This is a genomic window from Asanoa sp. NPDC050611, assembly GCF_040654855.1.
In the GTDB taxonomy this organism is placed as follows: Bacteria; Actinomycetota; Actinomycetes; order Mycobacteriales; family Micromonosporaceae; genus Asanoa.
The window spans coordinates 1-46,247 of record NZ_JBFAIU010000019.1; the positions used below are offsets into that span (position 1 = coordinate 1).

Genomic DNA, 46,247 nt, shown 5'->3' on the forward strand with positions numbered 1-46,247 from the left:
GCGAGTGAGAATGCAGGCATGAGTAGCGCAAGAAGGGTGAGAAACCCTTCCGCCGGATGACCAAGGGTTCCAGGGCCAGGCTAATCCGCCCTGGGTGAGTCGGGACCTAAGGCGAGGCCGAGAGGCGTAGTCGATGGACAACGGGTTGATATTCCCGTACCCGCGAAAGAGCGACCCTGATGAACCTTACTGTGCTAACCACCCAAGCCATCCAATGCCTTCGGGCGGAGGGTGGGGAGCGTGGGAACCTGGTGGGTAGTAGTCAAGCGATGGGGTGACGCAGGAAGGTAGCTGATCCCGGCCGGTGGTTGTGCCGGGGTAAGCGTGTAGCCCGCACCATAGGCAAATCCGTGGTGCACGATGGGTGAGACGTGATGCCGAGCCGATTCAGGTGAAGTCAGTGATCCTATGCTGCCGAGAAAAGCCTCTAGCGAGTTCTTAGCGGCCCGTACCCCAAACCGACACAGGTGGTCAGGTAGAGAATACCGAGGCGACGGGCGAACTGTGGTTAAGGAACTCGGCAAATTGCCCCCGTAACTTAGGGAGAAGGGGGGCCGGACACGTGAAGCAACACGCTTGTGGAGCGTGGTATGGCCGCAGAGACCAGGGGGAAGCGACTGTTTACTAAAAACACAGGTCCATGCGAAGAAGTAATTCGATGTATATGGACTGACGCCTGCCCGGTGCTGGAACGTTAAGGGGACCTGTTAGCTCTTCGGGGCGAAGCGGAGAACTTAAGCGCCAGTAAACGGCGGTGGTAACTATAACCATCCTAAGGTAGCGAAATTCCTTGTCGGGTAAGTTCCGACCTGCACGAATGGCGTAACGACTTCCCTACTGTCTCAACCACAGGCCCGGCGAAATTGCATTACGAGTAAAGATGCTCGTTACGCGCGGCAGGACGGAAAGACCCCGGGACCTTTACTATAGCTTGACATTGGTATCTGAGTTAGCTTGTGTAGGATAGGTGGGAGCCGGTGAAGCTTGTACGCCAGTACAGGTGGAGGCAATCTTGAAATACCACTCTGGTTGATTCGGGTATCTAACTTCGGACCGTGATCCGGTTCAGGGACAGTGTCTGGTGGGTAGTTTAACTGGGGCGGTTGCCTCCTAAAGAGTAACGGAGGCGCCCAAAGGTTCCCTCAGCCTGGTTGGCAATCAGGTGTTGAGTGTAAGTGCACAAGGGAGCTTGACTGTGAGACTGACAGGTCGAGCAGGGACGAAAGTCGGGACTAGTGATCCGGCACCGGCATGTGGAAGCGGTGTCGCTCAACGGATAAAAGGTACCCCGGGGATAACAGGCTGATCTTCCCCAAGAGTCCATATCGACGGGATGGTTTGGCACCTCGATGTCGGCTCGTCGCATCCTGGGGCTGTAGCAGGTCCCAAGGGTTGGGCTGTTCGCCCATTAAAGCGGTACGCGAGCTGGGTTTAGAACGTCGTGAGACAGTTCGGTCCCTATCCGCCGTGCGCGTAGGATACTTGAGAAGGGCTGTCCCTAGTACGAGAGGACCGGGACGGACGAACCTCTGGTGTGCCAGTTGTCCCGCCAGGGGCACGGCTGGTTAGCTACGTTCGGAAGGGATAACCGCTGAAAGCATCTAAGCGGGAAGCCTGCTTCAAGATGAGGTATCCCACCACCTTCGGGTGGGTAAGGCCCCCAGCTAGACCACTGGGTTGATAGGCCGGAAATGTAAGCCCGGTAACGGGTTCAGTTGACCGGTACTAATAGGCCGAGGACTTGACCTACAAAGCTGCTACGCGTCCACTGTGCAACTCCCGACAAACAAACACCACGCTGCTATGGAGCGCGATCGGTTGTTTGATATGTCGATAGAGTTACGGCGGTCATGGCGGAGGGGAAACGCCCGGAAACATTCCGAACCCGGAAGCTAAGCCCTCCAGCGCCGATGGTACTGCACCCGGGAGGGTGTGGGAGAGTAGGACACCGCCGGACATCTTCCTATTAGGGGCCACCTCGTCGAGGTGGCCCCTAATTGTATTTCGGGTGCCCCGGCCGGAGCCGGGGCAGCACATCAGAACCTCAGTCGCGGACCTGCACGGCGTCGCGGATCTGGCGCATCAGGCCGGCCGCCTCGTCCGCGGAACGCGAGGGGAAAAGAGCCATCCCGGTCGCGCCGTGGTCGGCCCAGCCGCACACCGCCATGTTGCCGCCGCCGTCGACCGCGGTGGTCCCGCACTTCATGACGCCGCCGAGCTCGCCGGCGGGCACGTCCTTCACCCCGGCGACCGCGCCCGACTCGTCGCCGACCAGGCCGAAGAGCGTGTCCAGGTCCTTCTCCGGTGACCACAGCAACGCCGTACCCCCGAAGAAGAGGACGCTGCGGTCGGCCGCCGCCGGGTCCGTGTAGACCGCGCCCACCGTCTCCTTCAGGTCGATGCCGGCGGCGAACGCCGCCTTGAGGTCATCGGCCGTCGCGGCCGCGTCGGCGCTGCTGTTGAGCTGGAGCCCGGCCACCGCCGGCGGCGTGGACATCGTGGTGTCCTGCTGGGAGATGATCCGGCCACCCCAGATGCCGACCGCGGCCAGCCCCGCGACGCCGACCGCCGCGACCGAGGCCAGCACGATCTTCCGGCGCCGGGACAGCGGTGGGCGGGGACCCTCGTCGTCGTCCGGGCCGTCCGGCGACGCCGCCCAGACAGGCGGCGTGACATCGATCGGCTCGTCCTGCTCGGCGGCCGTGAATCGGTCGTTCGACATGCACGCCACCGTAACGGAACACCCGGTGGTCGCATGCGGGGTCACCCGGATCGCTCCGTAGACTTCACGGGTGACCGAGACACCGGAGCCCAGCGCGCTCGCCAACCCGACCCTACCGGCGCAGTACACGCCGGCGGACGTAGAGAGTCGGCGTTACGAGGCGTGGGTAGCCGACGGTGTCTTCACGGCTGACGTGGCCAGCGACAAGCCGCCCTTCACGATCGTCATCCCGCCGCCCAACGTGACCGGCTCCCTGCACATGGGCCACGCCTTCGAGCACACCCTGATGGACGCGCTGGTCCGCCGCCGTCGGATGCAGGGCTACGAGGCGCTCTGGCTGCCGGGCATGGACCACGCCGGCATCGCCACCCAGAACCTCGTCGAGCGTCAGCTCGGCCAGGAGGGCCTGTCGCGGCACGACCTGGGCCGGGAGCGGTTCGTCGAGCGGGTCTGGCAGTGGAAGGCCGAGTCCGGCGGCGCGATCCTCGGCCAGATGCGCCGGCTCGGCGACTCGGTCGACTGGAGCCGCGAGCGCTTCACCATGGACGAGGGCCTGTCCCGGGCCGTGCAGACCATGTTCAAGAAGTTGTACGACGACGGCCTGATCTACCGCGCCAACCGGATCATCAACTGGTGCCCGCGTTGCCTCACCGCGCTCAGCGACATCGAGGTCGTGCACACCGACGACGAGGGCGAGCTGGTCTCGATCCGCTACAGCGACGAGATCGTCGTCGCCACCACCCGCGCGGAGACGATGCTCGGCGACACCGCGGTCGCGGTGCACCCCGACGACGAGCGCTACCGGCACCTGATCGGCACCGAGGTCGAGCTGCCGCTGACCGGCCGGCGCATCCCGGTGGTCGCGGACGAGCACGTCGACCCGGCGTTCGGCACCGGCGCGGTCAAGGTGACCCCGGCGCACGACCCCAACGACTTCGAGATCGGCCAGCGGCACGACCTGCCGAGCATCACGATGATGGACGAGCGCGGCGTGATCACCGTGCCCGGGCCGTTCGAGGGGCTCGACCGGTACGAGGCCCGGCCCGCGGTCGTCGCGGCGCTGCGCGAGCAGGGGCGGATCGTCGCGGAGAAGCGGCCGTACGTGCACGCGGTCGGGCACTGCTCCCGCTGCCGCACCACCGTCGAGCCGCGGCTGTCGCTGCAGTGGTTCGTCAACACCGGCCCGCTCGCGAAGGCGGCCGGCGACGCGGTGCGCGACGGCCGGGTGCGGATCGACCCCGAGGACATGTCGAAGCGCTACTTCGCCTGGGTCGACAACATGCACGACTGGTGCATCTCGCGCCAACTGTGGTGGGGACACCGGATCCCGGTCTGGTACGGCCCGAACGGCGAGGTGCGCTGCGTCGGCCCCGACGAGGAGCCGCCCGGCGACGGCTGGGAGCAGGACACGGACGTCCTCGACACCTGGTTCTCGAGCGGCCTGTGGCCGTTCTCCACCCTCGGCTGGCCCGAGCAGACCCCGGACCTCGCGCGCTTCTACCCGACCAGCGTGCTCGTCACCGGGTACGACATCCTGTTCTTCTGGGTCGCCCGGATGATGATGTTCGGCCTGTACGCGATGGACGGCAAGCAGCCGTTCGACGTGATCGCGCTGCACGGCATGGTCCGCGACGAGCACGGCAAGAAGATGTCGAAGTCGTTCGGCAACGTCGTCGACCCGCTCGACTGGATGGACCGCTTCGGCGCCGACGCGACCCGGTTCACGCTGGCCCGCGGCGCCAACCCCGGCCAGGACGTGCCGGTCAGCGAGGAGTGGTGCCAGGGCTCCCGCAACTTCTGCAACAAGCTCTGGAACGCCACCCGGTTCGCGCTGATGAACGGCGCCCACGTCGACGGGCCGCTGCCGACCGAGCTGTCGACCACCGACCGGTGGATCCTCTCGCGGCTGCAGCACGTGGTCGACGAGGTCGACGAGCAGTTCGAGCGGTTCGAGTTCGCCAAGATCTGTGACCTGCTCTACCACTTCGCCTGGGACGACGTCTGCGACTGGTACGTCGAGCTGAGCAAGCCGGTGCTGGCCGCCGGCGGCCCGGCCGCCGACGCCACGCGGCGGGTCCTCGGCCACGTGCTCGACCAGCTGCTGCGGCTGCTGCACCCGGTCATCCCGTTCGTAACCGACGAGCTGTGGATCGCGCTGAACGGCGCCGGCACCGTGGCCCGGGCGGCTTGGCCGCAGCTCGACAAGGCGCTGGTCGACGACGCCGCCGAGGCCGAGGTGGACGCGCTGCAGCGGGTGGTCACCGAGATCCGCCGGTTCCGTTCCGACCAGGGCCTGCGCCCGGCGCAGCGGGTCGCGGCGCGGCTCGACGGGCTCGGCGTGGTCGCGCCGCACGAGTGGCTGATCCGGTCGCTGGCCCGCCTCGACGAGGCCGGCGCCGAGTTCGCGGCGTCCGCGACGCTCTCCGTCGCCGGTGGTGTGCGGGTCGGGCTCGACACCCGCGGCGCGATCGACGTCGCGGCCGAGCGGGCCCGGCTCGAGAAGGACCGCGCCGCCGCCGAGAAGGAGGCCGCGCAGTGCCGGGCCAAGCTCGGCAACGAGGCGTTCGTCGGCAAGGCGCCCGAGCACGTGGTCAACAAGATCAAGGAACGGCTGGCCACCGCCGAGGCCGACCTGGCCCGGATCGGTGCGGCCCTGGCGGCGCTGTCATGAGCGAGCGAAGCGAGCGCGGTCAGCTCAGCCGACTTCGGTCATGCTCCGCCGACCGGAGGGAGGCGGCGGCATGACCGAGTTCCAAGAGGTGGACGCCGCGCTCGAGGCGCGCGGCAACATCCGGATGGTGTTCGACCTCAGCAAGATCGAGGAGCTGCTCGACCTGCTGGGCTCGCCGCAACGGGCGTACCCCTCGATCCATCTGACCGGCACCAACGGCAAGACCTCGACCGCCCGGATGATCGACTCGCTGCTGCGGGCCTTCGGCATCCACACGGGGCGCTACACGAGCCCGCACCTGGAGACGGTGCGGGAGCGGATCACCCTCGACGGCGAGCCGGTGTCCGAGGACCGGTTCGTGTCGATCTACCGCGAGGTCGAGCCGCTGGCCGCGCTGGTCGACGAGCGGCACGAGGAGCCGCTGACCTACTTCGACATGACCACCGCGCTGGCGTTCGCGACGTTCGCCGACGCGCCCGTGGAGGTCGCGGTCGTCGAGGTCGGGCTGGGCGGCGCCGACGACTCGACCAACGTGATCCAGGCCGGCGTCTGCGTGATCACGCCGATCGGGCTCGACCACACCGAGTGGCTCGGGGAGACGATCGAGGAGATCGCCTGGGCCAAGGCCGGCATCATCCACAAGGGCGCCACGGTGATCACCGCCGCGCAGCCCGAGGACGCCGCCCGGCCGCTGCTGGAACGCTGTGCCGAGGTCGGCGCCACGATCGCCCGCGAGGGCGGGGAGTTCGGGGTGCTGCGCCGCTCGCTCGCCGTCGGCGGTCAGGTGCTGACATTGCAGGGCCTGGGCGGCGAGTACGACGAGGTGTTCCTGCCGCTGCACGGCGCGCACCAGGCGCAGAACGCGGCGCTGGCCCTGGCCGCCGTCGAGGCGTTCCTCGGCGCCGGCGCGGACCGGCAGCTCAACGTGGAGACCGTGCGCGAGGGCTTCGCGGCCACGTCGTCGCCGGGCCGGCTGGAGCGGGTCCGCAACGCGCCGACGATCCTGCTCGACGGCGCGCACAACCCGCACGGCATGGCCGCGACGGTGACCGCGCTGCAGGAGGAGTTCGCGTTCAGCAAGCTCGTCGCGGTCGTCGCGGTGCTGGCCGACAAGGACGTGGCCGGCATCCTCGACCTGCTCGAGCCGGTCGTCGACGCGGTGGTGGTCACGCGGAACAACTCACCGCGGGCGATGCCGGTCGACGAGCTCGCGGCCCTGGCGGCCGAGGTGTTCGGCCCCGAGCGGGTCGAGACCGCGGCGACGATGCCCGACGCCATCGAGGCCGCCGTGGTGCTGGCCGAGAGCGACGTCGAGGGTGAGTTGAGTGGGGTAGGTGTGCTGGTGACAGGTTCGGTCATCACCGTGGCCGAGGCACGGACGTTGTTGAAGCGATGACGGACAACCAACCGACGACGCCGCCCGCTCAGGGCGACGAGGTGCCGCCCGGCTACAAGCCGTCCGGGTTGCGGAACCCGGCCGGAGCGGTGCGGGGCATGGGTGCCGCGGCGCTGGGCCTGCAGGGCGTCGTGCTGCTGCTGGCGATCCTGCCGATCCGGGTGCTCGGGGACGGTGCCGGGCCCGCGGCCATCACGACCCTGGTCGCGCTGACCGTGATCTGCTTCGTGCTGTGCGGGATGCTGCGCCGGCCGTGGGCGTGGACGGCCGGCACCGTCGTGCAGGGGCTGCTGCTGCTCGGCGGGTTCTTCCACTGGACGCTGTTCGCCCTCGGGCTGATCTTCGGGCTCGTCTGGGTCTACGTCCTCTACGTCCGGCGGTCGATCCTCGCCTAGGGCGTCAGGTCGTCGCCCGGCTGCGCCATTGCGTGATCGCGATGCCGTGGCCGTCGGGGTCGCGGAACGCGGCCGCCCAGAGCTCCAGCTTCGCGCCGCGGTTGACCACCCGGGGCGGGTAGGTGAAGCGGACGCCCTTCGCGCGCAGGTCCTCGTACACCGTCATCACGTCGCCGACCTCGAGGTTGAGGTGCACCAGCCGGCGGTTGACGGGTGAGGCGTCCTTGATCTCGCGGAGCACCATCCGGGTGTCGCCGGATGCCAGCACCGCGTTGTGCTCCCCGCTGTCGATCTCCTGGAAGCCGAGCATGTCGCGGTAGAACGCGATCGACGCGGCCAGGTCGCGGACCAGGAAGGTGAGGCCGACCCCGTGGATGGTCGCGCCGGTGGCGCCGGGGCGAGCGCTCGGGTACGCGGTGAACAGGTCGGCGAAGACGTCGTCGTCACCATCGGCGCCGTTCCGGGCTGGGCGGGCCGAGGCCGTCGGCTCCGAGACGGCGGCCGCGTCGGTGCCGGGCTCGGAGGGGGTCCCGGTCGTGCCGGTTTCATCGCTGTCGGGCGCAACCTTGGCGTCGGCCGCGGCGGCGTCTTTCTCGCCTTCGGCAGCGGCGGGCTCGGATCGGGTCGCGGTCGTCTCCCCGTCGTCGAGACGGGCGTCGTTCCCTTCGACGCCGGAGACCGCCTCGGCCGCCGAATCCGTGCGGGCCGTGGCGTCGGCGTCCGGGCGGGCCGTGGCCTCCGCCTCCGGGTCGGAGTGGGTCTCGGTCTCGGCCGCTGGATGGGCGGCAGCCCCCGCTTGCGAGCCGGGCTCCGAGCGGGCCTCGGTCTCCGCGTCCGGACCAGGCTCTGAGCGCGCCTCGGCGGCCGGGTCGGGCTCTGAGCGGGCCTCGGCTCCGGCGTCCGCGGAGCCTCGGCTCGGGGAGGCGGGTCGGCTCATCCGGCGTTCCGTGAACAACGGCTCGGCCCAGTCGGCGTCCTGGTCGAACACCTCGTCGTCCGCCTCCGCCGTGTCCGGCCGGGCGGCTCCGCGCTGTTCCGGCATCTCGGGCGCGGGTGGCGGGGCGGTGGCGGTCGCCGTACCCCCGGATGCCTCTGTCCTTGCCGCTCGTTCCGCGCGCGTCCTGCGTGGACTCGGCCGTGGCGCGCGGCGGGCCAGTGGTGGGTTGTCCGGCGGGTCGACCAGCGTGCCCTCGACCACGATCGGGCCGCCCGGGGTCTGGTGCACCACCACCGGCTCCGCCGGCTCGCGCAGGCCGCTCAGCTCCTCGGTCAGGTCCGCGGTCGTCGTCTCGATGGTCTCCACCGGCTCCGCGGCGTAGCCGTCGTCGGGGCGCGGGCGGACCTCGGTCTCATCGTCGAAGGCGCCCAGGTCGACGTCGCGGGCCAGGGCCGCCTCGGCGTGGGTCAGCACCTCGTCCCAGCGGATCCGGATGTGCCGCGGGTCGTCGATGGCCACCGTGATCGGCAGGCTGGCACCCACGTCGGGCCACTTGGCGACGGGCACCCGCGGGTCGCGCATCCGGACCAGGCGACCCGGCACGCCGGGCGCGTCGATCAGGACCTGCAGCTCGCACCGCCCGAACACCGCTGACGCCGGTGGCTCGGAGACGCTGTGCACGTGCGCGGTGCCGGCTACCCAGGCCCGCTCACCGCCGCGGATCGCGTTGACCAGCACGAGCCCGACGGACAGGACGATCAGCGCGATGCCGAGCGCGACGATCGCCAGGCTCTGCATCCCGATCCCGAACAGCACCACGAACAGCGCGCAGGTGCCCAGCACCGCGGCGAACAGCTTCCTGACCGGTGCGAGCGGGCGGCGGTTGCCGTTCGCCACAGTGGACCTCCCCTGAGTCACCAAGAAGGCTAGGCCCCGCGCGGCCACCGAGGGAAGAGCCGGCCGGAGGCGGGTGATCGCCCATCGGTAGGCTGAACCCCCAACATCAGGAGGGTGTTCAACGTGTCCAGCGTCCCGGTCGAGCGCACGCTCGTGCTGATCAAGCCCGATGCGGTCCGCCGCGGCCTCGTCGGAGAGATCCTCAGCCGCTTCGAGCGCAAGGGCCTCAACATCGACGTGCTGGTCAAGCGCGAGATGGACGCGGAGCTCGCTGACGCGCACTACGCCGAGCACGTCGAGAAGCCGTTCTACCCGCCGCTGAAGGAGTTCATGACCGGCGGCCCGCTGGTCGCCCTGATCCTCAGCGGCGACAGCGCGATCGAGGTCGTCCGCACGCTGGTCGGCGCGACCGACGCCCGCAAGGCCGCCGCCGGCACGATCCGGGGCGACCTGGCGAACTCCAACCGCGAGAACCTGGTGCACGCGTCGGACTCCCCGGACAGCGCGAAGCGCGAGATCGGCCTCTGGTTCCCCAAGGCCTAGCGCCGGTCACTCCGGTGGGCGACGGCCCATTGAAGGGCTGCTCTATCTAGGCTTCGTGCACGCCGCCGTCTACAACGCGACTGCGCGCCTTACCGCTTCGACGCGCGGGCGCAGCGTCGCGCGTCCGCGCAGGCCGCGGCGGTCGCGGTGGCACGCCGCGTGCTGACGACCTGTTCGCCGTACGCCCAGGCCACCCTCGACGCTGCGTACGCGGCTTCGCTGGATTCCCCGGTTCGCCGACACCGCCGGGCTGCGGGTGGGGTAGCAGGTCGCCGGCTGGGCGGTGGACCGCTGGTCCTTGCCCCACCGCTGAGCGGGCGCTATGGTGAACGAAACCGTTTCGTTCACCTGAGGGAGCGTGCCGTGGTCGGGGGAGAGGCGCGCGAGGAGGCCATCCTCGCGGCGACGTTGGAGCTGCTGGCCGAGGTCGGCTACGACCGGATCCGGATGGACGCGGTCGCTGTCCGGGCGAAGGCAAGCAAGGCGACGATCTACCGGCGCTGGCCGGGCAAGGCCGAGCTGGTGGTGACCGCGATCCAGCGGCGCACCGCGCAGGCGACGGGCGAGGAGCCGACGGAGCCCGACCCGGGCAACCTGCGCGACGACCTGCTCGGCCGGATGCGGGCGATGCGCGACTCGCTGACCGGCCAGGACGCGGGCCTGCTGCTCGGCCTCCTGACCGCGATGCACCACGACGGCGAGCTCGCCGGCGTCGTGCGGGCGCGGATGATCGACGACAAGCGGCGGGCCTTCGACCCGGCCATCGACCGCGCGGTGGCCCGGGGCGAGCTGCCCGCCGGCGTCGACCGGGCGCTGCTCGCCGAGGTCGGCTCCGCGATGCTGTTCTCCCGGGCGTTCGTCACCGGCGAGCCGCTCGACGACGGGTTCCTCACCCACCTGGTCGACGGGGTGCTGCTCCCGTTGCTGCGCGTGCGGGCGGTGGCGCCGTGACCACGACGCTGCTGCTCGCATTCCTGGCGGGCTTCTGGGGCGGCAACGGCCTGCCCTACTTCGTGGCCGGCAGCACGGGTGACGGCCGCAACCCGGGCCCGTTCGCCGACTCGGCCGCCGTCAACGTGCTCACCGGCTGGGTGATGCTGGTCGGTGCGGCCCTGTTCTGGCACTTCGCGCACGTGCCGCGCCACCCGCTGGCGGGCTGGTCGGCGCTGGCGCTGGGCGTGCTCGCGGTCGGCCTCATCCACTCCCGGACGTGGCGCCGCAACCCTTGGCCGTGGCGTCGATGATGATCAGCTTGGGCAGGCGCGTCCGCTCGGCTCGGTGACCTGGATGATCGTCTTGCCCGGTGTACGGCGGTCGCGGGCGAACGCGGACGGCGCCTCGCACAGCGGTCGCACGGCGCCGACGACGGGGTTCAGTCGCCTGGACCGGACCCGCTCGGCCAGGTCGCTCAACCGGACGCGGTCGGGTTCGACGACGAAGAAGACGGCCCGTCCGTGCTTGGGCTGCACCTTCGGCGGCGCGGCGATGCTGACGAGGGTGCCGCCGGGGCGCACCAGGTCGGTCGACCGCTCGAGGACGTCGCCACCCATGACGTCGAGCACCACGTCCACCTCGCCGACCTCGCGCAGGTCGTCGACGGCCAGGTCGACGAAGGCCTGCGCGCCCAGCCCGACGGCGACGTCCCGGTCGTCGGCCCGGCCCGTGGCGATCACGCGGGCGCCGACCTCGCGCGCGAGCTGGACGGCCATCGAGCCGACGCCACCTGCGGCGCCGTGGACGAGCACGGTCTGGCCGGTTGCGAGGCGGCCGTGGTCGAACAGCGCCTGCGAGGCGGTCAGCCCGGAGATCGGCAGTGCGGCCGCCACGGTGTGGTCGATGTCGGCCGCGAGGGGCGCGAGGTTGCGCGCCTCCACCGCGGTGTACTCGGCCAGTGATCCGTCGCGGGCCCAGTCGGTGAGGCCGAACACCCGCTGGCCCACGGTGAGCCCCGTCGTGCCGTAGCCGAGCTCGACCACGGTGCCGGACAGCTCGTGCCCGGGGATGCTCGGCGTCCGGTCGCGGCCGGCACGGTCGGTCCAGGTGGCCGGCCAGTCGAGCTCTCCGGGAGTGAAGCCGGCCGCGTGTACGCGGACGATGACGTCGTTCTCCGCGGCGTGGGGGTACGGCATGTCGGTCATGGCGAGGCCGCCGACGCCCGCCGCACGGTCTCGTACCGTGATCGCTTTCATGTCGGTCAGCTCTTCCAGGGGGAGAGGAGGACGCGGTCGACCATCGTCGTGCGCCGGAAGTCGGGGACGAAGTGCGCGAGCACGTCGGAGTTCACGGTGCCGTTGACGGTATCCGGGCGGTTCCGGAGCCCCTCGAGGGTGCCGCGCAGGAAGTCGTTCTTGAAATCACCCCGCGGGTGTACGGCGAGGATCTCGTCCACCTGACCCCGTTCCAGTCCGTCCAGACCGAACCCGAGCACGTCGGTCAGGACGCCGAGCTGGGTGGTCGCGATCTCCGGCGCCATCCGGACCGGGATGCCGGGCGTGGTGTGCAGCGCGATCGCCGCCCACACGGTCTCGACGGCGGCCGCTGGGAAGCCCCGCTCGACGAGGAACGCGCGGGCGTGGTCGGCGCCGTCGACCTCGAAGCGCTGCTCGACGTCGGAGAACGGCATCAGGAGACCCGAGTCGTGGAAGATGGACGCGAGGTAGAGCAGTTCCGGATCCGGGTCCACGCCGAGCTGCTCGGCGTGTATCAGGCCGAACAGGAAGACCCGCCGGGAGTGGTGGTAGAAGGCGGGGCTGACCATCTCCTGAACGATCCGGGTCGCCTCCGCGACCGCCGCGGTGTCCGGAACTCGCAGTCCCGCGATGACCTCTGGCATGTCCTCCGGCTTTCGTGAGGTGCGGATGTCGGACGGTCCATGCTGCCGACCGGCGGGCGCCCGCCGCCGCCTTCGTCCGGCCAGGAACCCCTCGTATCCGGACACGGCGCCGCCTGCGATAACGGTGTGTTACCAATGAACGGTGTCCGGCCCACATCGCGTCGCGATCCTGGTCTACGAGGGCGTGACCCTGCTGGACGTGGCGGGTCCCGCGGAGGTGTTCAAGGAGGCGAACCGGTTCGGCGCCGATTACCGGATGACGCTGCTGTCACCGACCGGCGCGGACGTCACCTCGAACATCGGGATCCGGATCGCGGTCGACGCCGCCGTCTCGGCGGAGCCGGCCTTCGACACCTTCCTGGTGGCCGGGTCCGACCGCTATCCGCGCAACCGGGTCCCCGGCGACCTGGCCGACGCCGCGCGGACGCCGGCCGCGGCGGCCGGCCGGGTGGCGTCGGTCTGCACGGGCGCGTTCATCCTCGCCGCGGCGGGCCTGCTGGAGGGCAAGCGCGCGACCACGCACTGGAAGGTCACGCACGAACTGGCGCTGCGGTGCCCGACCTGCCAGGTGCAGCCGGACGCGATCTACGTGCGGGACGGGAGCACGTACACGTCGGCGGGGGTGACGGCCGGGATCGACCTGGCGCTGGCGCTCGTCGAGGAGGACCACGGGCCCGACGTGGCCCGCGACGTCGCGCGCGCCCTGGTCGTGTACATGCAGCGGGCGGGCGGCCAGTCCCAGTTCTCGGCGCCGCTGCAGGGACCGCCGCCACGCTCGCCGGCGGTCCGCGACGTCACCGACCTCGTGACCGCGAACCCCCGCGGCGACCACTCGCTCGGTGAGCTGGCGAAGCACCTCAACGTGAGCACCCGGCAGCTCACCCGGCTCTTCCACGACGAGCTGGCCACGACACCGGCGCGGTACGTGGAGAACATCCGCTTCGACCTGGCGCGGGCGCTGCTCGACCAGGGGCACACGGCGACGCAGGCGGCGGCGCAGGCCGGGTTCCCGAGCTACGAGAGCATGCGACGGGTTTTCGCCAGGAAGCTCTCCATCAGCCCGGCGGCGTACCAACGCCGCTTCCGCACGACCCGGCCTGATGCCGATCAGTCCGCGAGGACGCCGGCGATCAGGGAGCGCACCAGGACGCGGGGGTCGTAGAGCGGGTCCGTGCCCGCGCCGATGCAGAGGTTGCCGATGCCGCGCATGAGGGCGTACGCGCTGATGCCCGGTCCGTCCGCGCGGTCGCGGGTGGCCGCTTCGAGGAGCGTCTGGCAGACGGGGACGAGCCGACCGACGAAGTAGGCGTGCAGGGCGTCCGTGCCGGCCGGGTCGTTCCGCAGCGCTCCGGCCAACCCGTGCTTCGTGACGAGGAAGTCCACGAACAGGTCCACCCACGACTCCAGCGCGACGCGCGGCGACGGTGAGTTCGCCAGGAGGACCGGGCCCGCCTCGGCGCACGCTTCGACCTGGTGGCGGTAGACGGCGACCACCAGCTCCGGCCGGGTCGGGAAATGGCGGTAGATCGTGCCCATGCCGACGCCGGCCCGGGCCGCGATCTCCCGCACCGGCGCGTCCACGCCCGAGGTGACGAACACGGCCGCGGCGGCGTCGAGCAGCGCCTGTTCGTTGCGCCGCGCGTCCACCCGTTTCGGCTTCCGGCCCGTGGGCTCCTCGACGTGCGTCAAAGATCACTCCTCCTGCACCCTGACGATCCGGAACAGTGCTCCGTATATTTGTGGAGCAGCGTTCCGCTTCGATTATGACCCGAGCGGACCGGCCCCATCCACCAGGAAGGTGACCCCGGATGAGATCAACCCCCGACGGCACCGCCGTCGTGTCCGTCGCTCCCGTGCGGCTGTCCGCGCCCGGCCGGGCGTACCCGCTCGAGGTGCGCGTCTCCGCCCCGGTGACCGGCTCCGACCTGCCCGTCGTGCTGTTCTCGCACGGCAACGGCTGGTCGCTCGACGGTTACGCGCCGCTGGCCGCGTTCTGGGCGTCGCGCGGATTCGTGGTGGTCCAGCCCACCCACCTCGACTCGCGGCGCAACGGCATCACGTTCGACGACCCGCTGTTCCCGACCATCTGGACGCAACGCATCGAGGACATGAAGCGCGTCGTCGACCAGCTCGACGTCGCCGAGGCAGCCGTTCCCGGCCTCGCCGGCCGGGTCGACCGCGGCCGGATCGCCGCGGCCGGGCACTCCTGGGGCGCCCAGACCGTGCAGTCGCTGCTCGGAGCCCGCGTCCTCACGGCGGACGGCGAGGTCGGCGAGGACCTGTCGGACAAGCGCGTGGCGACCGGCATCCTGCTGGCCGCGACCGGCGTCGGCGGTGCGCACCTGCACCCGTTCGCCAAGGCCAACTTCCCGTTCATGAACCCGTCGTTCGCTCAGCTGACCGCACCGACGCTCGTCGTCGCGGGCGACCACGACCAGTCGCGCATGTCCAGCCGCGGGCCTGACTGGTTCACCGACGCCTACACGCTCAGCCCCGGCGCGACCGACCTGGTCACGCTCTTCGGTGCGGAGCACGCCCTCGGCGGGATCCCGGGATACGAGGTCGCCGAGACCACCGACGAGAGCCCGGAACGCGTCGCGGTCCTGCAGCGGCTGACGACCGCGTACCTGCGCACCCAGCTCCTGCCGGCGGACGAGAGCTGGCCGGCCGCGCGGTCCGCGCTCAGCGGGAGTGCCATCGGCCGGGTGGAGACGAAGGAGTAGGGACTGTCGAAAGGCGGGGGACGGCTCCGACGTAGCGCTGACCACACACGAGGAGGCAGCGATGCGGAAGATCATCTACTGGGTGCACACGTCGGTGGACGGGTTCGTCGACGGGCCCGACGGGGAGTTCGACTGGCCCACGATGGGTCCCGAACTGTCCGCGTACTCCGAGAGCCTGGACCGTCGGGTCGACACCCTGCTGTTCGGGCGGCCGGTCTGGGAGATGATGGTCGGGTTCTGGCCGAACGCCGAGTCGATGTCGGACGATCCGCACGTCGCGGCGTTCGCCCCGTTCTGGCGCGCGACCCCGAAGATCGTCTTCTCGCGCACCTACCAGGGCGACGAGTGGACCAGCCGGGTCATCGGCGACGACCTGGCCACCGAGGTGGCGGCGCTCAAGGCCCAACCCGGCCGCGACATGCTGCTGACCGGCGGCGCGAGTCTCGCGGCCGCGCTGACCGGGCTGGGGCTCGTCGACGAGTACCACATCGCCGTGCATCCGGTGGTCCTCGGTGGCGGCCGGCCGTTGTTCGCGGCGCCGGAGCAGCGCCGCAAGCTCCGGCTGGTCCAGACGCGGGCGGTCGACGGGCAGGTCGTGGTGTCCCACTACGCGGCGCCGTAGGTTCTGGGCATGAAGAGCATGCGTGAGCGGATGTTGGCCGGCGAGCTGTACATCGCCGACGACCCGGAGCTGGCCCGGGACTCCGCCCGGGCCCAGCGGCTCACGCACGAGATCAACTCGACGGACCCGACCGACCACGCCCGGCTCCGGGAGCTGTTCACCGACCTGCTCGGCGGCTTCGGCGACGGCACCGAGATCCGGCCGCCCTTCCGCTGCGACTACGGCTACCAGACGGTCGTCGGCGCCCGGACGTTCGCCAACTGGGGGCTCGTCTCGCTCGACGTCGCGACCGTGACGATCGGCGACGACGTGCAGATCGGGCCGAACGTCCAGCTCCTCACCGCGACCCACCCGCTCGAGCCGCAGCCGCGCCGCGACAAGTGGGAGGCCGCCCGGCCGATCGTCATCGGCGACAACGTGTGGCTCGGCGGCGGGGTCATCGTGTGCCCGGGCGTCTCCATCGGCGCGGACACCGTGGTGGGAGCCGGCGCGGTGGTGACCCGCGACCTGCCGGCCGGCGTGGTCGCCGTGGGCTCGCCGGCCCGGGTGGTCAGGCGGCTGGCGTGAGCGTGTCCTCGTCGTGGAGCGCGCCGGCCGGCCCGGTGGCCAACGGGCGGACGTTCGCGGCGACCAGTGCGGCGACCCCGAGCAGCACCGCGACGCTGGTCAACGCCCGCAGCACGCTGGCCTGCGCGCCGATGAAGCCGATGGTGGGCGGCCCGGCGAGGAACGCGCAGTAGCCGATCGACGCGATCACGCTCACCCGGGCCGCGGCCCGCCGTGGGTCGTCGCCGCCGGCGCTCATGCCGACCGGGAACCCGAGCGAGACACCGAGACCCCACAACAGCGTTCCGGCGTACGCGTACCAGGGCGTGGGCCCGAAGACGAACAGCGCGACCCCGACCACCCCGATGAGCGCCAGCACCCGCACGACCGGCACACGCCCGTACCGGTCGAGCAGCCCGGGCCCGAACCAGCGGCCGACCGTCATCGCGGTGAGGAACGCGGCGAACGCCAGGGTGCCGAGCGCGGCCGGCACGTGGTGCCCGTCGATCGCGGCGACGCTGATCCAGTCGTTGCCGACCCCCTCGGCGAACGCGAACGCCAGCACGAACAGGCCGATCAGCAGCGTGCGCGGCTCGCGCCAGGCGGTCAACGCCCCGACGCGGGCCGGCTCGCCGGGTGCGTCGGCCTCGCCGTGGTCCGGGACGAAGCGGCGCGCGTACGCGGGAACGACCAGGACGACGAGCACCGCGACCGCGGCGAGATGCGCGGCGACCGGCACGTCGAACGCCACCAGCGCGGCACCCAGGAGCGCACCGGCGACCGTGCCCAGGCTGAACCCGGCGTGGAACCGGGCCATGATGGACCGGCCGAGGTGGCGTTCGACCACCGTGCCCTGCACGTTCATCGCGACGTCCCAGGCGCCGTTGCCGAAGCCCAGCAGGAACAGCCCGATGACCACCGGCACCACGCCGACCAGCGAGCCGACCGCGGCGGTCGCGACGCCGATCGCGAGCACGACGGCCATCGCCTGGACGGTGCGCGCTGAGCCGATCCGGGTGACGACCGGGCCGGAGAGCGGCAGCGCGACCAGTGAGCCCGCCGCGATCGCGAGCAGCACCAGGCCGAGCGCGGCCGGGTCGAGGTCGAGGTTGTCACGGATCTGCGGGATCCGCGCGGCCCAACTGGCGAAGGCGAACCCCGAGCCGATGAACGCGGCGTACGTCGCCGCGGTCGCGCTCCGGACGGTGGCCGACGTGGGGGTCGACGAGGTCATGCGGGCCCTTCCGGGGTTGCGACGGCCCGCGCGACGGCGGCCCGGGTGATCTCGCGGGGGAACGGTGCGGTGGACAGCATGCGGTGCATGAGCAGCCCCTCGATCAGCGCGTCGAGGCCGCGGGCGGTGTCCGGGTCGACGAACCGTTCCAGCACGGTGCGGCTGGTCCGCATCCATTCCTCGGTCACGGTGCGCAGGGCCGGGTCGCGCAGGGCGGCCAGGTAGAGCTCGTAGCTGACGGCCCACTCGCCGACCTGCGCGCCGGCGTTGCCGTGCACCATGTCGGTGACCGCCTCGACCAGGTCGTCGCGGGAGCGGACCCCGTCGAAGTGCGCGGCGTACGCGCGGGACAGCCGGTCGGCCAGCCGGGTGAACGCCTGCGCGAGCAACTGGTCCAGGCCGTCGAAGTGGTAGGTCAGCGAGCCCAGCGGCACGTCGGCCGCGGCCGCGATCAGGCGGTGCGTCGTGCCGGCCACCCCGTGCTCGGCGATGACCTCGATCGCGGCGTCGAGAATGCGTTCCCGCCGCCCCGGGTCGTACCGCCGCGTCCTCATGTGTACGAACGTACATAAGCAATGTACGCCTGTACACATGACGCGGGTCACCCGCTCACAAGGTGTCGAGCGACGCGCGGCGCCGTGACTCCGCCTCGAAGACCTTGAGCAACAGCGCCGCCACCACGGCGTACGCGAACCCGACAAGCACCTCCCGCCCGAGCGACGGCAACGCCGCGCCGAAGCCGTCCCCGGCGACCAATAGGCGGGCCGCCGACGCCGCGTGCGTGATCGGCAGCCCACCGCCCACGACCCGCATCCATTCCGGCAGGTGCTCCGCCGGCACGTTCACCCCGGTCAGCAGCATCATCAGCGCGAGCGACACGTTGGAGATCAGCCAGACGTCCCGGAACCGCAGCCCCAGCGCGCCGAGGGTCAGCCCGAAACAGGCGCAGGACAGCGAACCCACCGCGAGCGTCACCGCCAGGCCCGGCAACGCCGAGGCGGGAATCCGCAGGCCCAGCAGGATCGACCCGACGGTCAGCGTGAACACGGCGATCAACAGACCGTTCCCGGCGTACGGGATGGCCCGGCCGAGGAAGATCAGCGTGCGCGGCCGCGGCGAGAGCAGCACGTGGCCGAGCGTGCCCCAGCGGCGCTCGTTGGCGACCGCGAGCGTGCCGCCGAACACGCAGGCGAGCGTCGCGGAGAGCACCGCGTTGCCGACGACGTAGAAGGTGTCGTCGGCGACGCCGAGCTGGCGGCCGAGGTAGGCGAAGAACAGCAGCTGGAACAGCGGCGCGACGAGTAGGGTGCCGACGAACATCGACGGCGTGGCCCAGTTGAACAGGGCGCGGTAGGCGATCACGCCCCCGACGACGAGCAGGCGCACGGCACTCCTCAGGCTAGGGCGAGGGTCGCGTTCGCGCGGGCGCGACGCTCCACGTAGGACATGACGGTGGCGCCGGCGACCAGGCACACCGCGCTGATCGCGAGGCACGCGCCCAGCGACGGCCAGACCGGGCCGGCGCCCGTGACCGACTCGCGGACCGCGCGAGCGGCCCAGGTGGTCGGCAGCACCGCGCTGATCGGGCCGGTCCAGCCGGGCAGCACGGTGATCGGCACGAGCATCCCGGAGACCAGCCAGACCGGGTACTCGAGGGCGTTGTTGACCGCGTTGGCGTTCGGCACCAGCACGAAGGTCGAGGCGAGCAGCAGGCCGAACATCCCGAGGCCGAGGATGGCGGCCGGCACCGCGACCGCGAAACCGAGGGGGTCGGCGATCTCCAGCGGGATCCGGTAGACGAGACCACCCCAGAGCAGGGTCGCGACCATCGCGTACGTGCCGGTGACCGCGGTCGCCAGGGTGATCGGGAAGATCAGCAGCGCCGGCGGCCGGGGCGAGAGCATCAGCATCTCCAGCGTGCCCTGCCAGCGCTGCATCTGGATGGCCCCGCCGGATCCGAAGAGGACGGAGCTCCAGACGGCCATCATCCCGGCGCCGACGGCCGCCTCCAGCATCCGGTGCGGCTCGCTGCCGGCGCGGAACAGGTAGACCGCCAGGGTCGCCTGGACCAGCGGGACGAACAGCGCGGTGGCGATCTCGAACTGGGACCGGCTCATCTGCTTGACGTGCAGCAACGTGCCGAGCGCGACCAACCGCACGATGCTCACGCGGTCACCGTCGCCGGCCTGCGGTCGACCCCGTTGACGATGGCGACGTACGCGTCCTCGAGCGTGGGCGCCCGGGCGGTGACCCGGCCGAGCCGCACCCCGTCCAGCGCCCGCAGCACGTCGGCCTGCACGTCCACGGCGGCGTCGGACTGCACGGTGAGCACCTGGCCCGCGCCGACCACGGCGACGCTCGCCTCGCGTACGCCCGGAAGCAGGTCGATGCCCTTGACCTGCGCGTCCGTGACACCGAAGGCCTGCACCTCGAGCACCCGGCGGCCTTCCGCGTGGTGCTTGAGCTCGTCGGCGGTGCCCAGCGCCTGGATCTCGCCGCCCGCGATCACCGCGATCCGGTCGCACAGCTCCTCGGCCTCGGCCATGTAGTGGGTGGTGAGCAGCACGGTCGTCCCCGTCGCGGCCAAGCCGGCGACCGTGCTGCGCAACTCCCGGGCGGCGACCGGGTCGACCCCGATCGACGGCTCGTCGAGGAAGAGCACCTCGGGCTCGTGCAGGAGCCCGCGGGCGATGTGCAGCCGCTGGCGCATGCCCCGGGAGTAGCCCTCGACTCGGTCCCGTTCCCGCCCCGTCAGGCCGACCAGCTCCAGCAGCTCGCCGATCCTTCGCTTCTGCCGGGCCGCGGGGACGCCGTACAGCTCCGCGAAGTAGCGCAGGTTGTCCAGCGCCGACAGCCGGTCGTAGAGGCCGCGGTCGCCGCCGAAGACGTACCCGATCCGCCGGCGTACCTCCCGGGTCTGCGTCACCACGTCGAAGCCGCACACCCGCGCGGTCCCGGCGCTGGGGATGAGCAGCGTGTTGAGCAGCTTGATGGTGGTGGTCTTGCCGGCGCCGTTGGGCCCGAGCAGGCCGAACAGCTCGCCGCGGCGGACGTCGAGGTCCACGCCCCGGACGGCGTCGACCGCCACCCGGCGGGGGTTCAGCCAGCCGGTGCGCGTGCGGTAGGTCCGGCGCAGGTCGCACGCCTCGATCGCGAGAGCCATGCCGGGGACGCTAAGGGTGCGCTTCCGCCGTGGAAACGAATTCGGCTTATGCCGAATGCTGCGCGCGGGCCTGGTCGTCGCCGAGCAGGTTGAGCAGGGCCAGGCCCGCCGGCTCGAGGGAGTAGAGCACCCGCCGGCCGACCCTTCGCCGGTTGACGACGCCGGCCGCGGTGAGGGCGGCCAGGTGTTCCGAGACGGTGCTGGGGGCCAGGCCCAGGGTGGCGGCCAGGCCGACGGTGGTCGCGGGCCGGGCGAGCGCGTCGAGCACGGCGGCCCGCCCGCGCCCGAGCAGGATGGCCAGCCGGTCCGGGCCGGCCGGCCGCGGCCGGCGTTCGGCGAGCACCGCCGCACCGCGCGCCTGGTACGAGACCGCGACGACCTCCGGGTGGTCGGTCGAGCACATCAGCGCGCCGGCGGAGAAGATCAGCGGGATCAGCAGCAGCCGCCGGTCGACGGCGGAGAACGTGTGGTCCAGGTGCTTGACCAGGGTCAGCACCGGGCGCTCCCAGATCACCCGCTGGTGCAGGTCGGCGAGCAGCGCGTCCGGCCCGTCGGCGGCCAGCGCCCGGGCCCGGTGCAGCACCTCCTCGTCGAGGGCGGCCCGCATCACGGGCCAGTGCGGCGCGAGCGCCTTGTCCCAGTAGGCGGCCAGGTCGTCGGCGACCCGGGCGAACATGCGCTCCCGGTCGTCGCGGAACGGCTGGATCCAGCCGGGTGGGTCGCTGCCGTAGTAGCTCGCGAGCTGCTGCTCGACCTGGCTCGCCGGCGTCGCGCAGAACTGGTGCAGCTCCTCGTCGAGCGTGGGCGCGGGCCCGGGTGGGAGCGGCGTGAGGAAGTCGGGGGAGCGGGGCAGGGCGTGCAGGTAGAGCCGCAGCGGCGCGGTGGCCGGCAGGTCGCGGAACACCTCCCGGGCCCGGTCGGCCCACGCCGCGTAGGGAAACGGCACCTCGGCCGGGTCGCGCTTGAGCAGGTAGAGGCCGACCACGGTCTCCCAGAGCGGGCTGATCGCGATGCGGGTGCGGTCGAGCGTGGGCGCGTCGAGCTCGATCCGAATCACGCTGACCAGCCTAGGTGGCGCCGGCCGGCCCGTGACCAGCCGGCGCCTGCGGTGTCAGTCGACCCGCACGGCGGTGCTGGTCGCCGCCTTGAAGATGTCGGTCTCGCCCGGGTACCGCGCACGCCAGTGCCCCGCCGACAACTGGTCGAGCGTCGCGCGGAAGACGCCGCTGGAATCGGCCTCGACCGTCGTCACGGTCTGCCAGGTCGTCGCGCCGAGCGGCTTGAACTGCAGCTCGATCGGGATGCTGCCCGGGTGCAGGCCGCCGTCGAAGTCGAGGTCACCCTCGATCCACACGGGCCCGGCCGCGTTGCGGCCGGCGGCGAAGGTGGCGAAGTGCGACGTCTGGAGAACGGTGACCCAACGGCTCGTCTTGAGCGCGTCACCGAGGAAGACGTCCTGGTCGGAGCCGGAGTGGCTGAGCTGGAGGTAACCGGTGGAACTGGGCGCCACGGTGAGCGTGTAGCGGCCTTCGGCGTCGGTCGTGGCGAGGACACCCAGGAAGCGGCACATGGAGGTGGACTCGCACCAGCCCGCCACCACGGGCGCGTCGGCGAGGGGGACGTACCCGTCGCCGTAGTTGCGGGTCAGCGTGCCTGTCGCCGTGACCGTCTCGCCGAGGTCGACCCGGGAACGGTCGAGCGCGAGCGTGAAGCGCGTCGGGGCGGGCGTCACTGTCACCGGGAGGTCGTAGATCTGCTCGGTTCCGGCGTAGCCGGGGTGGTCGTTGTCGTACTGATAGCTGACGGAGACCGGCCCGACCGTGTCGTCGAACCCGATCGTGCCCACGAACGTGCCGTCGGCCCGGGTGTAGGCCGTCGCGAACTGACAGCAGTAGCTCGAGAGCTGGACGGGCAGCCCGGCGCCGACCGGGCGCGCCGTGGTGCTGCCGGGCCAGGTGCCCAGCATCCGGCCCCGGACGGTGACGGTCCTGTTCTGATAGGTCACCGTCGACCGGTTGAGGCTGAGCTGGTCGAAGCTCGTGGTGACGAAATAGCCGAAGCTGCCGGCCAGGTCGCGACGGGTGTGGTTGCCGTCGACGTCGGTGACCTCGACGTCGATCCGGAAGGTCCCGATGGCCGACAGTCGCAGCGGCGTCGAGACCCAGTCGCCGTCGCGTGCGGTGCCGGAAGCGAGCGCGAAGTCGCTGGTGCTGGCGACCACTTCCTGGGTCGAGTAGCTCACCAGGTGGGCCGTGACCGAGGCGACATCGGCATCGGCGGTGGTCGAGACCCTGATGCGGGTCGGGTCTTCGCGGTCGTTCGTGGCCTGGCCGACGACCGGCGGAGCGGCCGCTAGCGCCGGCGCCGGCAGCGCGAACGCCGCGATCGCGCCGACCGCCCCGAGGGCGATGATGTGACGGATACGCCGCAAGGCGTCCCTCCCGTGGCGAAGATGGATGATCTTGAGTGGAAGGGTAAGGCCAAGCTCCGATCGGCGTCGCCCGACGGCGCATATGGGACGGGCGGCGCGGCGAGCGCGCGGTAATACGGATGAAGGTGTCCGGGGGAGTCGGGTAGCCTTGGAGGCCATAGGCGACGACCCGGCCATCACCGGTGAGCCTCCGGAAGAACGGATCTTCGGATCTCAGTAGAACCGGACGGGTTCGGCCCGTTACAGCCGGCCAACGAGCGGGTGGTCGTCCCTTGACCATCAAGCGGGGTGGTACCGCGGCCCTCGGGTCGTCCTCGCAGTCCACGACGTGTGTGAGCTGTTCGAGGAGATTGACCACCGATGGCCTATCCCAAGCACGAGAGCAAGCCGGGCGTCCCGGCGAGCCCCGACCTGCCCGCGGTCGAGCGGCGTGTGCTGGACCACTGGACGGCCGACAAGACCTTCGAGGCGTCCGTCGAGCTGCGCGACGCCGGCGTCAACGGCGACAACGAGTTCGTCTTCTACGACGGTCCGCCCTTCGCCAACGGCCTCCCGCACTACGGGCACCTGCTCACCGGTTACGTGAAGGACGTGGTCCCCCGCTACCAGACGATGCGCGGCAAGCGGGTCGAGCGCCGGTTCGGGTGGGACACCCACGGGCTGCCCGCCGAGGTGGTCGCGGAGAAGCAGCTCGGCATCACCACCAAGGCCGAGATCGTCGACCTGGGTGTGGAGCGGTTCAACGACGTCTGTCGCACCTCGGTCCTGCAGTACACCCAGGACTGGGAGCGTTACGTCACCCGCCAGGCGCGCTGGGTCGACTTCACCAACGACTACAAGACGCTCGACCTGTCCTACATGGAGAGTGTCATGTGGGCGTTCAAGAGCCTGCACGACAAGGGCCTGGTGTACGAGGGCTTCAAGGTGCTCGCGTACTGCTGGCGCTGTGAGACCCCGCTGTCCAACACCGAGACGCGGATGGACGACGTCTACCGCGACCGGCACGACCCGTCGCTGACCGTCTGGTTCACGCTCGACAGCGGCGAGAAGCTCGCGGTCTGGACCACCACGCCGTGGACGCTGCCGTCGAACCTCGCGGTGGCGGTCGGCCCCGACATCGAATACGCGGAGTTCACCGACGACGCCGGGCAGGTCTACCTGGTCGGTGCCGCGCGCGTCGACTACTACGCCAAGGAGCTGGAGGGTTTCACCCGCACCGGCACCCGCAGCGGCGCCGAGCTGGTCGGCAAGCGCTACACGCCGCTGTTCGACTTCCTGGTCGACCAGGCCGGGCCGAACGCCTATCAGATCCTCGGTGGCGACTTCGTCACGACCGAGGACGGCACCGGCGCCGTGCACATGGCGCCCGCGTTCGGTGAGGAGGACCAGAACGCCTGCAACGCGGCCGGCATCCCGACCATCGTGACGGTCGACGACCACACCCGGTTCACGGCGCTCGTGCGCCCGTACGAGGGAATGCAGGTCTTCGAGGCCAACAAGCCGGTGACCCGCGACCTCAAGGAGCGCGGGGTGGTGGTGCGGCAGGAGACCTACACGCACTCCTACCCGCACTGCTGGCGGTGCGACACGCCCCTGGTCTACAAGGCCGTGTCGTCGTGGTTCGTCCAGGTGACCAAGTTCAAGGACCGGATGGTCGAGCTCAACCAGCAGATCGACTGGACGCCCGCCCACGTCAAGGACGGGTCGTTCGGCAAGTGGCTGGCCAACGCCCGTGACTGGTCGATCAGCCGGAACCGGTTCTGGGGCTCGCCGATCCCGGTGTGGAAGTCGGACAACCCGGAATACCCGCGCCTCGACGTGTACGGCTCGCTGGACGAGCTGGAGCGGGACTTCGGTGTCCGCCCGGCCGACCTGCACCGGCCCGGGATCGACAACCTGACGCGGCCCAACCCCGACGACCCGACCGGTCAGTCGACGATGCGGCGCGTCCCCGAGGTGCTCGACTGCTGGTTCGAGTCCGGGTCGATGCCGTTCGCCCAGGTGCACTACCCGTTCGAGAACGCGGACTGGTTCGAGCACCACTACCCGGGCGACTTCATCGTCGAGTACATCGGACAGACGCGGGGCTGGTTCTACACCATGCACGTGCTGGCGACGGCGCTGTTCGACCGGCCGGCGTTCCGCACCTGCGTGAGCCACGGCATCCTGCAGGGTTCCGACGGGCGCAAGATGAGCAAGAGCCTGCAGAACTACCCGGACGTCTACTACGTGTTCGACGAGTACGGCTCCGACGCGATGCGCTGGATGCTGATGTCCTCGCCCGTTCTGCGCGGCGGCGACATGCCCGTCACCGAGCCGGCGATCCGGGACACGGTGCGGCAGGTCCTGCTTCCACTGTGGAACGTCTGGTACTTCTTCTCGCTGTACGCCAACGCGGACGGTTACTCGGCGGTGCGGCGGGTCGACTCGACGCACCTGCTCGACCGCTACGTGCTGGCGAAGACGCGGGAGCTGGTCGAGACGGTCACCCGGCAGATGGGCGCGTACGACATCTCGGGCGCGTGCCTGACCGTGCGGACGTTCCTGGACGCGCTGACCAACTGGTACGTGCGGCGCTCGCGCGACCGGTTCTGGGCGGGCGACCGGGACGCGTTCGACACGCTCTACACGGTGCTGGAGACGCTGACCCGGGTGATGGCTCCGCTGGCGCCGTTGACCGCCGAGGAGGTCTGGCGCGGGCTGACCGGTGAGCGGTCGGTGCACCTGACCGACTGGCCGTCGGCCGACGAGTTCCCGGCGGACCACGACCTGGTCGCGGCGATGGACGCCGTGCGGGAGCTGGTGTCGTCGGCGCTGTCCGTGCGCAAGGCCAAGGGGCTGCGGGTGCGGCTGCCGCTGCCGCTGCTGACGGTGGCCACGCCGGACGCGGCCGTCCTGCGGCCGTTCGCCGACCTGGTCACGGACGAGGTCAACGTGAAGGCCGTGGAGTTCACCGACGACGTGGCCGCGCACTGCGAGCGGGTGCTGACGGTGGTGCCCCGGGCGCTCGGCCCGCGGGTCGGTGGTGCCGTGCAGCAGGTGATCAAGGCGGTCAAGGCCGGTGACTGGTCGCTCGTGTCGGGCCAGCCGGTCGCCGCGGGGGTCACTCTCCAGGAGGGCGAGTACGACCTGAAGCTGGTCGCCGCCGACCCGGGCAATTCGGCCACCCTGCCGGGCGGCGAGGGCGTGGTCGTGCTGGACAGCGCGGTCACCCCGGCGCTGGCGGCGGAGGGCGTCGCCCGGGACGTGGTGCGGGTGGTGCAGCAGGCCCGCCGCGACGCGGACCTGTCGGTGTCCGACCGGATCCGGGTGGACCTCGACGGGTCCGCCGAGGTGCGTGCGGCGGTGGAGGACCACCGGGACTTCGTGGCCCGGGAGGTGCTGGCCGACGCGATCACGTTCGGCGGCTCCGGCGGCGTGGGCGGTTTCGCGGGCGAGGTCGGCGACGGAGAGACCGTACGGGTGACGGTCACGCGCAGTTAGGGATTTTCTGCCACTCGCGGCGGCGGGCGGTGTCGGTTACGGTGACACCGCCCACGCCGCGAGGACCCGGAGGACCCGTGCCGCTGCTCTACACGATCGGCTACTACACCGTGGGCACTGCCATGCGGCGGGGCTGGGCGCCGAAGGTCGAAGGGCTGGAGAACGTGCCCACCACCGGTGGCGCGATCATCGCCGGCAACCACCTGTCGGTGGCCGACGAGCTGTTCCTGGGCTCGGTCATCCCACGCCACATCGCATTCTGGGCGAAAGCGGAATATTTCACCGGCACGGGCGTCAAGGGCTGGTTCAGCCGTTCGATCATGACCGGCATCGGCGCGATCCGGGTGGAGCGGGCCGGCGGCCGGGCGGCGTTGAGCGCCTTCGACGGCGCGATCCCGGTCCTCAAGTCCGGTGACCTCGTCGCGATCTACCCGGAGGGCACCCGTTCCCCGGACGGCCGGCTCTACCGGGGCCGCACCGGCGTGGCCCGGTTGGCGCTGGCGGCCGGTGTGCCGATCATCCCGGTGGGCTTCATCGGCACGGAGCGGGTCCAGCCGATCGGCCACCGGATGCCGCGGCTGGTCCGCGGCACGGCCACGGTCAAGTTCGGCAAGCCGATCGAGGTCACGGGCCGCGAGAGCGACAGCTCGTCGCTGCGCCAGATCACGGACGAGGTCATGTCCGCGATCCAGGAGCTGACGGGCCAGGAATACGTCCCGCGTTATGCCCCGATGCTCCGCGGCGGGACTCCCCAGGCGGAGTGACGGACGTGGCGCGCACCATCCGGGCCAGGAGATCGGCGAGGTCGGCCGCGGCCTTCTCGGGCGCGGCCACCGGGTACGTCAGGTGGCTGATCACCAGCCGCACGATCGAGTCGAAGACGATCTCGAGCTCGTCCCGGCTGTAGCCGGGCAGGAACGTCGCCGCCCACTCGTGCAGCACCGCGACCGTCGCGTCGAGGATCAGCTGCGGGCGAGTCGTCAGGTAGGGCAGCAGTGCGTCGGGCTGCTCCTCGGCACCCCGCACGATGCTCTTGATCAGTAGGTTGTCGGCGGCGTCGCCGAGCGTCACGCCGATGGCGGCCCGCGCGGCGGCACGGACGTCGGTGCCGTGGCCGTGCAGGGCCGCGCGCACCGCGCCGAGGAACCGGTCGATCTCCGCGGCGGCGAGTGCATCGGCCAACCCGGCCTTGTCGCCGAACTCGTTGTAGACGGTCTGCCGACTCACCCCGGCGGCCGCGGCGACGTCGGCCATGCGCACCTCCCGCCAGCCCCGGGCGACGGCCAGCTCGCGTGCGGCCGCCACCAGCGTGGCCCGCAGGCGGGCCCGCACGGCGGTGCGGTGGCGGACCGGCTCGCTCATGGTCCACATCGTACGTCGCTCTGGACAGCACAGGCCACCTCGTCCACACTCTTTACATCGACGGTCATCGTGTAAAGGAGGCTGGCTGATGAACTGGGTGGATCCCCGCCGGCACCTCTGGCCACTGGCGCTGGTCGTGCCGATGCTGCCCTTCGCGGGCTACCTCCTGTCGCGGGTCGCCGGCGACGTCGGGTGGTGGGTGACGCCGGTCGCCGTCTTCGGCTTCATCCCGCTGATCGACGTGCTCGCCGGCCTCGACCGCCGCAACCCACCGGACACCGCCTACGCGGCGTTGCAGGGTGACCGCTACTACCGGTGGCTGACCTACCTCTACCTGCCGGCGCAGTACGCGGCGCTGGCCGTGTGCTGCGCCGTCTGGGTGAGTGGCCGACCGGGGCCGCTGGGCATGGTCGGCCTCGTGCTCACCACCGGGATCGTCAACGGCATCGCCATCAACACCGCGCACGAGCTCGGCCACAAGCGGGAGTCGGTCGAGCGGTGGCTGTCCAAGATCGCGCTGGCTCCGGCCGGTTACGGGCACTTCTTCGTCGAGCACAACCGGGGACACCACGTACGGGTGGCCACGCCCGAGGATCCGGCCAGCGCGCGACTCGGCGAGACGTTCTGGCGGTTCTGGCCCCGGACCGTGCTGGGGAGCCTGCGCTCGGCGTGGCGGCTCGAGTCGAGCCGGCTGCGGTTGCGCCGGCGCCGGGTCCTGACGCACCGCAACGAGGTCCTCAACGCGTGGGCGATGACAGCCGCCCTGGGCGTGCTCCTCACCGCGGCCTTCGGACCCGCGGTCCTGCCGTTCCTCCTGTGCCAGGCCGTGGTCGGCTTCAGCCTGCTCGAGGTGGTGAACTACCTGGAGCACTACGGGCTGCGCCGGCAGCGCGGGCCGGCCGGGCGTTACGAACCGGTCGATCCGCGGCACAGCTGGAACAGTGACCGGATCACCACCAACGTCTTCCTGTTCCAGCTGCAACGCCACAGCGACCACCACGCCAACCCGCTCCGCCGCTACCAGACGCTGCGCACGTTCGAGACGTCGCCGCAACTGCCGGCCGGCTACGCGACCATGATCCTCGTGGCGGTGATCCCGCCGGTCTGGCGAGCGGTGATGGACCACCGGGTCATCTCCCACTACGGCGGCGACGTCACCCGCGCGAACCTGGACCCGCGCGCCACCAGCCGCTATGTGTCGGCGCCGCCGCCGAGCCGGCCCACGAGGGCCGGCACGGCCAGCGCCTGACAGCGATCCCGGCCGCGCTACGCGGTCGGGACCACCCCCATGTCGACCGTCACCTCGCCACCGTCGACCACCTCGACCACCGCGCTGCGGCCCGTCACGTGGTCCCAGTATTCGCCGGTCTGGGTGATGTCCGAGTCGGTCGCGTCGTCGCCGGCGTCCGGCGTGGTGAACACGACGCCGGCGCGCGTGTCGACCTCGACCACGTAGCGCCCGGGTGCCAGCCGGACCCGGTAGTCACCGTTGCGGTCGTTGATGTAGCCGATCGGCGTGTCCCAGGTAGGCGTCGTGCCCTCCCGGACGAACAGGATCCGGCCGATGTCCCAGGCGGCGATCGGCTCGCCGGACGCGCGCTGCCCGTCGCTGTCGAGGTCGCGCCAGGCGACTCCGCGGACGGCGCCCTCCGCCACGTAGGTCGTGCTGCCGGAGGCCGTGTTGTTGTCGACGTTCGGCTCGTCGCCGGCCCGGGTCGCGGTGGCGGTGAACGTCAACGTGCCGTCGGGCGTTCCCGCGGCGGCGACCACGTCGAAGGTCAGGACGACCGTGCCGCCCATGTCCCAGCTGTCCCGGACGCACTCCCACGACCGGCCGTCGGCGGGCACCGGGCACGACCAGCCCGGGTCGTCGGCCGTCACCGAGGTCGCCGTGACGGTCTCCGGCAGCGGCACGCGGATGCGGACGTCGTGGGCGAAGCTGTACGTGTTGATCGCGTAGGCCGACACCTTGAACGGCTCCCCGGCGCGCACCTCGGACGGGTAGACGTCGACGCCGTACACGTCGATGTCGGCAGGCGGCGGGTCGACGTATCGGAAGGTCGCCCGCGCGGTGTTGTTGTCGACGGTCAGCTCCGGGTCGGCCGTCGTGGCGGTCACCGTCATGGTCTCGCTGTCGCCGGCCGTGCCCGCCGGGAACTGCAGCGGCAGGTAGACGAACCCGAAGTTGCTCTCCGGGTCGGCCGACATCGCGTCGAGCGTGCAGGTCCAGGTGGCCGCGGCGACGTCGCACCGCCACGGGGCCGGGTCGAACTGCTCCGTCGGCACGTGGGCCGACGGCGGCGGCTGGATCGTCACCCGGATGTCCGACGCGGCACGGGTCCCGTGGTTGCGGACGGCGACCGAGACGCCGGCGCGGGCACCGAGGCCGCCCTCTGTGGAGATCTCGCTGGCCGTGGGGTTGACCTCCACGAGCAGGTCGGGCCGGTCGACGTAGCGGATCTGCGCGCGGTCGGTGTTGTTGGCCGTCGACGCCTCGCGGTCCTTGGTCGCGGCGGTCGCGACGACCGCGACGGTCGCGTCGGCGGCACCGGCGGGGACCTGGAGGCGCATGGTGACCGGGGCCGCCTCCGTGCCGGCCCCGATCCGACCGTACCGGCACTTGATCGGCTGGCCGACCTGGCACCGCGGGTCGACGCCCTCGCCGATGATCTGCGCACCGGCGGGCAGGTCGAGCTTGACGGTGACGTCGTCCGCGGCGGCGCCACCGGTGTTGCGCAGGGCGACGGTGACGTCGACGGGGCCGCCATCGGGCGGTAGGTCGGTGGGCGAAGCGGTGACGTCCACGACGAGGTCGGCCGGCCCCGGCGCGGCAGCCACGGGGCTGCCGGAGAGCAGGGCCAGCCCGGCGCCGGACAGCAGCGCCGCGAGCAGGGCACGGTAAGAGCGCATGTATTCCTCACGTCCTAGGGCGATCGAGCGGAGGGCGACGTATTGGTCAGCGTGAGAGCCCGAGGATCCGTTACGCCGCCGGGGTCGGCGAGGCGCGGACCGGCTCGTCGGCCGTGGATAGGTCGTCGGGCGCCACGCCCGGCTGGTCGCGGCCGTCCTGCTCGGCGGTGATCACCTTGCGCAGCGAGGCTGCCAGCAGCGCTGCCACGAGGCAGCCGATCACCGTCAGGGCGAGCCAGACCGAGCTGTGGCCGCCGCCGATCAGCGGGGCGGCGGTGATCGGGCCGACGATGCCGCTGATGCCCCAGACCATCGAGCCGAGGGCGTTGAACCGCCCGCGCAGCTCGTCGGTCGCCAGCGCGTTGAGCAGCGTCGGGTTGATCGGTGACAGCAGGGTCTCGCCGACCGCGAACACCGCGGCGCAGGCGATGACCGCCACGGCCGCGAGAGCCACGTTGCGGCCGTCGACAGCGCCGGCCACGCCGAGGATCAACCACGCCGCCGCCATGATCACGCCGACGAGGGACAGCAGGACCGTGCGGCTGCGGCCCTGGATGACGCGCACGACGAACAGCTGAGCCAGCACGATGACCAGCGTGTTCGCGGTGAAGGCGTACGCCACGGTCTGCGGGCCGACCTGCGCCACGTCGATCGCGAAAGCGGTGAAGCCGACCTCGATCTGCGCGTAGCCGCTGATCGTGAGCACCACGCTGAACGCCAGCAGCCGCCGGAAGCCGCGATGGGCGAAGACCTCCCGGTAGCCGGGCTGGCGCAGGCGGGTCTGGGCCGGTTCGCCGGTCGCGGCCGGTGCGAGCCGTCGCCCGACGCCGGGCATCGTCAGCAGGTTGACGAACGGGACGAGATAGAGCGTCGCGTCGATCAGGTAGATGACCTGGAACGTGCCGGGCCTGTCCAGGTCGACGATCGCGCCGGCGATCACCGTGCCGGTGCCGATGCCGAGGTTGAGCAGGGCGAAGTTGAGGCCGAAGGTCTTCTGGCGTTCGAGGCCGTCGGTCACCGAGGACAGGATCGTCGTGTTCGCCGCCCAGATCACGCCGCCGCCGGCGCCGATCAGCGTGACGGACAGGAACGCCTGCCAGTGCGACTGGGCGAAGCCGACGCTGCCCACCCCGGCCGCCTCGACCAGCAGCATCGGCAGGACGATCCGGCGCGCGCCGTAGCGGTCCACCGCCCAGCCGCCCACCGGCCCGATCGCCAGCGCGCACACCGCCATCCACCCGATGATCAGGCCCGCCGTGCCGGCCGACACGTCTCTGACCTTCGTGAGGTAGATGAACATGAACGGCAGGGTCAGCCCCCGCCCGGTCGCCGAGAACAAGGTCGCGGCCAGCAGCCGACGCGCCTCGGGCCGACGGGGAAGGGCATCACGGAGCATGGCTCATCCTGACGTCCGGGTACGACAACCCGCCTCGCATTTACGGTGAGCTACGGCGGCGCGTCCGGAAGGAGGTAGACCACCGCCTCCGGGGTGTCCACGCGCCGGAGCGACAGGCCGTCGGTGCGGCCCGTGAGCGTGCCTTCGTACGGTGTGCCCCGCACGGCGTCGCGGACCACGACGACGCTGCGCACGCCGGTCGCGCGCAGGAGGGCGACGCTGTCCGCGTCCGGGAAGGTGACCGTGGCCTCGCGGATCGCGTTCTGCCGTTGTGGGGTGAAGGCGGCCGCACCGTTGACCATCGGTGGGAACCGGTCCGTGGTCCACAGCATCGGGATGCCGTCGATGGTCGCGCCGCTGGGCAGCACGAGCATCGGCGCCGGCGCGGTGGCCAGAATCGGCGGCGCGGTCGGCATCGGCGGGTGCGGCGTCGTGTTCAGGCCCTCGGCCACGACCAGCAGCGGCAGCAGCACCAGCGCCAGCCGCACCGGCTTCGTGCCGGCCACGACCAGCCGGGCGACCGCGCCGGCGGCCAGGACGGCGAGCAGCAGCGTGGTCCAGACGACCAGGCGGCCGGGGGTACGGATCCCGTCGAAGCCGGGCAGCGCGTAGAGCAACCCGTAGGTGTAGCGGCCGCCGCCAGGGCCTTCCGTGCCCATCGCCAGCACGATGCTCGCGATCACCGCCGCGGCCAGCAGCAGCCGCTGCCGTAGCGTCCAGATCGACAGCACGACGCCGACCGCGGCGAGCCCGTAGAGGGCGAACCCGGGCAGCAGCGAGACCTCACCCCGGTGGCCGAGGTCCGCGCGGGCGCCGGCGAACAGGTCGCCCCACACGATCGAGGTGCCCGGCGAGGTGAAGAAGCCGCGCAGCGGCGGCGAGGACCACTGCAGGTCCTCCCAGCTGCGCCGCACGTACGGGAACTGCTCCGCCACCAGCAGGTAGGGCCGGGCCATGAACCCCGCGACGGCGAGGAACACCGCCAGCCCGGCGCCGTCGGCGAGCACCAGGCGGCGGGACAGCGGCGGGCGGCGCCAGAGCCAGCCGAGCACCGCCACGACGCAGACCAGCGCCAGGGCGTACCCGAACGGCACGCCGATGCCGAAGCCCAGCGACAGTTGCCACGCGGCGACGCACCACCCGCCGACGACCCAGCCCGGCCGGGCGAGCGACGGGCGATATCCGTGCCGCAGCGACCAGCCGTGCCCCCGCGCCAGCATGGCCAGTGCGAGCGCGATGCCGCCCGTCGAGAGCACCTGCAGGTGCCCGGCCTGCGCGAGCCGCCACGGCGCGCACGCGAACGCCGCGCCCGCGAAGGCCCCGGCGACCCGCCCCGCGCCGAGCTGGCGGACCAGCGCATAGGCCCCGACGAACGCGAGCGCGACCGCCAGCACGAAGACGATGTTGTAGCGCAGCAGGCCCGCGGCCGGGCCCGTGCCGATCAGGCCCGCCGGCGCGTACCCCAGCAGGGTGTCCGTGAAGGCGAAGCTGTTGGGCTCCGGATGGAACGCGTTGGCCTGCCAGAGGCTCGACGGGTCCGTCCGCAGCGCGTGGCCCGACCACGCCATCTGCCACGCCTGCATGGTCGGGTCGCCGGTGTCGCTCGGGATCGTCCGGGTGGGATGGCGCAGCGTCGGCCAGGTCACCACCGCGGCCAGGGCGAGCGCGCCCAGGACGACCAGTGTCCACTCGTGCCGCAGCACGGCGAGGGCACGGCGCCGGCGGCGCGGCGGCTCGGGCGGTGGGCTCGGTGCCGCGGTGGACTCGATGGTCGGTGCTGCCCCCGTAACGATCACGGGAAGACGATGCCATCGACGCCGTCCACAAGCGATCAGCCGAAGGGCGGTTTTCTCAGTCCTTATCCGGACTCGGGGTCTTGGCCCTGTGCCGCGCGGCCGCCGTCCACCGGGATCACGGCGCCCGTGATCAGGCTCGCGCCCGGGGAGAGCAGGAACGCGACCGCCTCGGCGACCTCGTCGGCGCGGCCCACGCGGCCGAGCGGGTGCAGGCGGCCCATCTGCTCGGCCACCTGGGTCACGGCGGTCGGTGGCAGACCGGCCAGATAGTCGGCGTAGCGCGCGGTGTCGATCGAGCCGAGCGCCACGGCGTTCGCGCGGATCCCCGCGGGACCGTAGTCCACCGCCAGCGCCCGGGTCAGGCCCTCCACCGCGGCCTTCGCCGTCGCGTAGGGCAGCGCACCGCGGACCGCGCGCTGCGCCTGGTGCGACGACACGTTGACGATCGCGCCGTGGGTGCCCGCGGCCAGGAAGCGGCGGACCGCGACCGCGCTGCCGACCACGGCCGGGGCCAGGTTGAGCGCGATCAGGGCCACCACCTCCGACGCCGGTGTCCTGTCCAGGGGCAGGTCGCGGAAGACCGCCGCGTTGTTGACCCAGCCGGCCAGTGGGGCCGCCGCCTCGGCCTGGTCGGCGGCGGCGCCGGCGGCCGCCTCGTCGGTGGCGTCGCCCGTGACCGCCAGCAGGCGCGGGTGCGACCAGGTCACCGGGGCGACGTCGAGCACCACCACCGTGGTGCCGTCGACGGCGAGCAGGCGCGTCGCGATCGCGCGGCCCACGCCGGCCGCGCCGCCCGTGACCACATAGGACGCCGTCACGGCGCGGCGTCGCCCCGGTCGCGTTCCTGCTCCCGCACCGCGCCGAGGTCGTCGATGCGGTCGAGCTGCCGCATCGCCCGGCCGAGGCGGACGTTGCCGCGCAGGCGGCCGCGGTTGCGGTCCAGGAAGGCCCAGTAGCCCGCCGTGTACGGGCACGCGTTGACGCCCAGGCGCGAGCGCGGGTCGTACCGGCAGGCCCGGCAGTAGTCGCTCATCCGGTTGATGTAGGCACCACCGGCCGCGTACGGCTTCGTGGTCATCGCGCCGAGGTCCGCGTACTGGCTCATGCCGACGACGTTCGCGGTCATCACCCACTCGTAGCCGTCGACGAAGCTGCGGTGGAACCAGTCGACCAGTTCCGCCGGGCGCCAGCCGCGCTGCAGCGCGTAGTTGCCCAGGACCATCAGGCGCGGGATGTGGTGCACCCAGCCGCGGTCGCGGACGCCGGCGAGCACGTCCGACAGGCAGCGGGCCTCGACCGCGTCCGCGTCCAGGGCCCGGAACCACGCGGGCACCCGGCGGCTCGCCCGCAGGCCGTCGGCCGCGCCGTAGTCGGCGTCGAAGTACCAGTACAGGTGCCAGATGTAGTCGCGCCAGCCGATCAGCTGGCGGACGAAACCCTCCACCGAGGACAGCGGCGCCGCACCCGAGCGGTAGGCGGCCTCGGCCCGGTGCACCGCGTCCAGCGGGTCGAGCAGGCCCAGGTTGAGCGGCGCGGAGAGCAGGCTGTGCGCCATCCAGGGGTCGCCGGCGAGCATCGCGTCCTCGTACGGGCCGAACGCGGGTAGTCGGTGCTCGACGAAGTGCCGTAGTCGGGCCAGGGCCTCGCGGCGCGTGGCCGGGAACAGCCGCGGGCCGTCCCGGCCGACGAACTCGATGCCTTCGCGTTCCCAGCGGTCGAGGTCGTCGCGTACGCCCGCGTCGATCTCGTCCTCGACCGGCATCGGCGGGTCGGGCACCTGCACGCCGGACGACGGCGGCGGCCGGCGGTTCTCCGTGTCCAGGTTCCACTTGCCGCCCGCCGGCGAGTCGCCGTCCATCAGCACGTCAAGGCGGCGCCGGGCGTCGCGGTAGAAGTCCTCCATCCGCAGCCGGCCGTGCCGGCGGTCGGCCCACGCGACGAAGTCGGCGGGGGAGGTGGCGAAACCGCGCGGCGGCCGCACGGTCACCCCGTCGAGCGCGCCGACGAACGCCGCCGCCCGGCGAGAGGTCGGATGGCACACGTCCAGTGCCTCGCCGCTGACCTTGCGTAGTGCTTCGCCGTAGGTATCCGTGCGCAGGAAGATCGCTTGGTCGCCCAGCTCGGCCGCGCGGTGCCGGAGGGCGGAGAGCACGAGGTGGGCCTTCTGCCGGTGGAACGCGCGGCGGCGGAACACGGCCTTCGACTCGATCAGCAGCACGGGTTGGCGGGGCGCGTCCAGGAAGTGTGGCCCCAACTGGTCGGCGAACAACCACCGGCGGATCATCCGATCATTGTGCCCCTCGATAGAGGGATTCAACCGTCCGCTCGGCGGGTCACGATCGTGTCGCGGAGCTGGCTGAGGCGCGCGTTGCTGTCGTCGACGTCCAGCCGGGTGAACACGCCCGTGCCGAGGCTGCCGTAGTCGACCCAGGAACAGACCACGACCTGGGCGCCGTTGTCGGTGCCGACACCGCACTTGCGACTCTCGCCCCGCTCGGTCGCGGACACCGCCTTGACGTCGCGCAGGTTGTAGTTCGGCGTCACCCGGTTGATCTCCGCGGTCACGTCGCTGTCGGGGGAGAAGTGCAGACCCGTCGTGCCGAACACGGTGGCGCGCTTGCCGTCGCCGTCGACGTACACACCGGCGAACGGCGAGCTGAACCAGTTGGTCGACTGCAGCTGCCTCTTCAGCTCCTCGGCCGTCCGCTTGCTCTGCGCGTCGTCGCGCAGCGTCAGGCTCCCGATCGTGCTCGGGACGACCGCGTCGGCGGGGAACTGCGCGTACACCGGCTGGCCGAACCACGCCGGGCAGCCGCAGCAGCAGAGCAGCGAGAGCAGCGCGAGCCAGGGCCACTTGCGGCGCCGGCGCACGGGGACCGCGACGTAACCGGGTGGCGGTCGCCAACCGGGCGGCGGGCCCGCGGGCTCGGGCCGGCGCTTCGACTTCGGCTTCTTCACCGGCGTCGGTGCGGGCGTCGGCACCGGCACCGGCGGCTGCGGCGGGGCGTGCGACGCGGGCGGGGGCGGCGGCGCCGGGGGTGGTGGCGGTGGCGAGACCGGCTCCTGCCGTGTCGGCGGATAGGTCACGTCCATCGGGTACGCCGGCAGCGGGTCGGCGTCGGCCCACGGGTCGACCGGGGTGTCGGGCTCGAACGCGTGGCCCGTGGGCAGGTCGAGCGTGGGATCGCGGGGCGGCGTGGCCGGCGGCGGTGGTGGCGGCGGGAACATCGACTCGTCCTCGAGCCAGCGCTTCCGCTTGGGCGCGGGCGGTGGCACCGGTGCCGCACCGCTCCATTTAGGTTCGTGCTCGACCGGCGTCACCGGCTCGGTCGCGCCGCCGTGGCGCTCCCGTTCCTCCTCCGCCATCGCGGCACCCCTCTCCCAGCCCGACCCGAGGTTAGACGAGGCGAGCTAGTCTTCCGCCCCATGCACATCGAACTAGCCGCGATCGTTGTGGACGACTACGACGAGGCGATCGGGTTCTTCGTCGACGCCCTCGGTTTCGACCTCGTGGAGGACAGCCCGGCCGAGACCAACGACGGCCGCCCCAAGCGCTGGGTCGTGGTCCGCCCGCCGGGCGCGGTCACCGGCCTGCTGCTGGCCCAGGCCGACGGCGACGACCAGGCCGCCGTGGTCGGCAACCAGCTCGCCGGGCGCGTCGGGTTCTTTCTCCGCGTCGACGACTTCCAAACCGCGTACGACCGGATGCGCGAGGCCGGCGTGACCTTCCATGGCGAGCCCCGCCACGAGCCCTACGGGAGTGTCGTGGTCTTCGAGGACGTCGCCGGCAACAAGTGGGACCTGCTCGGACCCCGCCCCTAACGCACCGCCACCCACACGGCCCAGGCGGCCAGCCCGATGATCAGCAGTGCGCCGGCCCGCCGGGTGTGGATGAACGCCAGCGGCGCCCACCACAGTGGCCAGACCGGGTTGTTCGGCGGCGGGTCCACCGGCTTCGGCTCGCGGAACCGCCGCCACACCCAGACCAGCGTCGGCAATCCACCGAGCGTGAGCAGCGCCGGCCAGGGCAGCTCGCCGACCGCGACCAGGACCACCACGCCCACGTAGTAGAGGACCATCATGCCGACCGTGGCCGCCTTCGCGGCCGGCTCGCCGAGCACCACCGGCAGGGTGCGGGTGCCGCTGCGCCGGTCGTACGGCAGCTTGTCGATGTGCTTGCCCATCAGCACCGTGGTCGGCAGCAGCGCGTAGACGAACGCGGCGACCACGACCGCCCAGGGCAGCGTCCCGGTGCCGGCGTAGTAGACCCCGCCCACCATCAGCGGACCCCAGGTGACCAGCACGTCCGCCTCGCCGAGGCCGACCTTCTTGAGCCGCAGCGGCGGGGCCGTGTAGGCCCAGGAGAGGAACAGCCCGCCGAGCGCGAACGCGGCGATCCACCAGTCCTGCCGGACGATCAGCGTGATCATGATCGCCAGGTCGACCACCTGGCAGAGCAGGATGCCGACCACGAGCTGCCGGCGGGTGACCAGGCCGGCGAGGATCGGGTGCGGCGCGTAGAGCGCCCGCGGGTAGTCGGCGGTGTCGTTGCCGACGTCGGTGTCGGTCAGGTCGTTCATCAGGTTGTTGGCGAGGTGGGCCACGACGATGCCGATGACGGCCAGCACGACGTTGAGCCAGTCGACGGACCCGGTCGCGACGGCGGCCAGCAGGACCGCGATCAGACCCGAGGTGAACGTCATCGGCAGTACGCCGGCGCGGGTGACGACCAGCCAACGGGTGACCGAGTCGACGACGCCCTGCTCGGGCGGGTTGGTGGTGGCGAACGCGTATCGCCAGGCCGACAGCCGGTCGGCAACGCTGAGGGTGGTCACGGCATCGATGCTACGCCCGTCTTGAACCCGTTCAAGATGCCCGTGTACGCGCGGCCGACCGTCCCAGGCGCGCCGCGTACCCTGGTGGATTGGGAAAGAAGGAGGGGTCGATGACCGTCGCAACCGTGTGGCCGCGGCTCGAGGAGCTGTTGCCGCGGGTCAGCAAGCCGATCCAGTACGTCGGCGGCGAGCTGGGCGGGGTGCGCAAGGAGTGGGACACCACGACCGTGCGCTGGGCCCTGATGTACCCGGACGCCTACGAGGTGGGCCTGCCCAACCAGGGCGTGCAGATCCTCTACGAGGTGCTCAACGAGCAACCTGACGTGCTGGCCGAGCGCACGTACGCCGTCTGGCCGGACCTCGAGGCGCTGATGCGCGAGCACGGCGTCCCGCAGTTCACCGTCGACGCGCACCGCCCCGTCCGGGCCTTCGACCTGCTCGGCCTCTCGTTCGCCACCGAGCTCGGCTACACGAACATGCTGACCGCGCTCGACCTGGCCGGCATTCCGCTGCTGGCCCGGGACCGCACCGACGAGGACCCGATCGTGCTCGCCGGCGGCCACGCCGCGTTCAACCCCGAGCCGATCGCCGACTTCCTCGACGCGGCCGTGCTCGGCGACGGCGAGGAGGCGGTCCTCGAGGTCACCGCGCTGGTCCGGGCGTGGAAGGCCGAGGGCTCGCCGGGCGGCCGGGACGAGCTGCTGCTGCGCCTGGCCAAGACCGAGAGCGTCTACGTGCCGCGCTTCTACGACGTCGACTACCTGCCCGACGGGCGGATCCAGCGGGTCGTGCCGAACCGGGCCGGCGTCCCGTTCCGCGTGCACAAGCGCACGACGATGGACCTCGACGAGTGGCCGTACCCGAAGAAGCCCCTCGTGCCGCTGGCCGAGACCGTGCACGAGCGGTACGCCGTCGAGATCTTCCGGGGCTGCACGCGCGGCTGCCGGTTCTGCCAGGCGGGCATGATCACGCGGCCGGTGCGCGAGCGGTCGATCACCACGGTCGGGCAGATGGTCAAAGAGGGGCTGGAGTTCTCCGGCTTCTCCGAGGTCGGGCTGCTCTCGCTGTCCAGCGCCGACCACTCCGAGATCGGCGACATCTGCTCAGGGCTGGCCGACCAGTACGAGGGCACCAACGTCTCGCTCTCGCTGCCGTCCACCCGGGTCGACGCGTTCAACATCGACCTGGCGCAGGAGCTGTCCCGCAACGGGCGGCGGACCGGCCTGACGTTCGCCCCTGAGGGCGGCTCCGAGCGGATCCGCCGGGTGATCAACAAGATGGTGTCGGAGGAGGACCTGATCCGCACCGTCGTCACCGCCTACACCAACGGCTGGCGCCAGGTGAAGCTCTACTTCATGTGCGGCCTGCCGACGGAGACCGACGAGGACGTGCTGCAGATCGCCCGCCTCGCGCACGAGGTGATCAAGGCCGGTCGCGCCGCGACGGGCTCCAAGGACATCCGCTGCACGGTGTCGATCGGCGGGTTCGTGCCCAAGCCGCACACGCCGTTCCAGTGGGCCTCGATGCAGTCGCCCGAGGTGATCGACAACCGGCTCAAGCTGCTCAAGCAGGCGATCAACAGCGACCGCTCGCTGGGCCGGGCGATCGGCTACCGCTACCACGACGGCCAGCCGTCGCTGATCGAGGGCCTGCTGTCCCGCGGTGACCGCCGGGTCGGCGCCGTGATCCGCCGCGTGTGGGAGCAGGGCGGGCGCTTCGACGGCTGGAGCGAGCACTTCTCCTACCAGCGCTGGGTCGACGCGGCCGCCGACGTGCTGCCGGGCTTCGGTGTCGACCTCGACTGGTTCACCACCCGCGAGCGCGACGAGCTCGAGGTGCTGCCCTGGGACCACCTGGACTCCGGGCTCGACAAGGACTGGCTCTGGCAGGACTGGCAGGACTCGACCAACGAGTACGAGCAGGACGACTGCCGCTGGACGCCGTGCTTCGACTGCGGGGTCTGCCCGTCCATGGACACCGAGATCCAGATCGGCCCCACGGGCCGGAAGCTGCTGCCGCTGACTCCGGTCGGCGGGAATGGCTGAGCTGCGGTTCACCCGTCCCGCTGACGACGCGGAGCTCGACCTCTGGCGGTCGATCCACAACGAGATCATCCCGGCCGGCCCGCTGAGCCTCGACGAGGTGCGTGAGCGGGCCGGCCGGAACCGGTTGGAACTCGCCTATGCCGGCGACGTCGCGGTCGGCAACTCGACCGTGCGGCCGCCGGACTCCGACGGCGTGGCGGTGGTCATCGCGCGGGTCCTCGCGGCGCGCCGCGGCCGCGGCTTCGGCGCGCTGATCCATGACCGGGCGCTGGCCGCGGCGCGTGCCCTCGATCCGGTCGCGATCGAGACCATCGTGCTCGCGGCCAACGTGGACGGGGTGCGCTTCGCCGTGCGGCACGGGTACGTCGAGACCGAGCGCTACGAGGTCGACGGCGCCGGCTACGTGACGCTGCGCCTGCGGTAGGCGGCCAGCGCGAGCGGCGCGAACACCGCGACGAACCCGGCCATCCAGAGCAGGGTGATCAGCACCGGGCGGGCCACCGGGCCGCCGAGCATCAGCCCCCGCAGCGCGTCCATCAGGTGCCGCACCGGGTTGACCTCGACGAACGCGGCCAGCCAGCCAGGCATCGTGTCGGTCGGCACGAAGATGTTGCTGGCGAACGAGAGCGGAAAGATGATCACCGCGCCGAGGCCCTGCACCGCCTGGGCGTTGGGCAGCGCGAGGCCGAGCAGCACCCAGACCCAGGACAGCGCGAGTGCGAAACCGAGTGCGAGAGCGCAGGCGGCGAGCACCGGCAGGGGACCGGTGCTGAACCGGAAGCCGAGCGCGACACCGAAGCCGAGCAGCGCGACGATCGCCACGACCTGCCGGACCACATCGCCGCCGATCGCGCCGACGAGGGGTGCGATGCGCAGCGTCGGCAGGCTCCGGATCCGGTCGAAGACCCCGCTCGAGACGTCCTGGTTGAGCGCGACGCCGACGCCCATCGTGGCCAGCAGCGTCATCAGGCCGAGCATGCCGGGCAGCACGAACTGCAGATAGTCGCGGGTGCTGCCGGAGATCGCGCCGCCGAACACGTAGACGAACAGCACGAGGAAGATGGCCGGTCCGAAGACCACGTCGGCCAGCGACGCCGGGTGCCGGCGGAGCTTGACGATGCCGCGCCAGGTCAGCGTCAGGCACTGGGTGAGTCCGTTCATGTCGCCATCGCCTTCGTCGTCAGTGCGCGGAACACGTCGTCGAGGCTCGGCAGGTGCAGCGCGAGCTCGGCCACCTCGATGTCCGCGTCGTCGAGCCCGCGCACCACGGCCGGCATCATCGCGCCGTCGGCCACGGGCACGCTCAGCCGCTCGCCGACGCGGGCCGGCACCGCGCCGACCACGGTCGCGACCAGCGCGGCCGCGTCGTCGACCCGGGCCGGGTCGGCCAGCCGCAGGTCGAGGGTCTGGGTGCCGAGCCGGCGCTTGAGCGCGGTCGGCGTGCCGCGGGCGGCCACCCGGCCGTGGTCGACCACCGCGATCTCGTCGGCGAGCGCGTCGGCCTCCTCCAGGTACTGCGTGGTGAGCAGCACGGTCGTGCCGTCGGCGACCAGCGCGCGGATGCGGTCCCAGAGCGCGCCGCGGGCGACCGGGTCGAGGCCGGTGGTCGGCTCGTCGAGGAACACCACGCGCGGGTGGTTGACCAGGCTCGCGGCGAGGTCGACGCGGCGCCGCATGCCGCCGGAGTACGTCCTGACCGGCCGGTCCGCGGCGTCGGCCAGGCCGAACTCGGCGAGCAGCGCGGCCGCGCGGGCCGCGGTGTCACGCCGGGACAGGCCGAGCAGGCGACCGACCAGGTGCAGGTTGTGCCGGCCGGTGAGGTCCTCGTCGACCGAGGCGTGCTGGCCGGCGAGGCCGATCAGCTCGCGCACGCGGTGGCCGTCGCGGGTCACGTCGTGGCCGAGCACCGCCGCGGTGCCGGCGTCGGGGCGGGTCAGGGTGGCCAGGACGCGCACGGCGGTGGTCTTGCCGGCGCCGTTGGGGCCGAGCAGCCCGAGCACCGTGCCGGCCCGCACGTCGAGGTCGATCCCGTCGAGCGCGGTCACCTCGCCGTAGCGCTTGACCAGGCCCTTCGCTTCTATCGCCAACTTTTGCATCACGACTGTAATGTAAAACGCGGACACGCTCCGCGTCAATACGACCGCAATGTGAAAGCATGGCCGCATGCCGAAGCGGGTCGACCCCACCGAGCGGCGCACGCTGATCGCCGACGCGTTGATGCGGGTCGCCGCGGAGCGTGGGCTGGAGGCCGTGAGCCTGCGCCACGTCGCCGCCGAGGCGGGCGCGACCACGGGGCTGGTGCAGCACTACTTCGGCACCAAGGACGAGATGATGCTGTTCGCCCTGGAGGTGGTCAGCGGGCACACGGAGGCGCGGATCGGCGCGGCGGTGACCGCGCTGGGCCCGTCGCCGGCGCCGCGCGACCTCGTGCGGGCGATGGTCACCCAGATGCTGCCGCTGGACGACGCGCGGCGGGCCGACGGGAAGGTGGCGCTGGCCTTCTTCGCCTACGCGGCGACCCGGCCCGAAGTGGCCGAGGTGCAGCGGCGGGGCTCGCTCGGGCTGCGCGACTTCTTCGCGACGCTGATGCCCTACGCCGCCGCGACCACGCTGCTGGCGCTCGTCGAGGGGCTGGGCCTCTACCTGCTCAGCGGCACCTACACGGTGGAGGACGGCCTGCGGGTGCTCGACGAATACCTCGACTCGGTGTTCAGCCCGGCCGCCGGGCGACCGTGAGCCGCATGGGCGTCTCGCTGCGGTAGCCGCCGCCCGGCCGGCGGAGGTGCCGGTCGAGCACCGCGGCGATCGCCGCGCGGGCGGCCCGCTGGTGTCGCGCCGGCACCCGCTCCAGCAGGCGGCGGGAGCCGAGGGAGAGCCACCACGTCCAGTACGCGTCGGCGGACGCGAACTCCGAGCACACGATCAGCTCGGCCGTCGTGAGGCCGGTCAGGTCGGCGCCGTCGAACAGGCCGGACACCCACGCCGGCTGGGCGGCGCCGACCTCCTTGGACTCGAGGCCCTGTTGCGGGTCAGGGGTCTGGAACGGCGCCAGCGCGGCGGAGCGGTCGGCGTAGAAGGCCTGGCCGGCCGGGGTCGACTCGGCGAACGTGCTCACCGCGAGCCGGCCGCCGGGGCGCAGCAGGTGCGCCCAGCGGGCCACGGCGGCGGCCGGGTCGCCCATCAGGAAGACCATGAAGCCGCCGGTGACCACGTCGAACGAGGCTGGTGGGAAGTCCGGGAACTCGGCGTCGCCGCTGGTCACGCGTACCCAGGGCAGGTCCTTCGCCGCCTCAGCCGTGAGCTGCCGCATGGTCGGCGCGAAGTCGACGCCGACCACGGTGCCGGTCGGGCCGACCGCGGTGGCGGCGGGGAAGAGGACGTTGCCCCGACCACAGCCGAGGTCGAGCACACGCTCGCCGGTCCTGATCCCGGCGTGGGCGACGAGCGCGCGCCCGGGCGGGCCGAAGAACTCGACCCCCGTCTGCTCGTAGGTGGGCGCCGCCCGATCGAAAACACCCGCGATGCGTGCCTTGGGGTCGACGTCCGTCATGCCGTCAAGCTAGTTGGTGGGAGGATGGTTGCGAACGGTCCGAACTTGCGAGGAGCACAGCGATCAGCAGGAAGCCACAGCCGGAGGGTGGGCAGGCGCCCGTCGTCCAGCGCATCCGGATCCGGTACGCCAAGCGGGGGCCGCTGCGGTTCACCTCACACCGTGACTTCGCCCGCGCCTTCGAGCGCGCGGTGAAGCGGGCCGGGGTGCCCATCGCGTTCTCACAGGGCTTCACCCCGCACCCCAAGATTTCGTACGCGAGCGCGGCGCCGACCGGCACGGCGAGCGAAGCGGAATACCTGGAGATCGGCCTGCAGCGCGAGGTCGACCCGGCGTGGGTGCGCGGCGCGCTGGACGCGGCGCTCTCGCCGGGCCTCGACGTGCTGGATGCCGTGGCGGCGTCGGCGTCGAGCCTGGCCGACCGGATCGACGCGTCACGGTGGCAGATCGAGCTGCCGGGGCTGGCTTTGGCCGATGTGTCGGAGGCTGTCGCGAAATTTCGGGACTCGTCCGAAGTCCTGGTGGAGCGGCAGACCAAGCAGGGCCGACGCACGTTCGACACGCGGGACGCGGTGGCGTCCATCGAGGTGATCAATTCCGGTCCGGCGGCTTCCGCCCCGCAGGGGCCCGGGTCCTCCATGCCGACTGTCAGTCCAGGTATCGGTCGCAGCACAGCCTCCGCGGGGCCGTGTGCGATACTCGACGTAGTCGTGCGGCAGGTCACCCCGTCCGTACGACCCGATGACGTCCTTGCCGGCCTCCGTGTGGTGGCCGACCTGGAGCCGCCGGTCCCGCCACGGGCGACCCGGCTGGCGCAGGGCAGGCTGACCGCGCAGGGGGCGATCGCGGATCCGTTGGAGGCGGACCGCGACGGGGCTGTCGTCGGTGAACGCTGACCGCGGCGACGTGATCGGCGTTTAGCCCGCCAGACTTCGGTCTGCCCGCCGCCTCGCGCGGCGGGCTCGGCCGGAAACACTTTGCGGCGACCCTGCGTGGCAGCGCTCACCCGCGCCCGGGGTTGTCAGAACTGGAGAACGTCCATGCTCGAGAACGAGCCAACGGGCGGCGAGGTCGAGGGCAACGAGCCCGCCGCCGACACCGAGCCGTCAGCAGCCCCTGTCAAGCGCACCAGGGCACGCAAGTCGACCGCGGCCGCCGCCGCTCCCGCCGACTCCGGAGCTTCGGGAGATGAGGCGCCGCCCACGCGTCGCCGGCGCAAGGCGACAACCGCCGCCAAAACCGACACCGAGGGCGAGTCCCCGGCAGAGGGTACGAACGCCGCGCCGGTGAAGCGGACCCGGCGGCGCAAGGCCGCGACCGAGGACGCCGCCCCAGCGGCCCGCGCCGTCGACGCCGTGGTCGCGGCCGAGTCCGACGACCCCGCCGCCGACCCGGCCGCCGGCCTGGGTGACGTCGAGCCCGCACCCGGCCGTGGTCGGTCCGCCCGCCAGGCGATCGCCGAGGAGTCCGCCGACCCCGCCGCCGAGCCCGTCGCCGGCATCGGTGACGTCGAGCCCGGCGCCGCCGTCGCCGGGCCCCCTGACGCCGACGCGGAGCTGGCCGAGAGCGCGGCGACCGAGACGGACGAGGACGCCGAGGAGGCCGAGGAGGCCACCACCGAGCCGCTCGACGTCGCCGAGGAGCCCGCGCCGAGCCGGCGCACCCGGCGGGCCGCCGCCGCGCCCCTGCTGTTCATGGCGCCGCAGCCCGACGAGGAGCCCGCACCGGCCCGCCGCACGCGGCGGACCCGCGGCGCC

Annotated in this window: 41 protein-coding genes, 2 rRNA genes and 1 pseudogene; 21 read left to right on the forward strand and 23 right to left on the reverse strand. The window is 71.8% G+C overall.

Annotated features, from left to right (window positions below):
- Positions 1 to 1,749, forward strand: a 23S ribosomal RNA gene (locus AB0H87_RS05290); the annotation flags it as partial.
- A 91-nt stretch (positions 1,750 to 1,840) separates the two neighbouring features.
- Positions 1,841 to 1,957: ribosomal RNA gene (gene rrf, locus AB0H87_RS05295) — 5S ribosomal RNA — on the forward strand.
- Between the two features lie 87 nt (positions 1,958 to 2,044).
- Here rrf and AB0H87_RS05300 read toward each other — a convergent pair.
- Positions 2,045 to 2,722, reverse strand: a complete 678-nt coding sequence (locus AB0H87_RS05300; RefSeq protein ID WP_360139962.1) for a hypothetical protein — start codon at positions 2,720 to 2,722, stop codon at positions 2,045 to 2,047.
- A 70-nt stretch (positions 2,723 to 2,792) separates the two neighbouring features.
- Here AB0H87_RS05300 and AB0H87_RS05305 point away from each other — a divergent pair, with 70 nt between their 5' ends.
- The 3 genes from AB0H87_RS05305 (at position 2,793) to AB0H87_RS05315 (ending at position 7,184) form a co-directional block, all read left to right on the forward strand.
- Positions 2,793 to 5,393 carry a valine--tRNA ligase gene (locus AB0H87_RS05305; RefSeq protein ID WP_360139965.1) on the forward strand — a complete coding sequence of 867 codons (2,601 nt, stop codon included), beginning with the start codon at positions 2,793 to 2,795 and terminating at the stop codon, positions 5,391 to 5,393.
- A 70-nt stretch (positions 5,394 to 5,463) separates the two neighbouring features.
- Positions 5,464 to 6,789: a folylpolyglutamate synthase/dihydrofolate synthase family protein gene (locus AB0H87_RS05310; RefSeq protein ID WP_360139968.1), complete on the forward strand. Its 1,326-nt coding sequence runs from the start codon at positions 5,464 to 5,466 to the stop codon at positions 6,787 to 6,789.
- Positions 6,786 to 7,184 (forward strand): DUF4233 domain-containing protein, encoded by a 399-nt coding sequence (locus AB0H87_RS05315; protein WP_360139971.1) that lies wholly within the window; start codon positions 6,786 to 6,788, stop codon positions 7,182 to 7,184. Before AB0H87_RS05310 ends, AB0H87_RS05315 begins: the two co-directional genes overlap by 4 nt.
- A 4-nt stretch (positions 7,185 to 7,188) precedes the next feature.
- On the opposite strand, the gene AB0H87_RS05320 is transcribed toward AB0H87_RS05315, so the two are convergent.
- Positions 7,189 to 9,018 (reverse strand): VOC family protein, encoded by a 1,830-nt coding sequence (locus AB0H87_RS05320; RefSeq protein ID WP_360139974.1) that lies wholly within the window; start codon positions 9,016 to 9,018, stop codon positions 7,189 to 7,191.
- 123 nt (positions 9,019 to 9,141) lie between these two features.
- On the opposite strand from AB0H87_RS05320, the gene ndk reads away from it, so the two are divergent.
- The 3 genes from ndk (at position 9,142) to AB0H87_RS05335 (ending at position 10,805) form a co-directional block, all read left to right on the forward strand.
- On the forward strand, positions 9,142 to 9,561 hold the full coding sequence (gene ndk / locus AB0H87_RS05325; RefSeq protein WP_360139977.1) for a nucleoside-diphosphate kinase: 420 nt from the start codon (positions 9,142 to 9,144) through the stop codon (positions 9,559 to 9,561).
- Positions 9,562 to 9,924: 363 nt separating this feature from the next.
- Positions 9,925 to 10,512: a TetR/AcrR family transcriptional regulator gene (locus AB0H87_RS05330; RefSeq protein ID WP_360139980.1), complete on the forward strand. Its 588-nt coding sequence runs from the start codon at positions 9,925 to 9,927 to the stop codon at positions 10,510 to 10,512.
- On the forward strand, positions 10,509 to 10,805 hold the full coding sequence (locus AB0H87_RS05335) for a hypothetical protein (protein ID WP_360139984.1): 297 nt from the start codon (positions 10,509 to 10,511) through the stop codon (positions 10,803 to 10,805). The genes AB0H87_RS05330 and AB0H87_RS05335 overlap by 4 nt, the downstream gene beginning before the upstream one ends.
- Before the next feature lie 3 nt (positions 10,806 to 10,808).
- Here AB0H87_RS05335 and AB0H87_RS05340 read toward each other — a convergent pair whose 3' ends face one another.
- Together AB0H87_RS05340 and AB0H87_RS05345 are read right to left on the reverse strand one after the other, a co-directional pair.
- On the reverse strand, positions 10,809 to 11,750 hold the full coding sequence (locus AB0H87_RS05340) for an NADP-dependent oxidoreductase (RefSeq protein WP_360139987.1): 942 nt from the start codon (positions 11,748 to 11,750) through the stop codon (positions 10,809 to 10,811).
- Between the two features lie 5 nt (positions 11,751 to 11,755).
- Entirely contained in the window at positions 11,756 to 12,394 is a 639-nt protein-coding gene (locus AB0H87_RS05345) for an HD domain-containing protein (RefSeq protein WP_360139990.1), read from the reverse strand.
- A gap of 142 nt (positions 12,395 to 12,536) precedes the next feature.
- On the opposite strand from AB0H87_RS05345, the gene AB0H87_RS05350 reads away from it, so the two are divergent.
- Positions 12,537 to 13,556, forward strand: coding sequence for a DJ-1/PfpI family protein (locus AB0H87_RS05350; RefSeq protein WP_360139993.1), 1,020 nt, complete (start codon positions 12,537 to 12,539; stop codon positions 13,554 to 13,556).
- Here AB0H87_RS05350 and AB0H87_RS05355 read toward each other — a convergent pair.
- Positions 13,502 to 14,083: a TetR/AcrR family transcriptional regulator gene (locus tag AB0H87_RS05355; RefSeq protein ID WP_360139996.1), complete on the reverse strand. Its 582-nt coding sequence runs from the start codon at positions 14,081 to 14,083 to the stop codon at positions 13,502 to 13,504. The two genes, AB0H87_RS05350 and AB0H87_RS05355, sit on opposite strands and share 55 nt — an antisense overlap.
- Before the next feature lie 119 nt (positions 14,084 to 14,202).
- On the opposite strand from AB0H87_RS05355, the gene AB0H87_RS05360 reads away from it, so the two are divergent.
- The 3 genes from AB0H87_RS05360 (at position 14,203) to AB0H87_RS05370 (ending at position 16,306) form a co-directional block, all read left to right on the forward strand.
- Positions 14,203 to 15,117, forward strand: a complete 915-nt coding sequence (locus AB0H87_RS05360) for an alpha/beta fold hydrolase (protein WP_360139999.1) — start codon at positions 14,203 to 14,205, stop codon at positions 15,115 to 15,117.
- Between the two features lie 61 nt (positions 15,118 to 15,178).
- Positions 15,179 to 15,739 carry a dihydrofolate reductase family protein gene (locus AB0H87_RS05365; RefSeq protein WP_360140002.1) on the forward strand — a complete coding sequence of 187 codons (561 nt, stop codon included), beginning with the start codon at positions 15,179 to 15,181 and terminating at the stop codon, positions 15,737 to 15,739.
- Between the two features lie 9 nt (positions 15,740 to 15,748).
- On the forward strand, positions 15,749 to 16,306 hold the full coding sequence (locus AB0H87_RS05370; RefSeq protein ID WP_360140005.1) for a sugar O-acetyltransferase: 558 nt from the start codon (positions 15,749 to 15,751) through the stop codon (positions 16,304 to 16,306).
- Here the strand turns inward: AB0H87_RS05370 and AB0H87_RS05375 are convergent.
- The 7 genes from AB0H87_RS05375 to AB0H87_RS05405 are packed head-to-tail and all read right to left on the reverse strand — an operon-like array spanning position 16,290 to position 23,113.
- Positions 16,290 to 17,519: an MFS transporter gene (locus AB0H87_RS05375; protein WP_360140008.1), complete on the reverse strand. Its 1,230-nt coding sequence runs from the start codon at positions 17,517 to 17,519 to the stop codon at positions 16,290 to 16,292. The genes AB0H87_RS05370 and AB0H87_RS05375 overlap by 17 nt on opposite strands.
- Complete coding sequence (locus AB0H87_RS05380; protein ID WP_360140011.1) at positions 17,516 to 18,073, reverse strand: TetR family transcriptional regulator; 558 nt, start codon at positions 18,071 to 18,073, stop codon at positions 17,516 to 17,518. Before AB0H87_RS05380 ends, AB0H87_RS05375 begins: the two co-directional genes overlap by 4 nt.
- A 55-nt stretch (positions 18,074 to 18,128) precedes the next feature.
- Positions 18,129 to 18,905, reverse strand: coding sequence for an ABC transporter permease (locus AB0H87_RS05385; protein WP_360140014.1), 777 nt, complete (start codon positions 18,903 to 18,905; stop codon positions 18,129 to 18,131).
- An 8-nt stretch (positions 18,906 to 18,913) separates the two neighbouring features.
- On the reverse strand, positions 18,914 to 19,687 hold the full coding sequence (locus AB0H87_RS05390; protein WP_360140017.1) for an ABC transporter permease: 774 nt from the start codon (positions 19,685 to 19,687) through the stop codon (positions 18,914 to 18,916).
- Positions 19,684 to 20,682: an ABC transporter ATP-binding protein gene (locus AB0H87_RS05395; RefSeq protein WP_360140020.1), complete on the reverse strand. Its 999-nt coding sequence runs from the start codon at positions 20,680 to 20,682 to the stop codon at positions 19,684 to 19,686. Before AB0H87_RS05395 ends, AB0H87_RS05390 begins: the two co-directional genes overlap by 4 nt.
- A 46-nt stretch (positions 20,683 to 20,728) precedes the next feature.
- Positions 20,729 to 21,739, reverse strand: coding sequence for a helix-turn-helix domain-containing protein (locus tag AB0H87_RS05400; RefSeq protein ID WP_360140023.1), 1,011 nt, complete (start codon positions 21,737 to 21,739; stop codon positions 20,729 to 20,731).
- A gap of 54 nt (positions 21,740 to 21,793) precedes the next feature.
- Positions 21,794 to 23,113: a hypothetical protein gene (locus AB0H87_RS05405; RefSeq protein WP_360140026.1), complete on the reverse strand. Its 1,320-nt coding sequence runs from the start codon at positions 23,111 to 23,113 to the stop codon at positions 21,794 to 21,796.
- A gap of 360 nt (positions 23,114 to 23,473) precedes the next feature.
- Between AB0H87_RS05405 and ileS the strand changes: the two genes are divergently transcribed.
- Together ileS and AB0H87_RS05415 are read left to right on the forward strand one after the other, a co-directional pair.
- Complete coding sequence (ileS, locus tag AB0H87_RS05410) at positions 23,474 to 26,596, forward strand: isoleucine--tRNA ligase (RefSeq protein WP_360140029.1); 3,123 nt, start codon at positions 23,474 to 23,476, stop codon at positions 26,594 to 26,596.
- A gap of 77 nt (positions 26,597 to 26,673) precedes the next feature.
- Positions 26,674 to 27,360, forward strand: a complete 687-nt coding sequence (locus AB0H87_RS05415; protein ID WP_360140032.1) for a lysophospholipid acyltransferase family protein — start codon at positions 26,674 to 26,676, stop codon at positions 27,358 to 27,360.
- Here the strand turns inward: AB0H87_RS05415 and AB0H87_RS05420 are convergent.
- Positions 27,272 to 27,958, reverse strand: coding sequence for a TetR family transcriptional regulator (locus AB0H87_RS05420; RefSeq protein WP_360140035.1), 687 nt, complete (start codon positions 27,956 to 27,958; stop codon positions 27,272 to 27,274). The genes AB0H87_RS05415 and AB0H87_RS05420 overlap by 89 nt on opposite strands.
- Before the next feature lie 88 nt (positions 27,959 to 28,046).
- On the opposite strand from AB0H87_RS05420, the gene AB0H87_RS05425 reads away from it, so the two are divergent.
- The gene (locus AB0H87_RS05425; RefSeq protein WP_360140038.1) at positions 28,047 to 29,207 is read left to right on the forward strand and encodes an alkane 1-monooxygenase; all 1,161 of its coding nucleotides are present in this window, start codon (positions 28,047 to 28,049) and stop codon (positions 29,205 to 29,207) included.
- Positions 29,208 to 29,224: 17 nt separating this feature from the next.
- Here AB0H87_RS05425 and AB0H87_RS05430 read toward each other — a convergent pair whose 3' ends face one another.
- The 6 genes from AB0H87_RS05430 to AB0H87_RS05455 form a co-directional block, all read right to left on the reverse strand.
- A complete protein-coding gene (locus AB0H87_RS05430) occupies positions 29,225 to 30,868 on the reverse strand; it encodes an SdrD B-like domain-containing protein (protein ID WP_360140041.1) in 1,644 nt (547 codons plus the stop codon).
- 70 nt (positions 30,869 to 30,938) lie between these two features.
- Complete coding sequence (locus AB0H87_RS05435) at positions 30,939 to 32,264, reverse strand: MFS transporter (RefSeq protein ID WP_360140044.1); 1,326 nt, start codon at positions 32,262 to 32,264, stop codon at positions 30,939 to 30,941.
- A gap of 50 nt (positions 32,265 to 32,314) precedes the next feature.
- Positions 32,315 to 34,060 carry a hypothetical protein gene (locus AB0H87_RS05440; protein WP_360140047.1) on the reverse strand — a complete coding sequence of 582 codons (1,746 nt, stop codon included), beginning with the start codon at positions 34,058 to 34,060 and terminating at the stop codon, positions 32,315 to 32,317.
- Positions 34,061 to 34,122: 62 nt separating this feature from the next.
- Complete coding sequence (locus AB0H87_RS05445) at positions 34,123 to 34,878, reverse strand: SDR family oxidoreductase (protein ID WP_360140050.1); 756 nt, start codon at positions 34,876 to 34,878, stop codon at positions 34,123 to 34,125.
- Positions 34,875 to 36,344 (reverse strand): cryptochrome/photolyase family protein, encoded by a 1,470-nt coding sequence (locus tag AB0H87_RS05450; RefSeq protein ID WP_360140053.1) that lies wholly within the window; start codon positions 36,342 to 36,344, stop codon positions 34,875 to 34,877. The genes AB0H87_RS05445 and AB0H87_RS05450 overlap by 4 nt, the downstream gene beginning before the upstream one ends.
- A gap of 29 nt (positions 36,345 to 36,373) precedes the next feature.
- Positions 36,374 to 37,426 (reverse strand): hypothetical protein, encoded by a 1,053-nt coding sequence (locus AB0H87_RS05455; RefSeq protein WP_360140056.1) that lies wholly within the window; start codon positions 37,424 to 37,426, stop codon positions 36,374 to 36,376.
- Positions 37,427 to 37,486: 60 nt separating this feature from the next.
- On the opposite strand from AB0H87_RS05455, the gene AB0H87_RS05460 reads away from it, so the two are divergent.
- Entirely contained in the window at positions 37,487 to 37,882 is a 396-nt protein-coding gene (locus tag AB0H87_RS05460; protein ID WP_360140059.1) for a VOC family protein, read from the forward strand.
- Here the strand turns inward: AB0H87_RS05460 and AB0H87_RS05465 are convergent.
- Positions 37,879 to 38,895 carry a prenyltransferase gene (locus tag AB0H87_RS05465; protein ID WP_360140062.1) on the reverse strand — a complete coding sequence of 339 codons (1,017 nt, stop codon included), beginning with the start codon at positions 38,893 to 38,895 and terminating at the stop codon, positions 37,879 to 37,881. The two genes, AB0H87_RS05460 and AB0H87_RS05465, sit on opposite strands and share 4 nt — an antisense overlap.
- A gap of 110 nt (positions 38,896 to 39,005) precedes the next feature.
- On the opposite strand from AB0H87_RS05465, the gene AB0H87_RS05470 reads away from it, so the two are divergent.
- Together AB0H87_RS05470 and AB0H87_RS05475 are read left to right on the forward strand one after the other, a co-directional pair.
- Entirely contained in the window at positions 39,006 to 40,940 is a 1,935-nt protein-coding gene (locus AB0H87_RS05470) for a TIGR03960 family B12-binding radical SAM protein (protein WP_360140065.1), read from the forward strand.
- Entirely contained in the window at positions 40,933 to 41,364 is a 432-nt protein-coding gene (locus tag AB0H87_RS05475) for a GNAT family N-acetyltransferase (RefSeq protein WP_360140068.1), read from the forward strand. The genes AB0H87_RS05470 and AB0H87_RS05475 overlap by 8 nt, the downstream gene beginning before the upstream one ends.
- Here AB0H87_RS05475 and AB0H87_RS05480 read toward each other — a convergent pair.
- Together AB0H87_RS05480 and AB0H87_RS05485 are read right to left on the reverse strand one after the other, a co-directional pair.
- Positions 41,340 to 42,101, reverse strand: a complete 762-nt coding sequence (locus AB0H87_RS05480; protein ID WP_360140071.1) for an ABC transporter permease — start codon at positions 42,099 to 42,101, stop codon at positions 41,340 to 41,342. The genes AB0H87_RS05475 and AB0H87_RS05480 overlap by 25 nt on opposite strands.
- On the reverse strand, positions 42,098 to 43,036 hold the full coding sequence (locus AB0H87_RS05485) for an ATP-binding cassette domain-containing protein (protein ID WP_360140080.1): 939 nt from the start codon (positions 43,034 to 43,036) through the stop codon (positions 42,098 to 42,100). The genes AB0H87_RS05480 and AB0H87_RS05485 overlap by 4 nt, the downstream gene beginning before the upstream one ends.
- 67 nt (positions 43,037 to 43,103) lie before the next feature.
- Between AB0H87_RS05485 and AB0H87_RS05490 the strand changes: the two genes are divergently transcribed.
- Positions 43,104 to 43,676 carry a TetR family transcriptional regulator C-terminal domain-containing protein gene (locus AB0H87_RS05490; protein ID WP_360140074.1) on the forward strand — a complete coding sequence of 191 codons (573 nt, stop codon included), beginning with the start codon at positions 43,104 to 43,106 and terminating at the stop codon, positions 43,674 to 43,676.
- Here the strand turns inward: AB0H87_RS05490 and AB0H87_RS05495 are convergent.
- Positions 43,651 to 44,490: a methyltransferase domain-containing protein gene (locus AB0H87_RS05495; RefSeq protein ID WP_360140077.1), complete on the reverse strand. Its 840-nt coding sequence runs from the start codon at positions 44,488 to 44,490 to the stop codon at positions 43,651 to 43,653. The two genes, AB0H87_RS05490 and AB0H87_RS05495, sit on opposite strands and share 26 nt — an antisense overlap.
- 119 nt (positions 44,491 to 44,609) lie before the next feature.
- On the opposite strand from AB0H87_RS05495, the gene AB0H87_RS05500 reads away from it, so the two are divergent.
- Together AB0H87_RS05500 and AB0H87_RS05505 are read left to right on the forward strand one after the other, a co-directional pair.
- On the forward strand, positions 44,610 to 45,386 hold the full coding sequence (locus tag AB0H87_RS05500; RefSeq protein ID WP_360140083.1) for a TIGR03936 family radical SAM-associated protein: 777 nt from the start codon (positions 44,610 to 44,612) through the stop codon (positions 45,384 to 45,386).
- Positions 45,387 to 45,530: 144 nt separating this feature from the next.
- Positions 45,531 to 46,247 (forward strand): annotated as a pseudogene (locus AB0H87_RS05505) (hypothetical protein); the annotation flags it as partial.

Coding starts and splice junctions, on each gene's coding strand:
- AB0H87_RS05300 (WP_360139962.1), bottom strand. CDS start 2,722: ATGTCGAACGACCGATTCACGGCCGCCGAGCAGGACGAGCCGATCGAT.
- AB0H87_RS05310 (WP_360139968.1), top strand. CDS start 5,464: ATGACCGAGTTCCAAGAGGTGGACGCCGCGCTCGAGGCGCGCGGCAAC.
- AB0H87_RS05315 (WP_360139971.1), top strand. CDS start 6,786: ATGACGGACAACCAACCGACGACGCCGCCCGCTCAGGGCGACGAGGTG.
- AB0H87_RS05340 (WP_360139987.1), bottom strand. CDS start 11,750: ATGAAAGCGATCACGGTACGAGACCGTGCGGCGGGCGTCGGCGGCCTC.
- AB0H87_RS05345 (WP_360139990.1), bottom strand. CDS start 12,394: ATGCCAGAGGTCATCGCGGGACTGCGAGTTCCGGACACCGCGGCGGTC.
- AB0H87_RS05360 (WP_360139999.1), top strand. CDS start 14,203: ATGAGATCAACCCCCGACGGCACCGCCGTCGTGTCCGTCGCTCCCGTG.
- AB0H87_RS05365 (WP_360140002.1), top strand. CDS start 15,179: ATGCGGAAGATCATCTACTGGGTGCACACGTCGGTGGACGGGTTCGTC.
- AB0H87_RS05370 (WP_360140005.1), top strand. CDS start 15,749: ATGAAGAGCATGCGTGAGCGGATGTTGGCCGGCGAGCTGTACATCGCC.
- AB0H87_RS05375 (WP_360140008.1), bottom strand. CDS start 17,519: ATGACCTCGTCGACCCCCACGTCGGCCACCGTCCGGAGCGCGACCGCG.
- AB0H87_RS05380 (WP_360140011.1), bottom strand. CDS start 18,073: ATGAGGACGCGGCGGTACGACCCGGGGCGGCGGGAACGCATTCTCGAC.
- AB0H87_RS05395 (WP_360140020.1), bottom strand. CDS start 20,682: ATGGCTCTCGCGATCGAGGCGTGCGACCTGCGCCGGACCTACCGCACG.
- ileS (WP_360140029.1), top strand. CDS start 23,474: ATGGCCTATCCCAAGCACGAGAGCAAGCCGGGCGTCCCGGCGAGCCCC.
- AB0H87_RS05420 (WP_360140035.1), bottom strand. CDS start 27,958: ATGAGCGAGCCGGTCCGCCACCGCACCGCCGTGCGGGCCCGCCTGCGG.
- AB0H87_RS05425 (WP_360140038.1), top strand. CDS start 28,047: ATGAACTGGGTGGATCCCCGCCGGCACCTCTGGCCACTGGCGCTGGTC.
- AB0H87_RS05430 (WP_360140041.1), bottom strand. CDS start 30,868: ATGCGCTCTTACCGTGCCCTGCTCGCGGCGCTGCTGTCCGGCGCCGGG.
- AB0H87_RS05435 (WP_360140044.1), bottom strand. CDS start 32,264: ATGCTCCGTGATGCCCTTCCCCGTCGGCCCGAGGCGCGTCGGCTGCTG.
- AB0H87_RS05450 (WP_360140053.1), bottom strand. CDS start 36,344: ATGATCCGCCGGTGGTTGTTCGCCGACCAGTTGGGGCCACACTTCCTG.
- AB0H87_RS05455 (WP_360140056.1), bottom strand. CDS start 37,426: ATGGCGGAGGAGGAACGGGAGCGCCACGGCGGCGCGACCGAGCCGGTG.
- AB0H87_RS05460 (WP_360140059.1), top strand. CDS start 37,487: ATGCACATCGAACTAGCCGCGATCGTTGTGGACGACTACGACGAGGCG.
- AB0H87_RS05470 (WP_360140065.1), top strand. CDS start 39,006: ATGACCGTCGCAACCGTGTGGCCGCGGCTCGAGGAGCTGTTGCCGCGG.
- AB0H87_RS05475 (WP_360140068.1), top strand. CDS start 40,933: ATGGCTGAGCTGCGGTTCACCCGTCCCGCTGACGACGCGGAGCTCGAC.
- AB0H87_RS05480 (WP_360140071.1), bottom strand. CDS start 42,101: ATGAACGGACTCACCCAGTGCCTGACGCTGACCTGGCGCGGCATCGTC.
- AB0H87_RS05485 (WP_360140080.1), bottom strand. CDS start 43,036: ATGCAAAAGTTGGCGATAGAAGCGAAGGGCCTGGTCAAGCGCTACGGC.
- AB0H87_RS05490 (WP_360140074.1), top strand. CDS start 43,104: ATGCCGAAGCGGGTCGACCCCACCGAGCGGCGCACGCTGATCGCCGAC.
- AB0H87_RS05495 (WP_360140077.1), bottom strand. CDS start 44,490: ATGACGGACGTCGACCCCAAGGCACGCATCGCGGGTGTTTTCGATCGG.